General features: G+C 72.4%; 49 protein-coding genes and 2 pseudogenes (1 of these 51 running past the window's edge). 33 read left to right on the top strand and 18 right to left on the bottom strand.

The genetic code is table 11. The features are described from left to right. The 7 genes in view from AB0B58_RS14045 to AB0B58_RS14015 are tightly spaced (at most 8 nt apart) and all read left to right on the top strand, a layout consistent with a single transcriptional unit that may run on beyond the window. Positions 1–57, top strand: the final stretch of a protein-coding gene (locus AB0B58_RS14045; protein ID WP_360223660.1) for an acyl carrier protein. The gene continues 186 nt to the left of window position 1, outside the view; 57 of the gene's 243 nt are visible here — the last part of the coding sequence; the start codon falls outside the window, past its left edge; its stop codon occupies positions 55–57. Further along, a complete protein-coding gene (locus tag AB0B58_RS14040) occupies positions 50–787 on the top strand; it encodes an SDR family oxidoreductase (RefSeq protein WP_360222878.1) in 738 nt (245 codons plus the stop codon). The genes AB0B58_RS14045 and AB0B58_RS14040 overlap by 8 nt, the downstream gene beginning before the upstream one ends. Beyond that, a complete protein-coding gene (locus AB0B58_RS14035; protein ID WP_360222875.1) occupies positions 784–2,115 on the top strand; it encodes an AMP-binding protein in 1,332 nt (443 codons plus the stop codon). The genes AB0B58_RS14040 and AB0B58_RS14035 overlap by 4 nt, the downstream gene beginning before the upstream one ends. Continuing rightward, positions 2,112–3,188, top strand: a complete 1,077-nt coding sequence (locus AB0B58_RS14030) for an acyl-protein synthetase (protein ID WP_360222872.1) — start codon at positions 2,112–2,114, stop codon at positions 3,186–3,188. The genes AB0B58_RS14035 and AB0B58_RS14030 overlap by 4 nt, the downstream gene beginning before the upstream one ends. Beyond that, positions 3,185–4,369, top strand: coding sequence for an acyl-CoA reductase (locus AB0B58_RS14025; protein WP_360222869.1), 1,185 nt, complete (start codon positions 3,185–3,187; stop codon positions 4,367–4,369). The genes AB0B58_RS14030 and AB0B58_RS14025 overlap by 4 nt, the downstream gene beginning before the upstream one ends. A gap of 8 nt (positions 4,370–4,377) precedes the next feature. Beyond that, positions 4,378–5,361 (top strand): glycosyltransferase family 2 protein, encoded by a 984-nt coding sequence (locus AB0B58_RS14020; RefSeq protein ID WP_360222866.1) that lies wholly within the window; start codon positions 4,378–4,380, stop codon positions 5,359–5,361. After that, complete coding sequence (locus tag AB0B58_RS14015) at positions 5,358–7,643, top strand: hypothetical protein (RefSeq protein WP_360222863.1); 2,286 nt, start codon at positions 5,358–5,360, stop codon at positions 7,641–7,643. Before AB0B58_RS14020 ends, AB0B58_RS14015 begins: the two co-directional genes overlap by 4 nt. Here AB0B58_RS14015 and AB0B58_RS14010 read toward each other — a convergent pair. Together AB0B58_RS14010 and AB0B58_RS14005 are read right to left on the bottom strand one after the other, a co-directional pair. Next, positions 7,640–7,999, bottom strand: coding sequence for a DUF4180 domain-containing protein (locus tag AB0B58_RS14010; protein ID WP_360222860.1), 360 nt, complete (start codon positions 7,997–7,999; stop codon positions 7,640–7,642). The genes AB0B58_RS14015 and AB0B58_RS14010 overlap by 4 nt on opposite strands. Beyond that, positions 7,992–8,444, bottom strand: a complete 453-nt coding sequence (locus AB0B58_RS14005) for a helix-turn-helix domain-containing protein (protein ID WP_360222857.1) — start codon at positions 8,442–8,444, stop codon at positions 7,992–7,994. The genes AB0B58_RS14010 and AB0B58_RS14005 overlap by 8 nt, the downstream gene beginning before the upstream one ends. Positions 8,445–8,549: 105 nt before the next feature. Between AB0B58_RS14005 and AB0B58_RS14000 the strand changes: the two genes are divergently transcribed. From AB0B58_RS14000 to AB0B58_RS13980, 5 genes are all read left to right on the top strand, one after another. Continuing rightward, the gene (locus tag AB0B58_RS14000; RefSeq protein WP_360222854.1) at positions 8,550–9,266 is read left to right on the top strand and encodes a CPBP family intramembrane glutamic endopeptidase; all 717 of its coding nucleotides are present in this window, start codon (positions 8,550–8,552) and stop codon (positions 9,264–9,266) included. A gap of 35 nt (positions 9,267–9,301) precedes the next feature. Continuing rightward, a complete protein-coding gene (locus tag AB0B58_RS13995) occupies positions 9,302–11,008 on the top strand; it encodes an alpha/beta-hydrolase family protein (RefSeq protein ID WP_360222851.1) in 1,707 nt (568 codons plus the stop codon). 82 nt (positions 11,009–11,090) lie between these two features. Then, a complete protein-coding gene (locus AB0B58_RS13990; protein ID WP_360222848.1) occupies positions 11,091–12,398 on the top strand; it encodes a sensor histidine kinase in 1,308 nt (435 codons plus the stop codon). A gap of 28 nt (positions 12,399–12,426) precedes the next feature. Continuing rightward, positions 12,427–13,071, top strand: coding sequence for a response regulator transcription factor (locus tag AB0B58_RS13985; protein WP_360222845.1), 645 nt, complete (start codon positions 12,427–12,429; stop codon positions 13,069–13,071). A 72-nt stretch (positions 13,072–13,143) separates the two neighbouring features. Beyond that, positions 13,144–15,339, top strand: coding sequence for an MMPL family transporter (locus AB0B58_RS13980; RefSeq protein ID WP_360222841.1), 2,196 nt, complete (start codon positions 13,144–13,146; stop codon positions 15,337–15,339). A 132-nt stretch (positions 15,340–15,471) separates the two neighbouring features. Here the strand turns inward: AB0B58_RS13980 and AB0B58_RS13975 are convergent, their stop codons facing one another. Beyond that, the gene (locus AB0B58_RS13975) at positions 15,472–15,645 is read right to left on the bottom strand and encodes a CsbD family protein (RefSeq protein ID WP_360222838.1); all 174 of its coding nucleotides are present in this window, start codon (positions 15,643–15,645) and stop codon (positions 15,472–15,474) included. A 92-nt stretch (positions 15,646–15,737) separates the two neighbouring features. Continuing rightward, positions 15,738–18,044 (bottom strand): EAL domain-containing protein, encoded by a 2,307-nt coding sequence (locus tag AB0B58_RS13970; RefSeq protein WP_360222835.1) that lies wholly within the window; start codon positions 18,042–18,044, stop codon positions 15,738–15,740. Between the two features lie 202 nt (positions 18,045–18,246). Here AB0B58_RS13970 and AB0B58_RS13965 point away from each other — a divergent pair, with 202 nt between their 5' ends. The 7 genes from AB0B58_RS13965 to AB0B58_RS13935 all read left to right on the top strand — a co-directional run bounded on the left by AB0B58_RS13965 (position 18,247) and on the right by AB0B58_RS13935 (position 24,187). Then, positions 18,247–18,714 carry a GNAT family N-acetyltransferase gene (locus AB0B58_RS13965; RefSeq protein ID WP_360223658.1) on the top strand — a complete coding sequence of 156 codons (468 nt, stop codon included), beginning with the start codon at positions 18,247–18,249 and terminating at the stop codon, positions 18,712–18,714. Further along, entirely contained in the window at positions 18,711–19,751 is a 1,041-nt protein-coding gene (gene pseI / locus AB0B58_RS13960; protein ID WP_360222832.1) for a pseudaminic acid synthase, read from the top strand. The genes AB0B58_RS13965 and pseI overlap by 4 nt, the downstream gene beginning before the upstream one ends. An 18-nt stretch (positions 19,752–19,769) precedes the next feature. Then, a complete protein-coding gene (locus AB0B58_RS13955) occupies positions 19,770–21,353 on the top strand; it encodes a hypothetical protein (RefSeq protein ID WP_360222829.1) in 1,584 nt (527 codons plus the stop codon). Further along, on the top strand, positions 21,350–22,309 hold the full coding sequence (locus tag AB0B58_RS13950; protein ID WP_360222826.1) for a hypothetical protein: 960 nt from the start codon (positions 21,350–21,352) through the stop codon (positions 22,307–22,309). Before AB0B58_RS13955 ends, AB0B58_RS13950 begins: the two co-directional genes overlap by 4 nt. Next, positions 22,306–23,328: a hypothetical protein gene (locus AB0B58_RS13945; protein ID WP_360222823.1), complete on the top strand. Its 1,023-nt coding sequence runs from the start codon at positions 22,306–22,308 to the stop codon at positions 23,326–23,328. The genes AB0B58_RS13950 and AB0B58_RS13945 overlap by 4 nt, the downstream gene beginning before the upstream one ends. 74 nt (positions 23,329–23,402) lie before the next feature. Next, a complete protein-coding gene (locus AB0B58_RS13940; protein WP_360223656.1) occupies positions 23,403–23,831 on the top strand; it encodes a CrcB family protein in 429 nt (142 codons plus the stop codon). Beyond that, positions 23,828–24,187 (top strand): CrcB family protein, encoded by a 360-nt coding sequence (locus AB0B58_RS13935; protein WP_360222820.1) that lies wholly within the window; start codon positions 23,828–23,830, stop codon positions 24,185–24,187. Before AB0B58_RS13940 ends, AB0B58_RS13935 begins: the two co-directional genes overlap by 4 nt. 17 nt (positions 24,188–24,204) lie before the next feature. Here AB0B58_RS13935 and AB0B58_RS13930 read toward each other — a convergent pair whose 3' ends face one another. After that, positions 24,205–26,460, bottom strand: a complete 2,256-nt coding sequence (locus AB0B58_RS13930; protein ID WP_360222817.1) for an EAL domain-containing protein — start codon at positions 26,458–26,460, stop codon at positions 24,205–24,207. A 247-nt stretch (positions 26,461–26,707) separates the two neighbouring features. Between AB0B58_RS13930 and AB0B58_RS13925 the strand changes: the two genes are divergently transcribed. Next, positions 26,708–28,234, top strand: coding sequence for an APC family permease (locus AB0B58_RS13925; RefSeq protein WP_360222814.1), 1,527 nt, complete (start codon positions 26,708–26,710; stop codon positions 28,232–28,234). Here the strand turns inward: AB0B58_RS13925 and AB0B58_RS13920 are convergent. Continuing rightward, positions 28,224–28,718 (bottom strand): hypothetical protein, encoded by a 495-nt coding sequence (locus tag AB0B58_RS13920; protein ID WP_360222811.1) that lies wholly within the window; start codon positions 28,716–28,718, stop codon positions 28,224–28,226. The genes AB0B58_RS13925 and AB0B58_RS13920 overlap by 11 nt on opposite strands. Before the next feature lie 267 nt (positions 28,719–28,985). Between AB0B58_RS13920 and AB0B58_RS13915 the strand changes: the two genes are divergently transcribed. The 4 genes from AB0B58_RS13915 (at position 28,986) to AB0B58_RS13900 (ending at position 33,247) form a co-directional block, all read left to right on the top strand. After that, positions 28,986–30,584 carry an alpha/beta hydrolase gene (locus AB0B58_RS13915; protein WP_360222808.1) on the top strand — a complete coding sequence of 533 codons (1,599 nt, stop codon included), beginning with the start codon at positions 28,986–28,988 and terminating at the stop codon, positions 30,582–30,584. A gap of 276 nt (positions 30,585–30,860) precedes the next feature. Continuing rightward, on the top strand, positions 30,861–31,448 hold the full coding sequence (locus AB0B58_RS13910; RefSeq protein ID WP_360222805.1) for a TMEM165/GDT1 family protein: 588 nt from the start codon (positions 30,861–30,863) through the stop codon (positions 31,446–31,448). A 12-nt stretch (positions 31,449–31,460) separates the two neighbouring features. Beyond that, positions 31,461–32,414, top strand: a complete 954-nt coding sequence (locus tag AB0B58_RS13905; protein WP_360222802.1) for a cyclase family protein — start codon at positions 31,461–31,463, stop codon at positions 32,412–32,414. Between the two features lie 113 nt (positions 32,415–32,527). Beyond that, entirely contained in the window at positions 32,528–33,247 is a 720-nt protein-coding gene (locus AB0B58_RS13900; RefSeq protein WP_360222799.1) for a tetratricopeptide repeat protein, read from the top strand. A 4-nt stretch (positions 33,248–33,251) separates the two neighbouring features. Here the strand turns inward: AB0B58_RS13900 and AB0B58_RS13895 are convergent, their stop codons facing one another. Both AB0B58_RS13895 and AB0B58_RS13890 read right to left on the bottom strand, forming a co-directional pair. Then, positions 33,252–34,400, bottom strand: coding sequence for a hypothetical protein (locus tag AB0B58_RS13895; RefSeq protein WP_360222796.1), 1,149 nt, complete (start codon positions 34,398–34,400; stop codon positions 33,252–33,254). Then, a complete protein-coding gene (locus tag AB0B58_RS13890; RefSeq protein WP_360222793.1) occupies positions 34,397–34,927 on the bottom strand; it encodes a SigE family RNA polymerase sigma factor in 531 nt (176 codons plus the stop codon). Before AB0B58_RS13890 ends, AB0B58_RS13895 begins: the two co-directional genes overlap by 4 nt. Before the next feature lie 408 nt (positions 34,928–35,335). On the opposite strand from AB0B58_RS13890, the gene AB0B58_RS13885 reads away from it, so the two are divergent. From AB0B58_RS13885 to AB0B58_RS13865, 5 genes and pseudogenes are all read left to right on the top strand, one after another. After that, positions 35,336–35,608 (top strand): HPr family phosphocarrier protein, encoded by a 273-nt coding sequence (locus tag AB0B58_RS13885; RefSeq protein ID WP_360222790.1) that lies wholly within the window; start codon positions 35,336–35,338, stop codon positions 35,606–35,608. Next, a pseudogene (locus tag AB0B58_RS13880) lies at positions 35,601–37,224 on the top strand (putative PEP-binding protein). Before AB0B58_RS13885 ends, AB0B58_RS13880 begins: the two are co-directional and overlap by 8 nt. A gap of 76 nt (positions 37,225–37,300) precedes the next feature. Next, a complete protein-coding gene (locus AB0B58_RS13875; RefSeq protein ID WP_360222787.1) occupies positions 37,301–38,230 on the top strand; it encodes a sporulation protein in 930 nt (309 codons plus the stop codon). Between the two features lie 24 nt (positions 38,231–38,254). Beyond that, positions 38,255–39,184, top strand: a pseudogene (locus AB0B58_RS13870) (FAD-dependent oxidoreductase); the annotation flags it as partial. Positions 39,185–39,315: 131 nt separating this feature from the next. Next, positions 39,316–40,119, top strand: a complete 804-nt coding sequence (locus AB0B58_RS13865) for a LamG-like jellyroll fold domain-containing protein (protein ID WP_360222784.1) — start codon at positions 39,316–39,318, stop codon at positions 40,117–40,119. Positions 40,120–40,127: 8 nt separating this feature from the next. Here AB0B58_RS13865 and AB0B58_RS13860 read toward each other — a convergent pair whose 3' ends face one another. Together AB0B58_RS13860 and AB0B58_RS13855 are read right to left on the bottom strand one after the other, a co-directional pair. After that, entirely contained in the window at positions 40,128–41,333 is a 1,206-nt protein-coding gene (locus tag AB0B58_RS13860; protein WP_360222781.1) for a glycoside hydrolase family 18 protein, read from the bottom strand. A gap of 35 nt (positions 41,334–41,368) precedes the next feature. Next, a complete protein-coding gene (locus AB0B58_RS13855) occupies positions 41,369–41,842 on the bottom strand; it encodes a DUF6174 domain-containing protein (protein ID WP_360222778.1) in 474 nt (157 codons plus the stop codon). Positions 41,843–41,970: 128 nt separating this feature from the next. Here AB0B58_RS13855 and AB0B58_RS13850 point away from each other — a divergent pair, with 128 nt between their 5' ends. Together AB0B58_RS13850 and AB0B58_RS13845 are read left to right on the top strand one after the other, a co-directional pair. Continuing rightward, positions 41,971–44,115: an alkaline phosphatase family protein gene (locus AB0B58_RS13850; RefSeq protein WP_360222775.1), complete on the top strand. Its 2,145-nt coding sequence runs from the start codon at positions 41,971–41,973 to the stop codon at positions 44,113–44,115. A 6-nt stretch (positions 44,116–44,121) separates the two neighbouring features. Next, positions 44,122–45,288, top strand: coding sequence for a PQQ-binding-like beta-propeller repeat protein (locus tag AB0B58_RS13845; RefSeq protein ID WP_360222772.1), 1,167 nt, complete (start codon positions 44,122–44,124; stop codon positions 45,286–45,288). A gap of 88 nt (positions 45,289–45,376) precedes the next feature. Here AB0B58_RS13845 and AB0B58_RS13840 read toward each other — a convergent pair whose 3' ends face one another. From AB0B58_RS13840 to AB0B58_RS13815, 6 genes are all read right to left on the bottom strand, one after another. Next, entirely contained in the window at positions 45,377–46,207 is an 831-nt protein-coding gene (locus AB0B58_RS13840) for an ABC transporter permease (RefSeq protein WP_360222769.1), read from the bottom strand. After that, positions 46,204–47,181 (bottom strand): ATP-binding cassette domain-containing protein, encoded by a 978-nt coding sequence (locus tag AB0B58_RS13835; RefSeq protein WP_360222766.1) that lies wholly within the window; start codon positions 47,179–47,181, stop codon positions 46,204–46,206. Before AB0B58_RS13835 ends, AB0B58_RS13840 begins: the two co-directional genes overlap by 4 nt. A gap of 46 nt (positions 47,182–47,227) precedes the next feature. Then, a complete protein-coding gene (locus AB0B58_RS13830; protein ID WP_360222762.1) occupies positions 47,228–48,064 on the bottom strand; it encodes an SDR family NAD(P)-dependent oxidoreductase in 837 nt (278 codons plus the stop codon). Then, complete coding sequence (locus AB0B58_RS13825) at positions 48,061–49,491, bottom strand: NAD(P)/FAD-dependent oxidoreductase (RefSeq protein ID WP_360222759.1); 1,431 nt, start codon at positions 49,489–49,491, stop codon at positions 48,061–48,063. The genes AB0B58_RS13830 and AB0B58_RS13825 overlap by 4 nt, the downstream gene beginning before the upstream one ends. A gap of 14 nt (positions 49,492–49,505) precedes the next feature. Then, a complete protein-coding gene (locus AB0B58_RS13820) occupies positions 49,506–50,174 on the bottom strand; it encodes a DedA family protein (RefSeq protein WP_360222756.1) in 669 nt (222 codons plus the stop codon). Between the two features lie 141 nt (positions 50,175–50,315). Beyond that, the gene (locus AB0B58_RS13815) at positions 50,316–53,174 is read right to left on the bottom strand and encodes a GH92 family glycosyl hydrolase (RefSeq protein ID WP_360222753.1); all 2,859 of its coding nucleotides are present in this window, start codon (positions 53,172–53,174) and stop codon (positions 50,316–50,318) included. Positions 53,175–53,397: 223 nt separating this feature from the next. On the opposite strand from AB0B58_RS13815, the gene AB0B58_RS13810 reads away from it, so the two are divergent. Together AB0B58_RS13810 and AB0B58_RS13805 are read left to right on the top strand one after the other, a co-directional pair. Continuing rightward, positions 53,398–55,308 carry a sulfatase gene (locus AB0B58_RS13810; protein WP_360222750.1) on the top strand — a complete coding sequence of 637 codons (1,911 nt, stop codon included), beginning with the start codon at positions 53,398–53,400 and terminating at the stop codon, positions 55,306–55,308. A 75-nt stretch (positions 55,309–55,383) separates the two neighbouring features. Then, entirely contained in the window at positions 55,384–55,539 is a 156-nt protein-coding gene (locus AB0B58_RS13805) for a hypothetical protein (protein ID WP_360222747.1), read from the top strand. 42 nt (positions 55,540–55,581) lie between these two features. On the opposite strand, the gene AB0B58_RS13800 is transcribed toward AB0B58_RS13805, so the two are convergent. Both AB0B58_RS13800 and AB0B58_RS13795 read right to left on the bottom strand, forming a co-directional pair. Then, a complete protein-coding gene (locus AB0B58_RS13800; RefSeq protein WP_360222744.1) occupies positions 55,582–56,895 on the bottom strand; it encodes an alpha-amylase family protein in 1,314 nt (437 codons plus the stop codon). An 83-nt stretch (positions 56,896–56,978) separates the two neighbouring features. Then, on the bottom strand, positions 56,979–57,095 hold a 117-nt coding region (locus AB0B58_RS13795), incomplete at its 5' end, for a sigma factor-like helix-turn-helix DNA-binding protein (protein ID WP_360223654.1).

Genomic DNA, 57,095 nt, shown 5'->3' with positions numbered 1-57,095 from the left:
AGCTTTGGCGAGGCAATGCGAATTCTCGGTAAATACGGGGTGGACTTCAATGAGTGAACGGGTAGCTCTCGTCACGGGAGCCTCCCGCGGTATCGGCCTGGCCGTCGCCCGGCGGCTCGCCGGGCAGGGCCACGATCTCGTCGTGCACGGCCACCGCGCGGACGCCGTCTCCGAGGCCGCGGCCGAGCTCGCCGGCAAGTACGGCGTGCGGGTGGTCGCGGCGCACGGCGACATCGCGGACCCGGAGACCAGCCGGGCGCTGATGCGAACGGCGTTCGAGAACTTCCGGCGCCTCGACGCGCTGGTGGTCAACGCCGGCACCCACGCGGCCGGCGTGCTCGGCATGACCGACGACGCCACCGTGCAGCGGCTGTTCGCGGTGAACGCGGTCGGTGCGGCGTACACCCTGCAGGGCGCCGTCCGGCTGCTCGGCCGCGGGAGCGCCCCCGCGGTCGTGCTGGTGTCGTCGATCACCGGCACCGCCGGCGCGGCCGGTCAGGCGATCTACGCCGCGTCGAAGGCCGCGGTCAGCGGCCTGGCCCGGTCCGCGGCGAAGGAGCTGGGGCCGCGCGGCATCCGGGTCAACGCCGTCGCGCCCGGCTTCATCGCCACCGACATGCTGGACACCCTCGACGAACGCGGCCGCGCGCAGCGCGTCGCCGACACCGCCCTCGGCCGTCTCGGCGAGGCCGACGAGGTCGCCGACGTGGTGGCGTTCCTGCTCTGCGACCAGGCCCGGTTCGTGACCGGCCAGGTGCTCGGGGTCGACGGAGGACTCACGCTGTGAACCTGCTCCATCCCCGGGCCCGGGTGGTCGACGCGGCGACCGGCCAGGTCCTGGACCCCGATGAGGTCGCCGAGGCGGCCGCGAGGTTCGAGCGCCGGCCGCCCGGCGTCGTGTTCGCGCTGACACCGACGGACCTCCCCGCGGTCACGCTCTACCTCGGCGCCCTCGCCGCCCGCCGCCCGATCGCGGTGCTCGATCCGGACCTGGACGGCAACGTCCTGCTCGCCCTGATCGAGCGCTTCGCGCCGGCGCTGGTCACCGGCGCGCCCGGCGCGCCGCCCCGCGGCTACACGGCCGCGGACGGCTGGTGGGTCCGCGACGACCCCGCGGTCGAACCCCATCCCGACCTGGGGCTGCTGCTCGCCACTAGCGGGTCGACGGGCGATCCGAAGCTGGTCCGGCTCTCCCGGGCGGCGGTGCTGGCCAACGCGGAGGCGATCGGCGAGAGCCTCGGCATCGCGCACACCGACGTCGCGCCGACCACGCTGCCGCTCTTCTACACGTACGGCCTCTCGGTGCTCAACAGCCACCTGCTGCGCGGCGCGACCGTGGTCCTCGAGCGCGGCGGAATGATGCAGCGCGAATTCTGGGGTGCCGTCGACACCTACGGCGTCACGACCCTCGCCGCCGTGCCGTACCAGTACGAGATGCTGCGCCGGCTGCGCTTCGACCCGGCGCGGTACCCGACGCTGCGCACTCTCACCCAGGCCGGCGGCCGGCTGCGCGTCGAACTGGTCGAGGACTTCGCGCAGCGGATGGCCGCCGTCGGCGGCCGGCTCTTCGTCATGTACGGCCAGACCGAGGCGACCGCGCGGATGGCGGTCCTGCCGCCGGACCGGCTCGCCGGCAAGCTCGGGTCCGCCGGCATGGCGATCCCCGGCGGCGCGTTCTCGATCGCGGACGGCGAGGTCGTCTACACCGGACCCAACGTCATGATGGGTTACGCGGAGAGCGCCGCCGACCTGGCCCGCGGCGACGACCTGGGCGGGGTGCTGCGCACCGGCGACCTGGGCCGGCTGGACGACGAGGGCTTCCTCTACCTCACCGGGCGGCTCAAGCGGATCGGCAAGGTCTTCGGCGTCCGGGTCAACCTCGACGACATCGAGCGCGCGCTGGCACCGCACGGGCTGGTCGCGGCCGTCGCGGGCGACGACCGGCTGCATGTCTTCGTCGAGGGTGCCGACGCCGGCGCCGCCCGCTCGGTCCGCGGCGAGCTGGCGGAGTTCCTCGACACCCACTTCTCCGGCCTGGACGTGCGCGGGATCCCCGCGCTGCCGCTCCTGCCGACCGGGAAGATCGACTACCGGTCCCTGGAGGCCCTCGTATGAGCCCGTTCACCCGCTCCCAGCCGGAGCGCGAGGCGCTGCTGCTCAAGGAGCTCTCCGAGCTGGTCGAGCACCACCGGGACCGCTGCGCGCCCTACGACCGGATCCTCGCCGCGTCGGGCTGGTCCGGCGCCGGCGCCGGCGCCGTCGCCGACCTGCCGTGGCTGCCGGTGCGGCTCTTCAAGAACCTCGAGCTGAAGAGCATCCCCGACGACGAGGTCTTCAAGGTGCTGACCTCGAGCGGCACCACCGGCGACGTCAGCCGCATCTACCTGGACCGGGCCGCGGCCGCTACGCAGACCCGCCAGCTCGGCGCCACCCTGCAGACGGTGCTCGGCCCGAAACGCCTTCCGATGCTGCTGGTCGACACCAGGTCGCTGCTCAAGGACCGGCGCTCGTTCAGCGCCCGCGGCGCGGGCGTGCTCGGCATGGCGACCTTCGGGCGCGACCACGTCTGGGCCCTCGACGAGGACGGCGTTCCCGATCTGGCGGCGCTGCGGGAGTTTCTCGCCCGGCACGGTGACGCGCCGTTCCTCATCTTCGGCTTCACCTACCTGGTCTGGCTGCACCTCTACGAGGTCGCCCGCGACAACGGGCTCGACCTGAGCAACGGCATCCTGATCCACTCGGGCGGCTGGAAGAAGCTGATCGACCGGGCCGTCCCGCCGGAGGAGTTCCGCCGCCGGCTGGCCCGCGACACCGGCCTCGTGCACAGCCACAACTTCTACGGCATGGTCGAGCAGATCGGCACGATCTTCCTGGAGGGGCCGTCGGGCGGGTCGCTGTACTGCCCGGACTTCGCCGACGTGGTCATCCGCGACCCGCAGACCTGGCGGGAGCAGCCGGTGGGCGAGCCGGGGCTGATCGAGGTCGTGAGCACGCTGCCCACCTCGTACCCCGGGCACGTCCTGCTCACCGAGGACCTCGGCGTCGTGCACGGCGTCGACGACGGCGACTGGCCCGGCAAGCGCTTCTCCGTCCTCGGCCGGCTGCCGCGCGCCGAGGCCCGGGGCTGCTCCGACACGTACCGGTCGGCACAGGCAGGCGCGGCTTCACCCGACGAGGAGGCAGCGTGAGATTCCGGTTCGGAGACCCCGGAGAGCTCGCCGCGCCGTCGCAGGACCGGCTCACCGTCGGCGACCCGCGGGTCGTCGACTTCCTGTCCCGCTTCGCGCGCAGGCTGCTCGCGCCGGCCATCGCCCGGCGGCACCCCGAGCTCGGCTCGCTCGGCTACTTCCTGCGGCCGGCCGAGCTGACCCGGGCCGCGGCCCGGCTGGAACGGCCGGACGCGCTCGTCTTCCCGCGCGGCAACATCTTCCACCTGCCGCCGGCCAATGTGGACACCATCTTCGTGTACTCGTGGGCGCTGTCCGCGCTGGCCGGCAACCACAACGTCGTTCGCATCTCGTCCCGCTCCGCCGGTGCCGCGGAGACCGTCCTGGAGACGCTCAACGCGACCCTGCGGGACGCGGACCCGGTGATCGGCCGCACCCAGCGCATGGTCACCTACGGCCGGGACGACGCGACCACGGCGGCGCTCAGCGCCTGGTGCGACCTGCGGGTGATCTGGGGCGGCGACGAGGCCGTGAACTCGATCCGCCGGCATCCGCTGCGCCCGTCGGCCCGCGACCTGACCTTTCCCGACCGGACCTCCTGGGCCGCGCTGTCCGTGCCCGGCTGGCGGGCGGCGGACCCGGCGGCCCGGCGGGCGGCGGCGGCCGGCTTCGCGAACGACTCCTACTGGTTCGACCAGGCCGCCTGCTCGTCGCCGCGCGCCGTCTTCCTGGTCGGCGGCGACCCGGCCGGCGTCGCGGAGGAGTTCCTCGCGCTGCTCGGCGAGGTCGTTGCGGAGCGCGGTTGGAGCGTCGACGCGGCCATGGCGGTCGAGAAGCGGATCAACGCGTACGGGCTGGCCGCCGCCGGTGCCGTCACGTCGATGGCCTTCCCGGAGAACGCGGTGACCTCGCTGTCCCTGGCCGGCGTCGGTTCCGCGCCGCGCCGCTGGATCGGCGCGGGGGCGTTCCCGTTCGCAACGGTCGCCACGCTCGAGGACCTCGTACCCGCGATGAACCGGCAGGACCAGACGTTCAGCCACTTCGGCTTCGCGCCGGCCGAGCTGAAGGCGTTCGCCCTCGCCCTGGGCGGCCGCGGCGTCGACCGGATAGTGCCGTTCGGATCGGCGCTGACCTTCAGCGCGATCTGGGACGGCTTCGACCTTCCGCGGGAGTTCACGCGGCTGACCACGCTCGACGCATAGGGGCTGTCGTGGAGAACACCGTTCTGTCGGTCGTCGTGCCGATGTACGACGAGGAGGCGGTGGTACCCGCGCTTGTCGAACGCCTCCGGCCGGTGCTCGACGGCCTCGGCGTCGCCTACGAGGTGGTGGCCGTCGACGACGGCAGCGCCGACCGCACCGCAAACCTGCTCTTCGAGCACGGCCGCACCTGGCCCGAGCTGCGCCTGGTCCGGCTGCGCCGCAACAGCGGGCACCAGGCGGCGCTCACCGCCGGCCTGCAACGGGCCAGGGGCGACTGGGTGGTCAGCATCGACGCCGACCTTCAGGATCCGCCGGAGACCATCGCCGAGATGCTGCGGGTGGCCCGCGAGCAGGGGCTCGACGTCGTATACGGCGTCCGCTCCGATCGCAGCACCGACACCGCGTTCAAGCGGCACACGGCCGGGGTGTACTACCGGCTCATGCGCCGGCTGGTCGGCGGCGACGTGCCCGCGCAGGCCGGCGACTTCCGGCTGCTCAGCCGTGACGTCGTCGAGGTGCTCAAGAAGCTGCCCGAGCGGGCGCCCGTGTACCGGCTGCTGGTGCCGTCGCTCGGGTTCGCCTCGGCGGAGGTCGCCTACGCCCGGGAGCGGCGCGCGGCCGGCGCGACCAAGTACCCGCTGCGCAGGATGGTCGCCCTCGCCTGGGACAGCACCGCGAACTTCTCCGCCGCCCCGCTGCGGATCGCCACCTGGCTCGGCGCGCTCTCCTTCGTAGCATGCCTGGCGCTGATGGTCTTCGGCGTCGTGGTGTGGGCCAACGGCACGGTCATTCCGGGCTGGACCTCGCTGTTCCTGGCCGTGCTCCTGCTCTCCGCCGTGCAGCTGATCTGCCTCGGCCTGCTCGGCGAGTACGTGGCCCGGATCTACCGGACCGTGCAGGACCGGCCGACGTTCCACATCGGATTCGACTCGGCCGCCGACGACGCCCGGGCGGCCGAGATCCCGCAGCAGCGGGCGGCAGTCCTACCGTGACGGCGCTGCTCACCCGGCCGGCCGTCGCACCGGCCGCCGGGTACTGCGCCGCCCGGCGCTCGCTGCTCGCGGCCGTGCCCTGGGCGCTCGTCGCCGCGACGCTGGCGGGCGCGCTGTACCGGGCGGACGTGCCGGCCCGGGACATCGCGCTCTACGGGCTCTATCTCCTCGTCGGCGTGGTGCTGCCCGGAACGCTTGTGCACCGGGCGGTCCGGGGCAGCCGCGGCAACCTGCCCGAGGACCTCGGCTACGGCGCCGCGACCGGTCTGTTCGTGCAGATCGTGGGGTGGGCGCTGGCCGCCGCCACCGGCCTTCAGGCGCTGCTGATCGGCTGGCCGCTGCTGGTGTCGGCGGTCTTCGTCGCCGTACCCGGGCTGCGCCGGCACTGGCGGACCGCCGCGCCCTCGCCGCTGCCGCTGCGCTGGTCGTGGCTGGTGTGCGGGGTCCTGCTCGGCGTGGTCGCCTGGGGCGCGGCGGCCTGGACGACCGCGCTGTTGCCGCCCGCCGACACGGTCTACTACCAGGACCTGATGTACCACCTCGCGCTCGTGCACGAGATGACCCGCTCGATGCCCTTCGAGGTGCCGCAACTCGCCGGTGAGACCCTGCGCTACCACTACCTGTCCGACGCCGACATGGCCGCGGCCAGCATGATCACCGGGATCCCGCCGGCGACCGTCATACTGCGGCTCTGGATGGTGCCGATCGGCGCGATCGCGGTGCTCGTCTTCGCGGCGCTGGCGCGCGAGGTCAGCGCCAGGTGGTGGGCCGGGCCGCTGGCCGGCGGCGTCGCACTCCTGGGGCTGCCGCTCACCCTCGGCGCGCCGATCGAGGCGGACGGCGGGAGTGCGCTCTCGTTCGCCAGCCCGTCGCAGACGTACGCGATGCCGTTGCTGGGTCTGCTCGTGGCGATCGTGATCGACCTGCTGCGCGGGCGGCGACTCGGCCCGGCGTGGTTCGTCGCGCCCCCGCTGGCGCTCGCCTGCGCGGGCGCCAAGTCCAGCGCGCTGCCGCCGCTGATCGCCGGCCTGGCGCTGGCCGGCCTGGTCGTCTGGGTGCGCGACCGGCGGTTCCCGCGCGCGGTGGCCGGGCTGCTCGCCGCCCTGGTCGCCGCGATGCTCTTCGGCGCCCGCCTCTTCGCCGGTGGGGGAGCGGGAGCGCTGGGCGTGCAGCCGCTGAGCGTGCTGCGCTGGATGGAGCCGTACGGCATGACGCTGGGCGTCGGCGACGGCATCGTGCCGGACGGGCTGATCGCCCCCGGCGTGCAGGGCGCCGGCGTTGCGGGCGGCTGGTTCATCGCCTGGCTCGTCGCCTGGTGGCTGCTGATGCAGTCGCCGCGGCTGCTCGGCGTGCTGTCCCTGGGGCGGCGCCCGGACCCGGTGGCCTGGCTGCTGGGCGGGATGGTGGTCGCCGGGGCCGGCGCGGCCTGGATGTTCTGGCACCCCTCGGCCAGCCAGCTCTACTTCTTCCTCTGCGCCGCGCCGTTCGGCGTGGTGCTGACGGTCCGGATGCTCGCCGAGCGGACCCGCCGATGGTGGGTGCCGCTGGGTGGGCTGGTGGCGGGCGCCCTCTGGGCGATACTCGCGCCGGCGGTGACCGCACCGGCGCCGGCCGCGATGGGCGCCTGGGCCTGGACGCTCGCCGTGCCGGTGCTCCGGACGCTCGGTTTCGTGCTGGCGGCCGCGGTCCTGGTGCTGGCCCTGCGACGCCGGCTCCGGGTCCTGGTGACGGCCGGCACCGCCGCGGTGCTCGGCGCGAGCCTGGCGGCCGGACTCGTGAGGCACACCGAAACGTTGTGGCACGACGCCGACGGGACCGGGCGCGCTCAGCCGCTGGCATCCCGCCTGATCAGCCAGGAGGAGATGCGGGCCGCGCTGTGGCTGGACGAGCACGCCGGCAACGACGACGTGGTGGCGACGAACGTGCACTGCATGGCGATCGCTCAGAGCCGGCCGTGCGACTCCCGGGCGTTCTGGGTTGCCGGGCTCGGCGGCCGCCGCACGCTCGTGGAGAGCTGGGGCTACTCCGACGCCGCGGTCGCGGCCCACGGCGCCGGCGGCGTGTCGTACGCGCTGCAGCCGCCGCCGGACCCGGGCCGGTACGCCCTGAACCAGCGGGCGTTCACCGCCCCGGACCCGGCCGACCTGGCCCGCCTGCGCGAGGAGTACGGCGTGCGGTGGCTCTTCGCCGACGCCCGTGCCGGCGCGGTCGCGCCGGCCCTGGACGAGCTGGCGCGGCCCCGCTACACCAGCGGCCCGGTGACCGTCTACGAGCTCTATTAGCCGAGGTGGGCGTCGAGGGCGGGAAGGTCGGGCACGAACCAGATGTGCCGGCCCCGGTTCGACTCGTGTACCAGGGCCTTCAGTGAGGCGCTGGCCTCCAGCCGCTCGGTGATGTCGCCGACGATCGCCAGCCGGATCTGGTAGTTCACGAACTTCTGCATGACCTCGCCGGCCAGGCCGGTGCGCAGCTCGAAGAAGTCGTCGCCCAGCCGCGACGCCGGCAGGGCGACCACGTCGGAGCGGGTGAACGCCGCGCCGATGAGGTCGAGGGCGTCCTGCACCCCGGCGAGCACCGGACCGTCCGCGGCGCAGACCAGCACCGGCACGCCGTTTCGCTCGAGCACCTGGTCACTCATCGTCTTCCTCCTTGTCGAGCAGGCCGTTTCCCGGGCCGAGCAGGTCGCCAACCAGCCGCACGATGTCGGCGGTGGCCGCGGGGCCACCCAGGATCACGATCTTCATCCGGTAGCGGCCCTCGTCGTGGATCGTCTGGATGCGCAGCGGCTCCGGGGAGTCCCGGGGTGCCTGCGCGCCGGCGGTCAGCAGGGTGCTGAGCCGGCTCGCCGCGGCCGCGCCGATCCCGTCGATCTGCACGATGCTGGACACCTCGACGTGCCGCCGCCCGGGGACCGCGGCGGCCGGCTCGCCGGTCAGGGCCGCCAGATCGGCCTGGGTTATCCGGTACTGCTTGCCGATCTTGACCGCCTTGAGCCGGCCGTCGCGGACGTAGTTGCGGACCGTCCGCACGTGCAGCCCCAGCAGCTCTGCCACCTGTTCCACCGAGTACAGGTCACTCCTCATCGCTCCCTATCCTTCGGCTTTCAGGGGAAAATACGGTAATGAGCTTACCCGTCCCATCCGCCACGGGTGAGGCGGGCGGGGTGCGGTGGCGGTGATGATCGACACGTGACCGCCGAGCCGTGGATCCGCTGGGTGCCACCGTCGCGGGCCCTGGTCCTGACGGTCGGGCTCATGATGACGGTCGCCGTCGTCGGGCGTTTCGGGCCGCACGGAGGAATGCTCGTCGCCGGGCCGCTCGGCGCCGTGTTGCTGCTGCTCCTGGCCCGCCTCGCCGGGCTCGACGCCGACGACGTCGGCCTGGGCCGCCGGTCCTGGCGGCGCGGCGCGGCGTACGCGCTGGTCTGCATCGCGGCGGTCGCCGCGGTCTACCTGGTCGCCGCCGCGCTGCCCGCCACCCGGGCCGCGTTCCTCGACGAGCGGTACCGCTCGAGCATGGGCACCGCGCTGGTGACCGCGTTTGTGGTGATCCCGCTCGGCACGATCCTGTTCGAGGAGGTCGCCTTCCGCGGGGTGCTCTGGGGGCTGCTGCACAAACAGTGGGGTGCCACCCCGGCGACGCTGGTGTCGTCCGCGCTCTTCGGGCTCTGGCACGTGCTGCCGTCGCTGCGCCTCAACCGGGTCAATCCGGCCGTGAGCAACCTGGTCGGTTCGGGCCCGGCCGGGCAGGCCCTGGCCGTCACCGGTGCCGTGCTGTTCACCGGGACGGCCGGACTGCTCTTCTGCGAGCTGCGCCGGCGCAGCGGCAGCCTGCTGGCCCCGATCGGCCTGCACTGGGCGGTCAACGGCCTCGGCGTCCTGGTCGCCGCCGGCCTGGCGGTGTGACATCGATGGCTAGCGATGGAGAGGGCGTACCGGAGATGACAACCACGACCTCGCGGCCGGAAGCACCCCCGGAGCCGGAGCAACCGCGGGAGCCGCGGCCCGGCTGGTGGCGGCGGCTGCTGCACCGCCGGCACTACGGCTTCGTCGGCCTGCTCGGCGCGGTGACCTGCTTCTGCCTGTCGCTGACCCCGTCGCTGCTGCCTCGCGGGCCCGGGTTGCAGGGCGTCGTCGGCGGCATCTCCGCGGCCATCGGGTACGGGCTCGGCGTGCTGGCGGTGTGGCTGACCGGCAAGCTGCTCAACCGACCGATGCCCCGCCCCGGCCGGATGGCCTGGCGGATCCTGGCCGCCGTCTCCGCGGTCGCCGTGCTGATCTTCCTCTACCTGGGCGCCGCCTGGCAGCGGGACATCCACGAGATGATGGGCGTCGACGCGCCGGCGCGGCCCGGCTATCTCCTCGTCATCCCGGTCGCCCTGCTCCTCGGCGCCGGGCTGGTCGGCCTGATGCGGCTGCTGCGGCACCTGGCCCGCGGCGCCGGCCGGCTGCTCGGGCGGGTGATCCCCGCGTCGACCGCCCGGGTGATCGCCGGCCTGGCGGTGATCCTGCTCGCGTTCGGCGTGCTCAACGGCGTGGTGCTCGACGGGTTCTTCGCCGTCACCGACAACAGCTTCAAGGCGATCAACGCCGAGACCGAGCCCGACGTCACCCAGCCGGACGATCCGCTGCGCTCCGGTGGCCCCGGTTCGCTGGTGTCCTGGGCCTCACTGGGCAAGCAGGGTCGCAACTTCGTCGCCGGCGGACCCAGCGCGGAGCAGCTGAGGGGCTTCGGCGGCCTCGGCGTCGATCAGCCGATCCGGGTGTACGCCGGCCTGGACTCCGCGCCGACCTCGCGGGAACGGGCCGCGCTCGCCGTGGCGGAGTTGCAGCGCACCGGCGCGTTCGACCGCGAGGTCCTCCTGGTGATCACCACCACCGGCACGGGCTGGGTCGACTCGGGCGGCGTAGACCCGGTGGAGTACATGTACAACGGCGACTCGGCCATGGTCGCACTCCAGTACTCCTACCTGCCGAGCTGGCTCTCCTTCCTGGTCGACAAGGAACGCGCCCGGGAGGCCGGGCGGGACCTGTTCAACGCGGTCTACGGAGCCTGGTCGAAGCTGCCGCTGGGCCAGCGGCCGAAGCTGCTGCTGTTCGGCGAGAGCCTCGGCTCGTTCGGCGCCGAGTCGGCGTTCAGCGGCGCCGACGACATCCGCAACCGGGTCGACGGGATGCTGCTCGTCGGCCCGCCCAACCGCAACGAGCTGTGGCGGGAGTTCGTCGCCGACCGGGACCCGGGCAGCCCGGAGATCCTGCCCACCTACGAGAACGGCGCCACGATCCGTTTCGCCCGTGATCCGGCGACCGACCTGGACCGGCCGGCGACGACGTGGTCGCCGCCGCGGGTCGTGTACCTCCAGCACCCCTCGGATCCGATCGTGTGGTGGGGACCGGGGCTGATGGCGAGCCGCCCCGACTGGCTGGAGGAGCCGCGGGGCGCCGACGTGTCGCCCGATATCCGGTGGTACCCGCTGGTGACGTTCTGGCAGGTGACCGCGGACATGGCGTTCTCAACCGGGGTGCCGGCCGGGCACGGGCACAGCTACGGCGCGGAGCCGGTGGCCGCCTGGGCCGACATCGCACCGCCGGACGGCTGGACACCCCAGCGGACGGCGGACCTGACCGCGCTCATCGCCGAGGGTTGAGCGGGGGGTCGGGTTAACCCTACTGTCGACTGGGCGGACAGCGGGATCGGTTGGGAGGCCGCCGATGCCTAACGTCAACGACATGACTACCGCACCCGCCCCGGGAGAGCTCGGCCCCAGCCTGGCTCAGCGCCTCTTCCGCCAGCTCGGGCTGGACACCCTGTACATCCTGATCGGCTTTCCGCTGGGCCTGATCACGATCGTGCTCTTCACGGTCGGCTTCTCCCTGGGCATCGGCACGCTGATCATCTGGGTCGGGCTGCCGGTGCTGCTGGCCACGTTCATGATGGCGCGCGGCTTCGCGGTCCTCGAGCGGGCCCGGCTGGGGCCGGTCTTCGGCCACCCGGTGCCGCCCGTGGTCTACAAGCGTGCCCCCGGCGGCGCGAGCCTGGTGCGCCGGCTGCTCACCCCGCTCGGCGACGGCCAGTCCTGGCTCGACCTGCTGCACGGCATGTTCCGCTTCATTCCCAGCACGATCGCGTTCAGCTTCGCCATCACCTGGTGGGCGGGCGCGATCGGCGGCCTGACCTTCCCGCTCTGGGACTGGTCCATCCCGCGCGGCGCCGGCGACGAGGACCTGCCGATGCTGCTCGGCCTGGGCGACGCGTACTCCACCCGGGTCATCTTCCACATGGCGATCGGCTTCTTCTTCGCCGGCACGCTGTACCCGGTGATCCGCGGCGTGACGCTGCTCGAGGCGGTCTTCGCCCGGGGCCTGCTCTGCGGCGTCAACGAGCTCCGTGAGCAGGTCGCCGCGGCACAGGCGGCCCGGGACATCGCGCAGGCGCAGAAGACCGCGGCCGTTTCGGCCGAGGCGACCGCGCTGCGCCGCCTCGAGCGGGACATCCACGACGGCCCGCAGCAGCGGCTCGTCCGGCTGGCCATGGATCTGAGCCGCGCCGAGCAGCAGTTCGCCACCGACCCCGAGGCGGCCCGGGCCACCGTCGCCGAGGCGCTCACCCAGACCCGGGAGACCCTGGACGAGCTGCGGGCGCTGTCCCGCGGCATCGCGCCGCCGATCCTGGTCGACCGGGGCCTGCAGGCGGCGCTGACCGCGCTGGCCGGCCGGTGCACGGTCCCGGTCGACCTGGACGCCCCGCCGATCTCCCGCCTCGACCCGGCCATCGAGACGACCGCGTACTTCGTGGTGGCCGAGGCGCTCACCAACGTCGCCAAGCACAGCCACGCCACCGAGGTGCGGGTCAGCGTGCAGCCGGCAGCGACCGGCCTGATGATCACTGTCGCCGACGACGGCATCGGCGGCGCGAGCCTGGCCAAGGGGCACGGGCTGGCGGGCCTGGCCGACCGGGTCCAGGCGGCCGGCGGCGTGATGAGCGTGGCGAGCCCGGCCGGCGCCGGAACCACCATCACGGTGGCCCTCCCCCTGTAGCCGGGGAGCAGCGCCTAGGCTCGTCGGCATGCGGGTGGTGATCGCCGACGACGCCGTGCTGTTGCGCGAGGGTCTGATCCGGCTGGTGGAAGAGAACGACTGCACCGTCGTCGCGGCCGTCGGCGACGGGCCGTCGCTCGTCGACGCGATCGCCACGCACCGGCCCGACGTGTCCATCGTGGACGTCAGGATGCCGCCGACGCACACCGACGAGGGTCTGCGCGCCGCCGTCGAGGCCCGGGGCAAGGTGCCGGGCAGCCCGGTGCTGGTGCTCTCCCAGTACGTCGAGGTCGAGTACGCCGACGACCTGCTCGCCGACCGCCGTGGCGCGGTCGGCTATCTGCTCAAGGACCGGGTCGCGGAGATCGCCGAGTTCATGGACGCGCTGCGCCGGGTGGCGGGCGGCGGCACCGTGCTCGATCCCGAGGTCGTCGGCCAGCTGCTGGTCCGGCGCCGCCGCGACGACCCGCTGCGCAATCTCACCCCGCGCGAACGTGAGGTCCTCGGCCTGATGGCGGAGGGCCGCTCCAACACGGCGATCGCCCGCAAGATCGTGGTGACCGAGGGCGCGGTGGAGAAGCACGTCCGCAACATCTTCACCAAACTCGACCTCGCGCCGGACACCGAACAGCACCGCCGCGTCCTGGCCGTGCTGGCCTACCTGCAGTCGTAGGGTTAGCCCTACCACCGAAGCGCCAGGTCACCGGATCGATAGCGTGCGGCTTTCTCCCTAGCGTCGGTTGTCATGAAGCACAGGGAGAACGTCACCGGAATCGCGGCTCGGGCCGCGCTGTGGAGTGCGCGGCATCGCACTGTGGCGATACTCGGATGGATCGCCTTCGTCGTCGGCATCACCATCGTCAGTGGACAGATCGGCACCCGCGAGGCCTCGTACAGCGACCAGGGCCACGGGGAGTCGGGCCGGGCCGACCGGATCGTCGAGCAGGCCGGCTTCCCGGTCCGGCCGGCCGGCGAGATGGTCCTCGTACAGGGCGCGGACCGGGACCGGGCCGTCGCCGACGTAACCAAGACCCTCACCGGGCGGGCGGGGGTCGCCGACGTCGCCGACCCGCTCGTCTCGCCCGACGGCGGGTCGACGCTCGTGCCGTTCACGATGAGCGGCGACCCGGAGACCGCCAAGGACCGGGTCCTGCCCCTGCTCGACGCCGTGGCGGAGGTGCAGCGGCGGCATCCCGGCGTGCTGGTCGCGGAGGCCGGCGACGCCAGCGGCGACAAGCTCATCGGCGACTCGCTCGACGAGGGCCTGACCCGGCTGTCGATGCTCTCCATCCCGGTCTCGCTCGGCATCCTGCTGGTCGCGTTCGGTGCCGTCGTCGCCGCGGTGCTGCCGGTCGGCCTCGCCGTCACCGCCGTGGTCGCCGCGATCGGCCTGCTCGCGGGGGCGAGCCGCTTCGCGCCGACCGTCGACGAGACGATGCACGTGATGCTGCTGGTCGGCCTCGCGGTCGGCGTCGACTACTGCCTGTTCTACATCCGCCGGGAGCGGGACGAGCGCCGCAACGGCGCCGATCCGCATCGGGCACTGGTCATCGCCGCTCAGACGTCCGGCCGGTCGATCTGGATCTCCGGTCTCACCGTCATCGTGGCCATGTCCGGCATGTTCTTCACCCAGGACGCCACCTTCACCAGCTTCGCGGTGGGCACGATCCTGGTGGTGGCGACCGCGGTGCTCGGCTCGCTGACCGTGCTGCCCGCGCTGCTCTCGGCACTGGGCGATCGGGTCGACGCGCTCAAGATCCCGGGCCTGTACCGGCGGCGCAACGACGGCCGGATCTGGAACGCGGTGCTGCGGGTCGTGCTGGCCCGGCCGCTGATCTCCACGGTCCTCGCCGTCGGCGTGCTGGGCGTGCTCGCCGCGCCGATGCTCGACCTGCGTACCAAGGGCGAGAGCATCGAGGACGTCTCGCCGAACTCGTCGATCGTGCAGACCTACGTGAAGATCAACGAGGCCTTCCCGAGCGAGACGGTGCCGGCCGAGGTGGTCGTGCAGGCGCCGACGGTGCGCGGCGCGCGGTTCGAGGCGGCGCTCGCGGACTTCCGCCGTGCGGCGGCGGCGACCGGCCGGTTGCGCGAGCCGATCGACGTGCGGGTCAACCCGGCCGGTACGGTCGCGGTCGTCTCGGTCGGCCTGGCCGGCAACGGCAGCGACCGCACGTCGGAGCGCGCCGTGCAGGCGTTGCGGGACAGCGTGGCCCCGGATGCCTTCGGCAAGGTGCCGGGCGCGACGGTGGCCGTCACCGGCGACACCGCCGGGAGCATGGACTTCAACGAGCGGCTGGACGAGTCCCTGCCGTGGGTGTTCGGCTTCGTGCTGGGGCTGGCGTTCCTGCTCCTGCTGGTGTCGTTCCGCTCGGTGGTGGTCGCGATCACCGGCGTGGTGCTCAACCTGCTGTCGGTCGCGGCGGCCTACGGGATGCTGGTCTTCGTCTTCCAGTACGGCCACTTCGAGTCGTTGCTGGACTTCAAGTCCGGCGGTGGCATCACCAACTGGATGCCGCTGTTCCTCTTCATCATCCTGTTCGGACTGTCGATGGACTACCACGTCTTCGTCCTGAGCCGGATCCGCGAGGGGCACGACCGGGGCCTGCCGACCAGGCAGGCGGTGTCACAGGGCATCGGCAACACGGCAGGCGTGATCACCAGCGCCGCGGTGGTCATGGTGGCGGTCTTCGCCCTCTTCGCGACCCTCCCGCTGACCGCGACCAAGGAGCTCGGCGTCGGCCTGGCGGCGGCGGTCCTGCTGGACGCGACCATCATCCGGGCGGTACTGCTGCCGGCGGTGATGGCCCTGCTCGGCGAGAAGAACTGGTGGCTTCCCCGCTGGCTCGGCTGGCTACCGCAGGTCGCGCACGAGCCGCCGCCCCCGGCGGTCGGCCCGGCGGCCCGGGACGACGAGCGGGAGCTGGCTCACACGGCCTGACGGCACAGCAAAGGGCGGCCGCGTCAGGGGCCGCCCTTTGCCACACCTACAGCCCGGCGGCCCGGCCACGGCCTCGCGCCGTTGAGAGGCCGGGCCGGGTGCCACAGGGCCGTGGTGAGCCCGTACGGGAAATCAGCTCTTGAAGGCGTCCTTGATGTTCTCGCCGGCCTGCTTGAGCTTGGAGCTGGTCTGGTCCGCCTTGCCCTCGGCCTCGAGCGACTCGTCGTCGGTCGCCTTGCCGACGCCCTCCTTGACCTTGCCGGTCAGTTCCTCGGACTTGTTGTCGATCTTGTCTTCGGTACCCACGGGGACCTCCAGGTCTAGTGCCTACGTCCGAACGGGTACCCAGCGCGCCGATCGCCAACCCTTGGCGGATGGAAAAGGTTGTTCAACGGCAATCAAGCGGCCTGCCACGCCGGGGCCGGCATCAGCGATCCCGCCTCCCGCAGCAGCTCGCCGAACCGTTCCGCCGGCATCGGCCGGGCGAAGTAGTAGCCCTGCGCGGCGATGTAGCCGAGCGCCAGCAGCTGCTCCGCCTGCTCGGCCGTCTCGACGCCCTCCGCGACCGGGTGCAGGCCCAGCGCCTGTGCCAGGTGGATCACCGCGGCGGAGACCGGCGGGCGGCCGTCGACCTGCGCCTGGGTGAACGAGCGGTCCAGCTTGATCTCGTCGATCGGGCAGTCGTGCAGCAGCGTCAGGGTCGAGTGGCCGGTGCCGAAGTCGTCCAGCGACACGCGCACGCCCAGGGCCCGCAACCGGTGCAGGGTGGTGATCGACTGACCCGGTTCCAGGGCCATCGTCTCGGTGATCTCCAGGACGATGCGGTCCGCGGCCAGGCCGAACTCGTCGAGCAGCTCCGCGACACCGTCCGCGAATCCGGCCTCGCGCAGGTCGCGGGCCGACACGTTGACGTTCAGCACGCCCGGCGCCGCGTCGCCGTGCTCCTCGATCCAGCTCGCGAGCTGGGCGAACGCCGTGCGCATCACCCACCGGCCCAGCGGGACGATCAGGCCGGTGCGCTCGGCGACCGGGATGAACGTGTCCGGCGCGCACGTGCCGCGGGTCGGGTGCGCCCAGCGGACCAGCGCCTCGGAGCCCATGATCCGGCCGTCGTCCAGCGAGACGATCGGCTGGTAGAGCAGGAAGAGCTGGCCGTCGGAGATGGCCTCGCGCAGTTCCGCGCCGAAGTGTGCGTGGTCCGTGCCGTTCGCCGCCATGCTCGCGTCGTAGTGCAGGCACGCCGTGCCGGGCAGCTTCTTCGCCGCGTACATCGCGATGTCGGCGTGCCGCAGCAGCAGCGAGGACTCGTCGCCGGTCCGGCCGTCGGCGATGCCGATGCTGGCACGGATCGGCAGTTCGTGGCCGTCGGCGTAGACGGGCTGGCGGAGCGCGTTCATCATCCGCTCGGCGGCCAGGTCCGCCGCGGCCGGGTCGGCGTCGTCCAGCACCACGACGAACTCGTCGCCGCCGAGGCGGGCGATGGTGTCCCCGGCCCGGAGACAGTCCGCGAGGCGCCGCGCCACGGCGACCAGCAGCAGGTCGCCGACCTCGTGCCCGAGGGTGTCGTTGACCTCCTTGAAGTCGTCCAGGTCGATCAGCGCCACCGCCACCGGCCGGTCTCCCGGCGTGGTCAGGGCCCGCTGCAGCCGGGCGTGGAACAGCACCCGGTTCGGCAACTGGGTCAGGGCGTCGTGCTTGGCGCCGTGGTCGAGTCGTTCGAGCAGCCGGCTGTTGTCGTGGAACGCGGTGAGCTGGCGCAGCACCACGAGCGCCGTGATCAGCACGGCGGCGGCGATCACGATGGTCTCCTCGGTGCCGCGGCCGATCGTCACGGCGACCAGCAGCCCGTCCACGGCGGCGACGGCCACGTACGGCGTCAGGCTGAACGAGCGCCGTCGCGGCACGACGGCACCGCGGCGCGGCCCGAGTTCGGCGCCACGCTGACGTGCCGCGGCGAAGGCGGCCAGGAAGCAGACGATCGGCGTGCTGGCCAGGTCGGGGAACAGGTACGGATCGACCGCCTCGAACGGTCCGCGGAACAGCGGGCCGACCGAGCCGACGACCATGGCGAGCGCGATCAGCCGCAGGGCCCGGTTGTCGACGAGGAGGTGGCTGGCGAGCACGAACCTGGAAACGGCGAAAACGGCGAGCAGGGCGATGACGGTGACGAAGAGGGACACGTAGACGGCGGTGCGGTCGCCGCTGCTCAGCGCGTCCCGGGTCACGAAATGCCAGACGAAGACCGCCGCCGCCAGCATGAGGGTGCCGGCGTCGAGCACGACGCGGAGCATCTCGCCCGAGGTCCGCCCGCCGAGCGGGAGCCGGTACAGGGCGTAGACGATGCACAGCACGGCGGCGCCGCAGCAGGCCAGCATGATCGTCCCGGTCTGCGGGCCGCGCGGGTCGTCCGCGGTCAGCACGTCGATGGCCTTGGCGGTGGTGCCGGCGCCGACGAAGCCGACGGCGTAGGTCAGCTGGCGCCAGAAGCGCCTGGTCGGCTCGGGCAGCGACGGGGTCCGTGCGGTGCGGAGAAAGGCCAGGAAGACGACGATCATCCCGGCCGAGGACGGCAGCCAGAGGATCAGCTTCGGCCCGAAGGGATGCAGATAGTCGGCGACCACCAACAGCAGGGATGCCAGCGCGATGGCGCCCGAGGCCCGCAGGAGCCGGTCGTTGCGCGCGAGAGACCCCTCAGACGCGCTCATCAATCAGCTCCTCCGGTCGGTTCTGTACCGCCCTGATCGGTCGCCGCGCGCCCGGCGTGAGAATTTGCGCCCCACCTCATGCAGGTAGCGACCCCGAGCCGTCACCTCCGGTTCGCCCCAGGCTCGCCTCGACGCCACGACAGGCTCAGGCGGCCCCCATACGGTGACGCCTCCGTTCGTGAACGTGAGGGGTATCCGAAGAGTGCTGCGCGCCGCCGTCGATGCCGATCGCGACACCGTGCTCGCCTGGCGCAACCATCCGGACGTGCGGGCGGTCAGCCTGACCCGGCACGTCATCGCGCCGGAGGAGCATGCCCGGTGGTGGGCACGGGTCACCGGTGACCCGGACCGGCACCTGCTGATCCACGACGACACCGGCGTCGTCGTCTTCGACACCCGCGCGGACCCGCCGGCCTGGAGCTTCTACCTCGACGTCGCGGGCCTCGGACCGAACCTGCTCGAGGCCTGGATGCGACTGGAGCGGGAGGCCGTGGAGTACGCCTTCGGCGACCTGGGTCTGACCCGGCTCGGCGGGGAGACCCTGGCCACCAACACACCGGTGCTCGCGCTGCACCGGCGCTTCGGCTTCACCGAGCGGCGCCGGTACGAGCGACTGATCGACGGCACGCCGCAGACCGTGGTGTGGACCGAAAGAGGGAAAACGCAGTGATCGTCAACGACGTGGAGATCGGTGCCGGCCGGCGGCCGTACATCGTGGCCGAGATGTCCGGCAACCACAACGGCTCGCTCGACCGGGCGCTGGCCCTGGTGGACGCCGCCGCCGAGGCCGGCGCGCACGCCATCAAGATCCAGACCTACACGGCCGACACCATGACCGTGGACGTCCGGCATCCGCGCTTCCGGATCTCCGGGGACCACGAGTTGTGGGGCGACGAGTACCTCTACCAGCTCTACGAGCGGGCGCACACCCCGTGGGAGTGGCACGAGGCGATCTTCGAGCGTGCCCGGAGCCGGGGCCTGACCCCGTTCTCCAGCCCGTTCGACCGGACCGCGATCGACCTGCTGGAGAAGCTGGACGCGCCGATGTACAAGATCGCGTCGTCGGAGATCACCGACCTGCCGCTGATCCGGCTCTGCGCGGACACCGGAAAGCCGCTGATCATCTCGACCGGCATGGCCGACGTGCGGGAGATCGCGGCCGCGGTCGAGGCCGCCCGCGGCGCCGGCTGCCGGGACCTGGTCGTGCTCTCCTGCACCGCCTCGTACCCGGCGCCACCCGAGCACACCAACCTGCGCCGCATCCCGGTGCTGGCCGAGGCGTTCCGGGTGCCGGTCGGCCTGAGCGACCACACGCTCGGCATCGGCGTGCCGATCGCCTCGGTGGCCTTCGGCGCCTGCCTGATCGAGAAGCACGTGACCCTGGACCGCGGCGACGGCGGCGTCGACTCCGCCTTCTCGCTCGAGCCGGCCGAGCTGGGCAGCCTCGTCGTCGAGTCGGAACGGGCCTGGTCGGCGCTGGGCACCACGTCCATCGGCCCGACCGAGGCCGAGAAGGAGGGCCTGCGGTTCCGCCGCTCCCTCTACGTGGTCGCCGACGTCCGCGCGGGTGACGTCGTCAGCGAGGACAACGTCCGCTCCATCCGGCCCACCGGCGGACTCGCACCGGACGCCATCGGCCTGGTGCTCGGCCGCATCTTCACCCGGGACGCGGCGAAGGGCACGCCGCTCGCCTGGGACCTGATCTGAGAGGCACGGACAACAACGGTGTGGCTCAACGCGAACGGCAAGGAACTCCAGTGGTTCCTGGAATCGGCATCGGTCTACTGGGAGAAGAACCTCCCGCGGCCGACTGACGACTCCGTCATCCTGGTGGAGGCGTTCCACCAGGACATCCGCGTGAACCTGCGGAACCTGGCGTTCGCGAACGCCATCCGCCGGCTGCGGCCGGCCCGGATGGTGGTGCTGACCGGGGTCGAGGAGCAGTGGCGGCGCACGCTCTGGAGCGGCTTCGACGTCGACAAGGTCCGCGGGGTCGCGGAGGCGTTCGGCGCGGCCGAGGTGATCGACGTCTGGGACCGGGTCCGCCGGATGAACACCGCCGCCGCCGAGGACCCCGCCCTGATCGCCTACACGGACGCCACCTACTGCCGCCTGGCCAAGGTGCCGCGGCTGCCGGAGGGGCACCGCGACCGCCCCGACTACCGGCTGCGGCACGCCTACGCCACCCGGCTCTTCGAGCTCTACCAGGGCCTGTTCGCGGCCGGGAACGTGGTGGCGCTGGTCACCAGCCACGTCGACTACGACCAGTGGGGGCTGGCCGTCGAGTCCGCCCGCCGGGCCCGGGTGCCGATCATCCACACCCAGCAGACCGGCTGCCTGAAGGCGTACGGGCTGTTCCCGCAGGCCGACACCGGCACCGGCACCTTCCGCGAGGAGCTGACCCGGCAGATCGGCGACGTCTTCGAGACGCGGGTGTGGCCGCGCCGGGAGGAGCTGAAGCCGATCGCCGAGCTCGTCGCCTGGCGTGCCAAGGTCAACCTGGGCCGGCCCAGCTGGTGGCGCGGCGGGGTGACCGCCTCGGTCGACCTGAACAATCCGGCCGAACGGGCGCGGCTGCGCAGCCACGTCGTGGACCGGCTGGGCTTCGTCTCGGACAAGCCGGTCGTCACCGTCTTCAACCACGCGGTCTCCGACGCGCTGGGCACCAACCGCGAGCTCTTCCCCAGCCTCGCCGACTGGTTCGCCGACACTGCGGCGTACGCGGCCGAGCACCCCGAGGCGCAGTGGCTGTTCCTCGACCACCCGAGCCAGGCCCTGTACGACTCGACCGGCTTCTTCGACTCGGTCGCGGCGGCACACCGCAAGGCCCGGCACGTGGCGTTCCGGCCGAGCGCCACGCTGAGCAAGAACGCGCTGTGGAGCCTCACCGACCTCGGCGTCACCGTGCGGGGCAGCGTGAGCAACGAGCTGCCCGCGTACGGCATACCGGTGATACAGGCCGGCTGGTCCGAGTGGAGTTCGTGCGGGCTGTCCACGGTGGTCGACGACCGGGACGCGTACTTCAAGACCCTCGAACAGGGCATCACGGCCATCCGCGACGGCGTCGACCTCGTCACCGAGGAGCAGGTCCGGCGCGCCCGGCTCTGGCTCTGGCTGTACCGCAGCGGCACCGACGTGGTCACCCCGCTGGTGCCGCAGTGGGAGGTCTGGCCGGCCGACGTGCTGCTCAAGACGATGCGCGCGACGTTCCGGCACATCGAGGCCGACGCCGACCCGCTCTTCACCGCGGTCGAGCGGATGTGGACCCGGCGGGAGCCGATGCTGACCCGGACGGACTTCACGCCATGATCGGCGCCTGGTTCGCCACCGACTACGACGTCGCGCCGACCGCCATCGAGCTGCCGGTCGACGTAGCCAGCGGCCGGGACGACGGCGTCTGCATCGTCGACCAGGTGATCCGCGGCACCGGCATCGTCGGCCGAGTCTCCGGCGACTACGGCGCGGTCGGGCTGAAGGTGCGCAGCCCCGGCGTCGCCACCCGGGTCACGGTCGTGGTCCACCTCGACGAGGTCGCGACCCGCTGGTGGTCCGACCGCGTGCGCCCGCCGCGCACGGCGCCCGAGCTGCCGCGGCTGGTGCTGATCCGGGCGCAGGGCGAGCTGCGCGGCGCGGCACTGCTCTGTCGGCCGCAGGGCCTGCGGCGGGCGGGCGGCGCGAAGGCGACGGTCTGCTTCGACCTGACGGCCGAGGAGCTGGACGGCGACGGCCTGCTGATGGTCGAGCTCGCCGAGCCGCCGCGGCCGTCGTGGGTGGCCGGCCGGCTTGCCGCGCGCTCCGCCCTGGGCGTCCGGATAGACCAGATCTCCGTACGCGCACAGCGGCACACACCCGCAGGCGCGTGCGAACCGGATCCGACGGGCTGCGACCTGGCCCTGCTGGCACCGAACCCGCCGGAGCGCTTCCGGCTCGAGCTGACGCCCGTGCCGCCGGCGCCGCCGTTGCCGCGCTCGCCGTCGAACAGGTGGACCCGCCGCAGGCCGGCCCGGGCCGGATTCAAGGTGCTCCGGGCCGCCCGTCGCGCGGGCACCCGCGTGGTCGCCGAGGTCAACAAGTCCCGGCCGGGTCCCGTGCGCGGCGTGCACGCGGTCGACCTGCTGACGGGCGTACCGGTGGCGGTCGAGGTCGTGGCGCACGGGCCCGGCGGCACCGACCTGCGGCTGACCGGCGCCGCGCAGGGCCCGGTCCTGCTCGGCCTCGAGCAACCCGACCGCGGCCTGTCCTGCCGGATCGTGGCGACGCCATGATCCATCGTCCGGCGCTCGGCGCCGATCCGGCGGCCAACCGGCGGGTGCTCCAGCAGGTGCTGGACACGGTCACGGCCGGAAAGCTGGAGCTGCCGCCCGGCACCCATGTCGTCGCCGACGGGCTGCGGGTGCCCGCCGGCTGGACCATCCGCGGCGCGGAGGTGGCCGGCGCCAACGGCGGCCGGCCCGGCACCTGGCTCGAGTCGATCGGCACGACCGGGCACCCGGTCCTGCACATCGTCGGCTCGGACGTCGCGGTGAGCGATCTCGGGCTGCGGCCGCCGCCGGCCGACCCGGGCGAGCACGGCGGCGACCGCGGCACGGCGGTGACGGTCGGCGACTACCTCTACGCGGACCCTCCGGAGTGGATCGCCCGCGTCGACCTGCGCCGCCTGCACGTCGAGCGGTCCGACGGCCGGCACGCGAACTGCGTCGCGCTGATGGGCGCGATCCGCGACGTCACCCTGCACGACGTCACCGTCCGCGGCGGCTACACGGGCGTGGCCGTGCACTGGGGCGCGGTGGGCGATGACGTGTCCACCATCGTGGGGCCGACCTACCACCCGCACCGGCTCACCATCACCGACCTGCGGGTGAGCGACGCGATCGAGGGCTTCTACCTCAGTTCCGTGCACGACGTCCGGGTCGAGGGCGCCTGCCTGCGCGACGTGGAGATGGGCTTCCGGCTGCTGCCGGGCGACAACACCGACCGGTTCGTCGGCTCGCCGGTGGTCGGCTCCGCGATCACCATCGCCGACGTGTGCGTCCGCTGGCACGGCCCGCGGTACGCCGTCCGGGTCGCGGGCTGGGGCCGCAGCGAGATCGACGGGGTGGTCAGCGTGCTTCGCTACCGCGACGCCGAGATCCGCGACTGCATCCTGCGCGGCGCCGGCACCGGCGAGGCGTGGTCGCCGATGGTGGTCGAGCGGGCCGAGGGCGTCCGGCTGCGCAACAACGTGTTCGAGAGCCGCTCACCCGGCGATCCCCGGGCGTGCTGTGTCCGCGCGGCCGGGCCGTGAGTCGGCCGGCGGGCGCCGCGCTGGGCTAGCGTTGGCCCGTGGCCGCGGATCCGGAAACGACGGAACCGGAACCGATGGATCCGGACGTCGACCTGAGCACCCCGGCCGGCCGCGCCGAACTGGGCCCGAGCGCGGCGCCGGTGCTGGCGGCGATCTCCGCCGGGGGCGTGCTGGGCGCCCTGGCCCGGCACGGCATCGGCGTGGCCTGGCCGCACGACCCGCGCGCGTTCGCCTGGTCGACCTGGACGATCAACATGACCGGCTGCCTGCTGATCGGCGTCCTGATGGTGCTCGTCACCCGGGTGTGGCCGCGGCGGCGGCTGATCCGCCCGTTCTGGGGCGTCGGCGTGCTCGGCGGCTACACCACCTTCTCGGCCGCGTCCGTCGACGCCGTGCGGGCCGCACCGGGCACGGGCCTGCTCTACGTGGCGGCGACGCTGGTCGGCGCGCTGCTCGCGGTCTGGGCCGGCACGGCCGCCGGCGAGGCGGTGGTCCGGCGATGACCCTGCTGCTGGTGGCCCTCGGCGCGGCGGTCGGTGCCCCGCTGCGCTACCTGACCGACCGGGCGATCCAGGCACGGTACGGCTCGGCGTTCCCCTGGGGCACGTTCGCGGTCAACGTGTCGGGTTCGCTGCTGCTCGGCCTCCTCGTCGGGCTACCCGTCGCGCCGTGGCTCGCGAGCCTGCTGGGCACCGGCTTCTGCGGCGCCCTGACGACGTACTCGACGTTCAGCTACGAGGTGTTGCACCTGGGCCGGGCCGGCGAACGGCTGCCCGCCGCGGCGTACGCGGTCGGCAGCGTCCTGGCCGGGCTCGGCGCCGCCGGTGCCGGTCTCCTCATCGCGCGGGCGATTGCCTGAGCGACCGCCTCCGGTCGTCAGCTGCCCGGGAACAGCAGCTCGCCGAGGGCCTTGTCGTTGAGGGGTTCCGCGAAGTAGTAGCCCTGACCGAGCTCGCAGTTGCCGTCGGTCAGCTCGCTGAGCTGCTCGGCGTCCTCGATGCCCTCCGCGATCGTCGACAGGTTGAGCGCCTGGCCGAGCTGGATGATGCCCAGCGTCAGCGCGGCGGCCGCCGGCACGTCGCCGACGTCGTCGACGAAGGACTTGTCGATCTTGATGATGTCGACCGGGAAGCGGCGCAGGTACGCCAGGCTCGAGTACCCCGTGCCGAAGTCGTCGATCGCCAGCCGTACGCCGAGGGTCTTGATCTGTTCGAGCTGGAGCAGCGTCGAGGCCCGGTGGTCAACCAGCAGGGACTCCGTCAGCTCGATCACCAGGCAGGTCGCCGGCAGGCCGCTGTTGGTCAGCGCCGACGCCACCATCTGCGGCAGGTCGGTCTGGTCCAGCTGTACCGCCGAGATGTTGACGCTCACGGTCAGCGGCCGCTTGCCGCCGCGGAGGGCGTTCCACTCCGCGGCCTGGCGGCAGGCTTCGCGCAGCACCCACTCGCCGATCGGGACGATCATGCTGGTTTCCTCGGCCATCGGGATGAAGTCCAATGGCGGGATGAGTCCGCGGTCGGGGTGCCGCCAGCGGACCAGCGCCTCCAGTCCGGTGATCTCGCCCGTCCTGAGCTGCACGATCGGCTGGTAGCGCAGCTCGAACTCGTGCCGGACCACCGCCCGGCGCAGGTCGGCCTCCATCTGCAGGCTCGCCTGGAACGCGGCCTGCATGGCCGGTTCGAAGATCTCGAAGCGGTCCTTGCCCTGCTTCTTCGCCTGGTACATCGCCAGGTCCGCGGCGACCATCAGCTCCTGTGCCTCGTGCGCCTCGGCCACCGTGTACGCGATGCCGATGCTGCAGCTGACGAACGTCTCCTTGCCGCCGAGGTCGAACGGCTCGTGAATCGCCTCCAGGATCCGGCGCGCCAGCGCGACGGACTCGTCCACCCCGGTCGCCAGCGGCAGCAGCACCGCGAACTCGTCGCCGCTCAGGCGCGCCGCCGTGTCGGTGGAGTGCACGCAGGCCTTGATGCGCTCGGCGACCTCGACCAGCAGCTGGTCGCCGGCCGCGTGGCCGAGCGAGTCGTTGACCACCTTGAAGCGGTCCAGGTCGACGAAGAGCATCGCTACGCCGAGGTTCTCCTGCTCCGCCGCCACGAACGCCCGTTCCAGCCGGGCCTGGAACAGGGCGCGGCTGGGCAGGCCGGTCAGCGAGTCGTGGAACGCCTGGTTCATCGCCTCGAGGGTCCGCGCGTCGGTGAGCGCCAGGCTGACGTGCTCGGCGAACGCGCGAAGCACGTCCTGTGCAGCCTTGTCCCATTCCCGCGGTGCGGCGTACGTGCCGACCGTCAGACAGCCGACGACCTCGCCGTTCTCGTGCACGGGGATGGCCATCACGGCCTTCATGCCGTCCCGGACGACCGCCGGGATGGCGATCGGCGAGTTCGCGTAGTCCTCCACCATGATCAGCTCGTCGCCCAGCACCGCGAGGCCCGCCACGCCGGCCGACCGCAGGGGCACGCGCCTCATCCTGGGCAGGATGTCGGGGGCGAACCCCACGCTGGAGACCATGCTGCCGACCGACGGGTCGTCCCGTTCCAGCAGGTTCAGCGACGCCAACTCCAGGCCGAGCAGCTCGGCGGCGCTGGAGGTGATGGCGTCCAGGATCTGCTGGAGCGGGGCGCGGCGGGCGATCAGCCGCTGGATCCGGGTGAGGTGTTCGAAGAGCCGCTGCCGTTCCTGCAGCGAGTCGACCAGGCGGCCGTTCTCCTGCGCCTGGCGGCGCTCGCTCTCGATGACGTGCAGGGCGCGCAGGCTGAGTTCGAGCACGCGGGCCATGCCGCGCAGCAGGCAGACGTCCTCGTCGGTGAAGTCCCGGCCGGTGCGGCCGAGGACCAGCACGCCGGGCGTCTCGCCGCCGATGGGCGCGCCGGTGACCGCGTACTCGGTGCCGGTCAGCGTCAGCGTGCCGCGGCGACCGGCGCCGACCTCCGTCAGCGCCGCGGGCCGCACCTGTTCGGCGAGCACGCCGATGGTGGCGACCACGCAGCCGTCGATGACCAGCACGGCGATCTCGGCCTCGAGAGCGCGCGCTGCGCATTCAACTGCCGCGAATTGCGCGGCCGGCCCGTCCGGCCGGTCAGCGACCACGGTGAGGAACTCCGTGAGTTGCTGGGTTGCGAGCATGCCCATGACCAGGTTTGTCGGTACCCGGGGGCCGGAGCTGAGGCGTTTGTCGCGATCGTCTTTGTGAGTCAGCTCAGTGATCCGGGGCACCGACCGGCGGCCTTCGCGGTGCCCGGGAGCGCGGCAGCGCCCAGTGGCAAGATCATCAGTGCGCCCGGCGGGCACCGCAAAAGAGGATGTCGGCGGCCGTTCGTGCCATTCTTTTCACGTTCAGTTAGTAACTGATCACCGGTGGTTGTCAAAGTCTCACCGGATGGGCGTCAATGAAGCGGTGCCCCCGCCTCAAACGCTGGCCGCCGGGCGCCTCGGCGGCGTGTCCATCGTGTTCTTCGCCGTCGCCGCCGTCACCCCGCTCTCCGTCGTTGCGACCGTGGTACCCGGTGCCTACGCGGGCGGCGCCCCGCTCGCGCTGCCGTTGCTCTTCCTCGGCCTGGGGCTGCTCCTGCTGGTCTTCGCCGCCGGCTACGACGCGATGTCCCGGCGGATGCCGCACGCCGGCGCGCTGTACTGCTTCATCGCCCGGGGGCTGGGCCGCCCGCTCGGTGTCGGCGCCGCCTGGCTCGCCCTGCTCGCCTACACCGCCCTGCAGGTCGGCCTGTACGCCGCGGTCGCCGCGGCCGCCGAGCCGCTGGTGTCTCTGCGGTGGCCGGTGGTGGCGCTCGGCTGCTGGGCCGTGGTCGCGCTGTACGGCCTGCTGCGGGTGACGGCGACCGCGTGGCTGCTCACCGTGCTGGTGCCGGCCCAGGCCGCGGTGATCCTGGGGTACAGCCTGGCCGACGTGGCGCAGCCTGCCGGCGGGCGACTCACCTGGGCGGCGCTGGCGCCCGCGAACCTGTCGGGGCTGCCGCGCCCCGCGCTCGGCATCCTCCTGGTCCTCGTCGCGCTGGCCTTCGTCGGCTTCGAGACCACGGCCGCGTACGCCGAGGAGGCGCGCTGCCGGCGCCGGGCGATCGCCCGGGCCACCTGTCTGTCCATCGTGTCGCTCGCCGTTCTCTTCGCGGCGGCGACCTGGGCGATGAGCGTGGCCACCGGGCCGGGTCGGATCGCCGCCGAGGCCGGGGCGCGCGGGCCGGACCTGATGTTCGACCTGGCGGCGGCCCGGCTCGCGCCCTGGGCGGTGACGCTCGGCCGGGTCGTGATGGTGGCCGGCCTGCTCGCGGCGATGATCGCCCTGCATCAGACGATCGCCCGCTACCTGTTCGCGCTCGGCCGCGAGCGGGTGCTGCCGCCCGTGCTGGGCCGCACCGGCCGTCGCACCTCGGCGCCGGCTGCCGCCTCGCTGACACAGACCGTCATCGTGGGCCTCGTGATCGGCGCGGGAGCGCTCGCGGACGCCGACCCGGCCACGGCGGCACGACTGCTCGGCGTCGGCGGTGGCCTGTGCATCCTGCTGCTTCTGCTCGGCGCCTCGCTGGCGGCGCTGATGTTCCTCAACCGCCATCCGAACGGCGAGGGGGTGTTCACCCGGCTGCTGGCGCCGGGGTTGTCGACCGTGGCGCTGGGCGCGCTCGCGTATCTCGCCTTCGCCGACCTTCCGGCGCTGCTGGGCGTACCGGAAAGGGTGGTGCTGCCCGCGGTGGCCGCCGCCGCGGTCCTGCTCGGTGTCGTCTACGGCCTGGCGCTGCGCAGCGCGGCGCCGGTGACCTATGCCGGCATCGGGTTGGGCGGCGCCGCCGTCGTGGTGACGCCGTCGGTCGCCGTGGTGCGGTCGGTGCCCCGCCAGCGTCAGCCCGGTGCGCACCGGCCCGAGCGGGTCAACCGCCAGGAGCTCACCGGATAGGCGGCGCCTCGTCGCCGAAGAACTCCTCGATCTGGATGAGGGTCAGGTAGCCCTGCGGCTCGACCTCGCCGGCCTCCGCCGCCGGCGCCTTGCGGGTAACCGCGAACTCGCGGGCCTGGTCCGGCAGGTCGGGCAGCGGCGGCATCGGCGGCAGCGCACCCAGGCCGATCGCCTCGCGGATCACCTCGAACATGCCGGTCACCTCGTGCACCGCGAGCGGGAACAGCTCCGCCGGGCGACGGCCGCCGGGGTCCGGGGCGGCGCAGGTGAAGTTCGCCCGGACCTTGCCGCGTACCTTGCGGATGTCGGCGCTCGGCCGCAGGTGGTCCACGTGACCCTCGGCGACTATCCCGAGCTCGCATTCCTCCACGCCCGACCGGTGCCACCAGCGCCGCCAGGCCGGGTCGCCGTCCAGGGCCAGCACGACGTGCTGCAGAGCGACCATGTACGCCTGTGGCGAGCGGTCGTCCACGGTGGTCCCCATGAGCGGGTGCAGCCAGCATGGCTCTCGACCCCGGAAGTCCATCACGGCATCGTTACATTTCGGGCATCCGCCGTCCGCATTGCCGCCCCGCGCGTAAGGGTGGTCGTAGCGGCGGTCCGTGCGTCCCCCGGGTGGCCCGATCGCCCGGTAGTGGCGGCCCGCGGGCCCGACCTGCCTCCTCTTTCGTGGTAACCCTCGGGCGTGGACGGCTGTTGAACAGCCGTCCGCACCGGAGCATATGGGGCGAATACCGACGAAGGGCTGTTCATGAGAACACTTCTGGCGACTGCCGCCACGATCTCGCTGGCGGTTTGCGGCGGAGCCGCCGCCGCGTACGGGGCCGAGGCCGTGCCTCCGCGCGGCCAGCCCGGATACCCCGCCATCGCCTGGGGCGCGTGTGAGGACGCCGGTCTGCAGTCCCGCAAGGCCGAGTGCGGCTTCCTGACCGTGCCGATGGACTACGCGGCCCCGGCCGGGAAGAAGATCAAGCTCGCGGTCTCGCGCATCAGGCACTCGGTACCCGAGGACAAGTACCAGGGCGTCATGCTGATCAACCCCGGTGGCCCCGGCGCGTCCGGGCTGGCACTGTCGGCGCTCGGCGAGAACGTGCCGAAGAAGGCCGGCGCCGCGTACGACTGGATCGGCTTCGATCCTCGCGGGGTCGGCTCCAGCCAGCCGAAGCTCAGCTGCGACAGCACCTACCAGGGCTACAACCGGCCGGCCTACGTGCCGAGCACGCGGGCGCTGGAGCAGGCCTGGCTCGCGCGGGCGCGGAAATACGCCGCGGCCTGCGCCAAGAACGGTGGCGCGCTCCTCGATCACCTGCGCACCGTCGACACCGTGCGGGACATCGAGAGCCTGCGCACCGCGCTCGGCGCGGAGCAGATCAACTTTTACGGCTACTCGTACGGGACCTACATCGGCCAGGTGTACGCGACCCAGTACCCCGAGCGGGTCCGCCGCATGGTCCTCGACGGCGTCGTGAACCCGGGCCGGGTCTGGTACGACTCCAACCTCGACCAGGACGTGGCCTTCGACCGCAACATCAAGATCTACTTCCGCTGGCTCGCCGAGCACGACAACGTGTACCACCTCGGCGCGACCGGCGAGAAGGTGGAGAAGCTCTTCTACGCCGAGCAGGCGACGCTGGCGCGCAAGCCGGCCGGCGGGGTCATCGGCCCGGACGAGCTGACGGACGTGTTCCTGCAGGCGGGCTACTACGTCTTCGGCTGGGACTCGGTGGCGACGGCGTTCTCGAGCTGGGTCAACCACAAGGATCCGGAGCCGCTGCGCAAGCTCTTCGACGCGAACAACCCGCAGCAGAAGGGCTCCGACAACGGGTACGCGATCTACCTCGGCGTGCAGTGCACCGACAACCAGTGGCCGACGTCGTGGGAGAAGTGGCGCACGGACAACTGGCGGGTGCACAAGATCGCGCCGTTCGAGACGTGGGGCAACGCCTGGTACAACGCGCCCTGCCTGACCTGGGCCGGAAAGGCCGGCACGCCGGTGCGGGTCGACGGCGCGAAGGTCCCGCCGATCCTGCTGATCAGCGAGACCCTGGACGCGGCGACCCCGTTCTCGGGCAGCCTCGAGGTCCGCAAGCGCTTCCCCCGTTCGGCACTGATCGAGGGCGTCGGCGGCACGACGCACGCGGGCTCGCTCTTCGGCAACCCCTGCATGGACAACTCGATCGCCGACTACCTGGCGACGGGCGAACTGCCGAAGCGGGTCAAGGCGAACCGTGCGGACAAGCGCTGCCCGGCCATGAAGCCGGCGGACCCGTCGGCGGCCAAGGCGAACCACGCGGAGGGCGCCGAGAGCCTCAGCCGCCTGGAGCTGCAGAAGCTGATCGCGGCACGCTGATGCGGTGAGCCGGCGCACCCCGCGCGTGCGCCGGCTCACCCCTGTCTCGAGGCTCACACCCCACCCGGGCCGGCCGGAGCGCCGGGCCGGGTAGGCTTCGGGGCGCGAAGGGGAGTAGCTCCCAATGTCGTGGTCGACATACTGGCCCTGCGGTTCGGGGGCCCGGCCACGCGGCCCGATCCTGGGGCGAGCGAGACCTTCGACTTGGCCATTTGTCTGGCCGGGTCGAGGTCGCCCTGCGCCCAAATCCCGGTCTGACCTGCACCGGGAGTCCTCATGGATGGTTTCCTCGCCGCCACCGCGCTCAGTTTCGCGGTCATCTTCGTGGCAGAGCTGGGCGACAAGTCGCAGCTCATGGCGCTCACCTTCGCGACACGCTTCAAGCCCGTACCGGTCCTGATCGGCATCACGCTCGCCACCGCGGTCGTGCACGCCGTCTCCGTCGGCATCGGCTACGGCCTCGGCGCCGCGCTGCCGACCGGCTGGATCTCGCTGGTGGCCGGCCTCGCCTTCCTGGCCTTCGGCGCCTGGACGCTGCGCGGCGACCGGCTCACCGACGAGGAGAAGACCAAGGCGGAACGCTCGACCGGCTCGGCGATCCTCGCGGTCGGCGGCGCGTTCTTCCTGGCCGAGCTGGGCGACAAGACCATGCTCGCGACGATCACCCTGGCCACCCAGCACGGCTGGTTCGGCACCTGGCTCGGCTCGACGCTCGGCATGGTCGCCGCCGACGCCCTCGCCATCGTCGCCGGCCGCCTGCTCGGCCGGCACCTGCCGGAAAAGGTGGTCCGGTACGGCGCCGCCGCGCTCTTCGCTATGTTCGGCATCTGGCTGCTCGCCGAAGCCGTCATCGAGCTCAACTAGCAGGGAGCGACAGTGCTGCAATATCGGGCCGAGTTCGACGCCACCGTCACGTTCAGCAACGGAGGCGGCCTGCAGACGCAGGGCTTCCGGGTGGACGTGCCGCACGCCGACACGACCGAGGCGGAGATCTCCGCGCTGTTCGTGACGGCCTGCCGGCTGCTGATGGTGGACCGCGTGACGCTGAGCGGCGTGCGGATCTTCGCCGAGCCGCACCTGGGCACCCCGGGCGGGCCCTCCGAGCCCGGCCGGCGGTGGGTCGAGCTCAGCCACGTCATCTCCGCGGGCATGACCACGTACCCCGGGCTGCCCGCGCCCGAGATCACGCCGTTCCTGACCCGCGAGGCCTCCCGCGGGGTCTACGCGCCCGGCACCGAGTTCGCGATCGACCGGATCACCCTGGTCGGTAACACCGGCACCTATCTGGACAGCCCGTTCCACCGCTACGGCGACGGCACCGACCTGGCCGGGATCCCGCTGGAGCGGCTCGCCGACCTGCCCGCCGTCGTCGTCCGCACGATCGGCGGCGGCGTCCGCGGCGTCGGCGTCGACGCGCTCGAGGGCGTGAACGTCGCCGGCCGCGCGGTCCTGCTGCACACCGGCGGCGACGCGCACTGGTCCACGCCCGGGTACGCGGTCGACGCGCCCTACCTGACCGGCGCGGGCGCACAGTGGCTCATCGATCACGGCGCCGCGCTGGTCGGCATCGACGCGGTCAACATCGACGACAGCTCCCCCGCCGCGGGCGGTGCCCGGCCGGCGCACACGCTGCTGCTCGCCGCCGGGATCCCGATCGTCGAGCACCTGACCGGCCTGGAGGGCCTGCCGCCGACCGGCGCCCGGTTCACCGCGGCGCCGCCGCGGGTCGCGGCGTTCGGGACGTTCCCGGTCCGGGCGTACGCGTCGGTGCCCGTCGCCGGGCCGCACGACCCCGGATCCGCGGGCCGGCTGCCGGCCTCGGGCGCCTGACGCCCGGCCCGGCGACGGGCCTCCTCCTCGCGGGTGGGATTCGGCGAAACCGCTCATGACGGCTGCGACGGTGCCGATGATGACCGTGTGAGCTGCAACCCGGGAGGACACGGATGACCGACCCGGAGGCGGGCCCGCTGAAGGTGCAGAGGCCCGGTGCTCCCGGACTGACCACACCGACCGAGATCGGGGTCGCGCGCGCCGCCGCTCTGTTCGAGCGGGTCGACCCCGCGGCCGCCGCGGCGCACCTGGAACCGGTACTCGCCGCCGACCCGTCCTCCGCGGCCGGCTGGATCCTGCTGGCCCGCATCCGGCTCGTCCTCGACGAGGTGGACAAGGCGCTGGAGGCCGCCAACCGGGCCATCGCCCTCGCGCCGGAGGACCCCCGCCCGCTCGCGATCGCGAGCCGCGCGCTCACCCTGCTCGGCCAGCACGAGGAGGCCGTCACGATGGCCTACCGGGCGGTCATCGTCGAGCCGAAGAACCCGCTCTGGCACGACCGCGTCGCCTGGTCGCTGCTCGCCGCCGACCGCCAGTACGCGGACGCCGAGCAGGCCGCCCGCACGGCGGTGGGGCTGGAGCCGAACGAGGCGCACTTCTACTTCACCCACGGCGTCACGCTGGACGCGCTCGGCCACGCCGATCAGGCCCGCCAGGCGTTCCTGCTCTCGCTGAGGCTGGAGCCGGAGAACCCGGTGGCCCAGCACCGGCTCGCCGTCCTGAACGGGGAGCAGGTGCGGGTGCCGGAGAAGCGCAAGCGCGGCTGGAAGATCTTCGGCAAGCGCGGCGCCGACGCCGACGTGCCGGCCCGCCCCGAGGAGTACCTGCCCTGAGGGGTCACCGGGTGTAGGCCAGCAGGTCGAGACCCTCGAGTCTCGACGGCTCCCTGGCCTGCACCAGCAGCGTGAAGTCCGGGGCGAACAGCCAGAGCCGGGTCTTGCCGCCCTTCTGGGAGCGGACCAGCAGGTTGCCGTCCGGGTCGAAGACCGCACCGATGATCTTGCCGCTGACGGGCAGGTCGACGACGTCGCCGGTCACCGTGTCCAGGATCGCGTCGGCGGGTGCCTCGGCCGCATCCGCCGCCGCCGACGGCTCGAGCTGCACCGCGACCAGGTCGCCGGTCGCGTCGACGCTGACCGGGCGGCACGCGGCCCGGCCGTCCGTCTCGCTGCGGTCAGGCACGGGCGTGCCCGACTGCGCGGTGGTGCCGGCCACCTCGAGCCCGCAGTCCGGTGTCGCGTAGACCAGCGTGGTGCCATCGCCCGACCAGCGGAAATGCCGGCCCTCGAGGCCCGCGGCGAGCGGGGACAGCCGACCGGTGGCCACGTCGAGCACGCCGGGGTCGGCCGCGTCGATGAGCAGCCGGCCGCCGTCCGGGGACCACGCCGGCGCCTGCTCGGCGGAGGCCGTACCCGCATAGACCTGCCGGGGGTCGTCGCCGCCGGCGTCCACCACCATCAGCGTCCCGTCGGTCACGTAGGCGATCCGGGAGCCGTCCGGTGAGACACCGGCCGCGGAGTTCGAGGCCGACAGCACGGTCGACGGGTTTCCCGCGCCGGTCAGCCGGACCAGACGCCCGTCGTCCCCGGCGTCGGCGTAGAAGATCTGGCCGGGCAGGTCGCCGAGCGCGGTCGACCGCGGACTCGAGGTGGAGCTCCGCGGGCGGGGCCGGTCCGGGCGGGAGTTCCCGGGGGTCTCGCCGGCGCCCGGCCGGACGGCCGGCGCGGACGTCGGCGCCACCGGAGCCGAGGCCGAGGGGCCGACCGGCGCGACCGCGACCGGGGGCGCCGGCTCGGCGCCCTTCGGCAGCCGCCACAGGCCGCTGCCCAGCAGGGCGAGCGCGACGACGGCCGCCGTGGTGCCGATCGCGGCCTCCCGGCGGCCGATCCTGCGCGACCGGATCAGCGAACGCTCGTACAGGTCGGCGGGGACGACCACGTCGGCCAGCTCGCACAGCTCCTCGCGCAACGGATCGGGCGCGGTCATCTGCCGGCCTCCTGCGCGTCGGCGAACGCCCGCAGGTCGGGCACGAGCAGGCGCAGCCGGTCCAGGGCGCGGCCGCACTGCGTCTTGACGGTGCTGACCGAGACGCCGAGCATCTGCGCGGCCTCCACCTCGGTGTGGTCCTCGAAGTAGCGCAGCACGATCACCGCGCGCTGCTTCGGGCTGAGCGAGAGCAGCGCGCGTTGCAGCGTGATCCGGCGGACCGTGGCCTCGGCGGGGTCGTCGACGCTGCCGCCGTGCCGTTCCAGGCCGTCACCGGGCAGCGCCTCGGCGACCTTCGGCCGCCGCCAGATGGAGACCTGGGCGTGATACATGACCTTGCGAGCGTACGCCTCGGCGTTGCTCGGCCGTTCTAGCCGTGACCAGGCCCGATGGGTGCGTGCCAGCGCCTCCTGCACGAGGTCCTCGGCAAGGTGCTGGTCGCCGGTCAACAGGTAGGCCGAGCGCAGCAGGGCGTGGGAACGCTCACGAACGAAATCCGCATAAGCGCAGTCGCGAGCGTCATCCATTCTCGGCTGTCCGATCGGCGTACGGAAGGAGCCGTGAGCGTACAGGTTGCGGTCAATCACCGCTTCTGTGGTCACGTGCCGCCCGTCCCCGCCGACTCCTCAATGGAGCGTCAGCCGGTGCCCCCCGTCACCGCCGGCACCGGCTGCCGCCGTACTCCGTCAATGACGCAAATGTGTCGATGGCCGGGCGACGGTCCTTTCGGTTGATTCGGGGTGGACCGAACGGTCGCCTCGATCCGGGGCGCTCCCGCGCACGCGACCGTTGACAGTAGGTGATCTCGTCGGTACAACGATTCCACCCCTCACCCTCATCTCGATCGGGCCGGTGGACGCGATGCACGTACCGCAGCGGCGCCGGTTCCCCGGCGTCCGGCTGCGCTGTGTGCACGAGGCCGCCGGGGTGCGGCGGTGATCCGCACCGTGCTGCTGGGCGGCCGCGCCGGGCTGCACATCCGGGCGGCCTCCCGGATCGCGATCGCGGCGGCGCGGCAGCCCGTGCCGGTGACCGTGCGGACCCTGTCCCGTCCGGCGGTGCCCGCCGACAGCGTCCTCTCGCTGCTCAGCCTGGGCGCGCTGTGCGGAACGGAGCTGATCCTCGAGGCGTACGGGCGCGGCGCGGACGTGGCGCTGGAGAACCTGGCCGAGTTGTTCGCCGCCGACCCGGACGCCGCCGGTGCCTGACCTGCTGCGGGGCCTCGGCGTGAGCGCGGGAACGGCCACCGGGCCCGCGTACCGGCTGCCCGATCCGCCTCGGCTGCCCGCGCCGCGACCCGTGGCCGACCCGGAGCGGGAGGTGGGCCGCGCCCTCGCCGCGATCGACGCGGTGTGCGCGGACATCGGCCTGCGCGCGGCGGCCGCCGCCGATGCGACCTCCGGGGAGATCCTGCGGGTGCAGGCTGCGCTGGCCGGCGACCGCACCCTGCGCGACGGTGTGGCGAGGGCCGTGCGCGCCGGACAGGAGGCACCGCACGCGGTCGCCGCGGTGCTCGCCGGGCACCGCTCCGCCCTGCTCGCGGCCGGCGGGCGGCTGGCCGCGCGCGCCGCCGACCTGGACGACCTGCGCGACCGGGTCGTCGCGCACTGCCTTGGCCTGCCCATGCCGGCGCTGCCCGAGCCGGGCTGCCCCTTCGTGCTGGTCGCGGTCGACCTGGCGCCGGCCGACGCGGCACTGCTCGATCCGGACCTGGTGCTCGCCGTGGTCACCTCGGCGGGCAGCTTCGTCAGCCACACCTCGATCCTGACCCGGGTGCGCGGACTGCCGACGGTGGTCGCCTGCGGGGGTGCGCTGGAGATTCCGGACGGCACGGTCGTCACGGTCGACGGCACCACCGGCCGGGTCACGCTCGGCGCGGCCGGCGACGGTGCCGCGGCGCCCGCGCCCCTCTCGGCGCCCGCCGGGGAGCATCGCGGGCGGACCTCCGACGGGCACCGGGTGGCCCTGCTGGCCAACATCGGCCGCGCCGCCGAGCTCAGCGGCGCCGCCGTCGAGGGCGTCGGGCTGTTCCGCACCGAGCTGCTGTTCCAGCACCACGTGGACCCGCCGACGATGGCCGAGCAGGTGGGCGCGTACGCGGAGGTCTTCGCCGCCATGCCGGACCGCCAGGTCATCGTCCGCACCCTCGACGCCGGCTCGGACAAGCCGCTGCCGTTCCTGCGCGAGCACGACGAGCCGAATCCGGCGCTGGGCATCCGCGGGCTGCGCGTGGCCCGCCGCCGCGGCGACATCCTCCGTACCCAGATCTCGGCGATCGCCGAGGCGGCCCGGCGGTACACGGCCCGGGTCGCCGTCATGGCCCCGATGGTCACGACCGGTGCGGGAGGCCGCCGAGTTCACCGCGCTGTGCCGCGACGCCGGGCTGTCCACGGTCGGCGTGATGATCGAGGTGCCCGCCGCGGCCGTCCGAGCCGCCGAGATCCTGCAGGCCGTCGACTTCCTCAGCGTCGGAACCAACGACCTGAGCCAGTACGCGTTCGCGGCCGACCGGCGCAGCGGCGAACTGGCGGACCTGCTGGACCCGTGGCAGCCCGCGCTGCTGTCGCTGATCGCCCTCTGCGCGGCGGCGGGCGCGGCCGTCGGGCGCCCGGTCGGGGTCTGCGGCGAGGCGGCGGCGGATCCCGCCTTCGCGGTGGTGCTGACCGGCCTCGGCGTGACCAGCCTGTCGATGTCCCCCGGTGCGATACCGGCGGTCCGGGCGGCGCTGGCGGCGCACACAATGGACGAGTGCCGGGCCGCGGCGCAGCAGGCGCTCGCCGCCGCTGACCCGGCGTCGGCACGGGCCGCGGTCACCCGCATCTGAGTGACCACTCACAGCAAGCATTCAGTCTGACTTGTTAGCTTCTGCCCGAACTGACTGTCCTGGGTAGGGGGATCTCGTGGGTTTCAAGAAGCTGCTGGGCGCGTTCGGCGTGGGCGGCCCGAGTGTCGACACGGTGCTGTCCGATCCGAACACGCGGCCGGGTGCGCGGCTGGTGGGACGGGTGAATCTGGTCGGCGGCAGCCACGACGTCGACATCGAACACATCACGCTCGGGCTCGTCACCCGAGTCGAGGTCGAGGGTGGCCAGGGCGAGTACGGCGCCACCGGCGAGTTCCACCGCGTCGAGGTCAGCGGGCCGATGCGGCTCACGGAGAAGCAGGAGGTCTCCCTGCCGTTCCAGATCGTGATGCCGTGGGAGACGCCGATCACCGCCGTGCACGGCCAGCACCTGCGCGGCATGACGATGGGGGTACGCACCGAGGTGTCCATCGCCCGGGCCATCGACAAGGGCGACCTGGACCCGGTCGCCGTGCACCCGCTGCCGATCCAGGAGCGGATCCTCGAGGCCTTCGCCCGGCTGGGCTTCGGTTTCAAGAACGCCGACCTGGAGTACGGCCGGATCGCCGGTGTGCACCAGACGCTGCCGTTCTACCAGGAGATCGAGTACTTCCCGCCGGCGCAGTACGCGCACGGCGTCAACGAGGTCGAGTTGACCTTCATTACCAACCCGGCGACGGTCGAGGTCGTGCTGGAGTTCGACAAGCGCGGCGGCATGTTCGGCGGCGGCCACGACTCGTTCGGCCGCTACACCGTCCCGCACGCCGACGCGGACAGCGCCGACTGGGCCCAGGTCGTGGACGGCTGGGTGCGCGAGGCCCTCTCGCATCGGCAGAGCTACGGCAGCCCGGCGCACGGCGGCCACGGCCGGGGACACGGGCCGGGCATGGGCGGGGTCGTCGCCGGCGTCGCGGGCGGCATGGCCGCCGGCTACCTGGCCGGGGAGGTCATGGAGGAGGCCTTCGAGGACTTCGGCGGCGACGAGTAGCCGCCGGCCACGGCCGTCTTCGATAACCCCACCGACTACTTCCTCTACCTTCCGCTGCTGCCCGAGGTGGCCACCGGCATCCTCGCCGCGGACGCGGCCGAGCGCGACGCTCGGTCCACCTTCGTCGTGGTCGGCGCCGGATACACCGGCACGGAGGTGGCGGCGCAGGGCGTGCTCTTCACCGACGCGCTGACCAGGGAGCGGTCGGATCTCCGGCCGAGGTGGCTGCTGATCGACACCGCCGAGCGGGTGCTGCCCTCGCTGGACCGGCGGCTGGGCCGCGCCGCCGGCGGGGTGCTGCGCGAGCGCGGCGTCCAGGTGCTGCTCGGGTGCTCCGTCGAGGAGGCCACCGAGAGCGGCGTGCGCCTGAGCAACGGCGAGTTCGTGCCGACCAGGTCGCTGATCTGGTGTGTCGGCGTGCGGCCCGACCCGCTCGTCGCCGCGGTCGGGCTGGAGACCCGTCAGGGCCGCCTGGCGGTGGACGAGTTCCTCAACGTGCCCGGCCACCCGGACGTGTACGCCTGCGGTGACGCCGCCGCGGTGCCCGACCTGACCCGGCCCGGCGAGCTCACCGGGATGACCGCCCAGCACGCCACCCGCCAGGGCGCCCTGGTCGCGAAGAACATCGCGGCCTCGTACGGGAGAGGCCGGCGCCGGGCGTACCGGCACCATGATCTCGGATTCGTGGTCGACCTCGGTGGCCTCGACTCGGCGGCGAACCCGCTGGGCGTGCCGCTCTCCGGGCTTCCCGCCAAGGTCGTCACCCGCGGCTACCACCTGCTGTCGATGCCGGGGAACCGGGTGCGGGTCGCCGCCGACTGGCTGCTCGACGCGATCCTGCCGCGCCAGGGCGTCCAACTCGGACTGGTCCCGTCGAGCGCCGTCCCGCTGGACAGCGCCTACCCGGAGACGGTGCGGGACGCCGGCGTCACCCGAGGGCGGCCGTCGTCCTGATGTCCGCCTGGCCGGGTGGGGCCACGCGGATTCACGCCAATGGGGGATTAGTCCGAATGGCCTCGCATGGTAATGGGCCCTCCTAGCCGATTGCGGGAACGGCCAAATGGTTCACAAGTAATAATTCGGACATGCTATTTCGTCGTCTAGTCGTCTCCGCGATCCTCGCCGGGACCTTCATCGGCACGGTTCACGGCAGCGCCACGGCCCGCCCGCATACCGGCGCCCGCCCCGCCACCGTGCCGGCGGCAGTCCGCACCACGGCGGTGCAGGCGGCCAGCGCCGGGGCGGCGGCCGGTGCGGGAAGGATCGTCGCGTGGTACGCCTTCGACGGTGGACGGTCCAGCTTGATCACCGATGACTCCGGCAACGGTCACACGCTGCGCCTGGTCGCCGGCAACGGCGGCAGGGTCCTCGCCGTCCAGCACGGCAGCGGCCGGGCCGTGCGCTTCCCGCCCAAGTGCACCACCGGGAAGTGCCCGCATGCCGCACTGCAGAGCCCGAGCGCCGCCAACCTCAACCCGGGCACGAAGCCGATCTCGTACGGCGCCATGGTGCTGCTGGCCCGCAGTCAGACCACCAAGGGGCAGAACATCCTCCAGAAGGGCTACTCGGCGACCAGCAGCCAGTACAAGCTGCAGGTCGACGGCGCCGCCGGGCGGGCAAGCTGTGTCCTGGTCGGTGCCCGGCCGGGGATCAGACTGGTCACCAGCTCGACGCCGGTGGCGGACGGCAGCTGGCACGCCATCGAGTGCCGCCGCCGGGGCGGGTCCCTGAGCGTCCTGGTCGACGGGGTGGTCCGCGGCAACCGGACGATCTCCAAGCGGCTCTCGGTCGCCAACAACCGCCCGCTCAGCCTCGGCGGCAAGGGCGCCTACTCGGACAACGACCAGTTCCAGGGCATCCTCGACAACGTCTGGGTGCGCATCGGCTGAGACCGGCCTCAGGGCCGCAGGCCGGCGCTCATCGCGGCCACCAGCTGCGCGTCCGCGGTATCGCCCGACAACTCCCACGCGAAGGCGCCGCCGAGGCCCCGGCTCCTGACGTACGCCATCTTGGTCCCGATGGTGTCGGGGGTGTCGTAGCCCCACCACTGGCCGCCGCAGAGCGCGAAGGCCGTGCCGCCGGCGGTCCCGGTGGGCGGGCAGGTCTCGCGCAGCACGGCGTAGTCCTCGATGCCCTTCTCGAAGCTGCCCGCCGCCGGCCCGCTCGCCCTTCCGCCCGGGCCGGCGGCGCTGACCCCGGTCCAGCCGCGCCCGTAGAACCCCACCCCGAGCAGCAGCTTCTCTGCCGGAATGCCGAGCTCGAGCAGCGCGGTGATCGTGGCGTCGGTCGTCGCCGTGGCGCGCGGGATGCCCGGGTACGCGGTCAGCGGCGAGTGCGGCGCCGTCGGCCCGGTGCCGGCGCCGGTGCCGAAGAAGTCGTAGGTCATCGCGCTGAGCCAGTTGGCGGGGCGCGCGGCGGCCGCGTAGTCGGTGGCCCTCAGCTTGCCGAGGTCGCCCGGCACGGCGGCGGTGATCAGCGCGTCCGGCCCGAACGCGGCGCGCAACGAGGTCAGCAGCGCCGGCAGGGCGCCCGGCCCGCTGGTGTCGCAGACCAGCCCGCAGGCGTTCGGGTACTCCCAGTCGATGTCGATGCCGTCGAAGACGCCGGCCCAGCGGGAGTCGGTGAGCAGCCGGTGGCAGGAGGCGGCGAAGCCGTCCGGATCTCTGGCGGACTCGGCGAAGCCCTTCGAGCCGGTCCAGCCGCCGAACGACCAGATCACCTTGAGCCGTGGATGTGCGGCCTTGAGCTTGCGGAGCTGGCCGAAGTTGCCGCGCAGCCCGGTACCGCGGGTGTCGGCGACCCCGTCCGCGCTGTCCGCCGCGGCGATCGGCTTCTCGTAGTCGGCCCAGCTGTCCCTTGTGGCGCACCGGCCGCCGTCAAGCTTGCCGAACGCGTACACCAGGTGGGTGAGCTCGCCGGCGGCGCCGCTGGCCCCGACGTTGCGGACCTGGAAGTTACGGCCGTAGACGCCCCAGTCGGTGAAGTAGCCGACCACGCGCTTCTCTGCGGCCGGTGCGGCCGGCGGCGGTGCGGCCGGCGACGACGAGTCGCAGGCGCCGACCAGCAGCAGAGCGGCCGACAGGACGACGGGTACGACCCGCATGCGGGCCTCCCCGGTCCGTTCGCCGAGCCACGAACCTATCGCGACGAGGTCGGCGACGGTGCCTGCGTTAGCCCGATCGTGTAGTCCTCGATCGTGTAGCACGACTCGTCGTCCACGGCGCTCAGCGACTTGTCGATGACGATCTTCGTGGGGTGTGCGTCGGAGAGGTCCCGCTCGACCTCGACCACGTCCGCACCCTCGCGGCGTGCCGTCTCGGCCTCCGCCTCCAGCTGCTTGAGGGTGGGTACCAGATCGGCCAGGCGCAGCATCAGCGCCCGGCGGGCGGAGTCGTCGAGGCCCTCGGCGTGCACCACCTTGTCGTCCACCACGGTGACCTTGAAGCGGCCGACAAGCGCCCGCTCGCCGCAGTCGGAGGCGAGGGTGAAGCCGTACTTGGCCGGCACCGTCCAGGTGGTCGGCGCCTCGTTCATCACGCTGGGCTCCGTGCCGGCGCACGCACCGGACAGGGCGAGCAGCGCAATGCCGGGCAGAACGGTCCTGAGTCGCACGGTGCCCTCCACGGAGTCGACGGTATCGGGTCCGACGCGGTCGGTGACGTACCGGTTCCGCCCGGTGTGGTGAATGGCGTTGGCTACGTCGGGCGCGCGGGCGGGCCCGGCTGTGCGATCGTTTTCCGGTGGCCGTAAGCACCGGGGGCAGCCCGTGGGATCCCGTGCCGGTCCCGGCCGTCCGGGACCGCCGTAGTGCTCTGCGCGCGATCTTCGCCTGGCCGCGGGTCGTCGACCGGGCCCGCGCGGTCGTCCGCAGCGCGGCGACCACGTTCTTCGTCCTGAGCTTCACCCTGTGGCTCATGCCCGGCGTGCGCAGCACGGATGTGCTGGACACGCTCGGCCTCGTGGTGCTCGTCGCCGCCGTCGGCGCGGTCCTGCGCCCCCTGCTGCTGGCCGGCGTCGTCGCGCTGGGCGGCTGGGGCGCGATGCTGCTCGGCGTGGTCGCCCAGGTCGTCGTGATGGTGGTGGCGCTTGAGCTGGACCCGTCGAAACGGCTCAGCGGCTGGCCGACTGTCGGCATCGCGGCGGTGCTGGCCGTGGTGTGCGCGGCGATCCTGGACTGGATGTTCGACAGCGGCACCGAGGACACGTTCGTCAAGGAGGCCCGGCGGCTCATGCGGGGCATCCGCCGGCGCCAGGCCCGGCAGGCGGGCGGTCGCCTGATCACGCTGCGCCGGCCGCCGCCGGGCAACGAGCCGGGCCTGCTGATGGTGCAGCTCGACGGGGTCAGCGAGCCGGTGCTGCGCTGGGCCGTGCGCGCCGGCAACCTGCCGACCATCGGGCGCTGGCTGCGTGCGGGCACGCACGCGATGCGCGGCTGGCACACCGGACTGCCGTCGACGACGCCCGCCTCGCAGGCCGGCATCCTGCACGGCGCTTCCCGGCAGATACCCGGCTTCCGCTGGTACGAGAAGGAGACCGGCCGGCTGATCGTGTCGAACCGGCCCCGCGACGCGGCGATGATCGAGAAGCGGTTCTCCGACGGCGATGGGCTGCTGCGCGACGGCGGCGTCAGCATCGGCAACGCGTTCTCCGGGGACGCGGCGATCAGGCTGCTCACCGTCAGCCACGCGGCCCTGCCCGGCCGCTCGGCCCGCGGCTGGGCCGCCTTCATGGCCAGCCCGTTCGGCTTCACCCGGGCGCTGGTGCTCGGCGTCGGCGAGGTCTTCACCGAGCTGCACCAGGCCCGGCTCCAGCGCCGCCGCAACCTGCAGCCCCGGGTCAGCCGGTCCGGCGCCTTCCTGGCGCTGCGGCCCGCCTCGATGCTGCTGCGCGACGTGAACATCTCGCTGATCGCCGAGCAGATGGCCCGCGGCGCGCCCGCCGTCTACTGCGACCTGGTCGACTACGACGAGGTCGCGCACCACGCCGGCCCGGCCCGGCCCGAGTCGATGCGGCAGCTGGAGAGCCTGGACCGGATGCTCGGGGTGCTCGAGCGCCTGGCGCCGGAGGCCGGGCGCCGCTACCGCATCGTCATCCTCTCCGACCACGGCCAGAGCCAGGGCGCCACGTTCCGGCAGCGGCACGGCGAGACCCTCAACGAGGTGGTCGAGCGCTTCTCGGCGCCCGACCGGGCGGACGCCCCGGCGGTGCCCGCCGAGGAGGAGGCCACCGCGGAGCCGGACTTCCCGCCTTCGCCGGTGGCCCCGCTGCTGGTCGTCTCGTCGGGCAACCTGGCGCTGATCTACCTGACCCGCTTTCCCGAACGGCTCGACCGGGCCCGGATCGACCGGGAGTATCCGCAGCTCATCTCCGGTCTGGCGGGGCATCCCGGCATCGGCCTGGTGGTCGTGGACGACGAGGGGCCGGTCGCCGTCGGAGCGGCGGGCAGCCACCGGCTCACCGACGGCACGGTCGAGGGTGCGGATCCGCTGCTGCCGTACGGGCCGCATGCCCGCGCCGACCTGCTGCGGCATCAGCAGGCCGCGCACGTTGGCGACCTGGTGCTGATCAGCTCGGTGGACCCGGTGACCGACGAGGTGGCGGCGTTCGAGGAGCTGGTCGGCTCGCACGGCGGCCTCGGCGGCTGGCAGACCGACGCGATGCTGGTGCACCCGGCCGACTGGCAGATCACCCACGGCGATCTCGAGGGGCCGGACGCGGTGCACCGCCAGTTGGTCGAGTGGCTGGAGCTGCTCGGCCTGCGCGCCCGGCCGCCCGCCGAGGACGAACAGCTCGAGGGCGGGGCGCCGGAGCTCCAGGATTTTACTCAGGCGCCGAGGCTAGACGACGGCGCGGCAGCGAGACTTTCCCCGAGCCGGGACGGTTAATGACATGTGCGTTTACCCCGATTTGAGCGTAATGCCCTGCGCACCGCCGCTCGTCGTCTCCTGACCCTCGGCACGGCCGCCGCCATCGCCGCCACGGCCGGGGTCGCCCCCGCCCGGGCGGTCAGCTCCAGCCCGGCCGATGCCCCGCTCTTCAACGGATCGGTGTACGCCATCGCGTACCGAGGCGATGCCGTCTACGTCGGCGGATCGTTCACCAGCGTCGGGTGGGGCGGGCGCAGCTACGCCCGGCAGCGGCTGGCGGCGTTCGACGTCGCCTCCGGCGCGCTGCTCGACTGGGCACCGTCCGCCGACGGCACCGTTCGCGCCCTCGCCGTCAACGGCACGTCGGTCTACGCCGGCGGCGGCTTCCACCGGATCGCGGGCATCCGGCGCGACGGCCTCGCCCGCCTCGACGCGTCCACCGGCGAGGTCGGCGCGTTCTCGCACGTCATGACGGGGTCGCCGTACGCGCTCTCGATCGCCGGCGGCCGGCTCTACGTCGGCGGCAGCTTCGACTCGGTCGACGGCCGGTACCGCGGCAACCTGGCCGCCTTCAGGCTCGAGGACGGGGCGCTCGACACCCGGTGGCGGCCCAGCGCCGACGACTCCGTGCACGCCCTGGCCACGAAGGGCGCACACGTCTACGCGGGCGGCGCCTTCCACATGATCAGTGGAATCGAGGGCACGATGCGCATCGCCGCGCTGCACGCACAGACCGGCGCGGTCTACCTGCCGTTCCGGCCCAACGCGCCGGCACAGGTCAACGCGCTCACCACCGACGAGAAGGGCGTCTACGCGGCGACCGGCGGCCAGGGCGGCCGGGCCATCGCGTACTCGGACGTCGGCGCGGTCCGCTGGAGCCGGCTCTTCGACGGCGACGCGGTGGCGATCACCTCGCTGCGGGGCACGGTCTTCGTGGGCGGCCACTTCGACCGGGCCTGCCTGACCAACCGCAACGGGCTGCACGGCGCCTGCACCGACGGCGGGGTCGACCGGGTCAAGCTCGCGGCGATCGACGGCCGCGGCGCACTCACCGGCTGGGCGCCCAAGGGCAACGGCGTGATCGGCGTCCGCGTCCTGGCCGTCGACCGCGACCGCGCCACCGTCGCCGCCGGCGGCGACTTCACCACGATCAACGGCGAACCCCGCAAACGTTTCGCCTATTTTTCCTAGCTGCGCTCGAAAGTCCCACCGGCCGGCGAGAGCTTGGCGGCGGCCATCAGCGCCCGCATCCGGGAGCTGATGGGCCGCCTGCTCCGACTCAGACCTTCTTCCGGTACGCCCGCAGCGCCAGTGGCATGAACACCACGACGAAGCCCGCGCACCATGCCAGCGTCCACCAGGCGTGGTTGCCGAGCGGCGTGCCCAGGAACAGGCCCCGCATCGCGCCGACGAGGTGGGTCAGCGGGTTCACCTCGACGAATCCCTGCATCCAGCCGGGCAGCGTGGCCGTGCCGACGAAGACGTTGGAGGCGAAGCTCAACGGCATGATCACGGCGAACATGAGGCCCTGCACCGCGCCCGGGGTACGCACCTTCATCGAGACGTAGACCGGCAGCCAGCTCAGGCAGAGCGCGAAGAGCACCGCCAGGGCACAGCCGGCGGCCGCGCTCAGCGGATCGGTGGTGATCCGGAAGCCCATCACGTAGCCGATCGCCAGCGTGGAGAAGGTGACGATCACGTAGCGCACGATGTCGCCGAGCACCGCGCCGAGCAGCGGCGCCGAGCGTGGCACGGGCAGGGACCGGAACCGGTCGAAGATGCCCTTGGCGAGGTCGGTGTTGAGGTTGACGCCGATCGCGATGCAGCCGGTCGCGATGGTCTGCGCGAGGATGCCCGGCAGCAGGAACTGCAGGTAGTCGTGTGTGGATCCGGCGACCGCGCCGCCGAAGATGTACACGAAGATGACCAGGAACAGCACGGGCTGAAGCGTCACGTCGATGAGCGCCTCGGGCGTCCGCGCGGTCTTGATCAGGCTGCGTTTGGCGAGGGCCATGGAGTGCCGCACGAGCCGGAAGGGCCGCGGATTCGGGGTCACCGTCGTCGGCATGACCGGGTTGCCGGTCCGGGGAGCGCCGATGGTCGTGGTCACGCCGCCACCTCTTCCTTTGTCGTGTCGTCATCGGCGGCGGTCCGCCCGGTGAGCGTGAAGAAGACCTCGTCGAGGCTCGGCAGGTGCAGGGCGAGTTCGGTGACGGCGACCCCCGCGGCGGCCAGCCGGGCCACGGCCTCGGTCATGGCCCGGTCGTCGGTGACCGGAACGGCGAGCATGCCCTTGCGGATCTCGTCGGCCGGCGCCCCCGAGGAGACCTCGGAGAGGATCGACGCGGTCAGCCGCAGCTGCCCCGGGTCGGAAGGGCGGACCTCCAGCGTCTGGCCGCCGACGACCCGCTTGAGCCCCTCGGGGGTGTCGTGTGCGATGACCCGGCCGTGGTCGATCACCGTGATCTCGTCGGCGAGCGCGTCCGCCTCCTCCAGGTACTGCGTGGTCAGCAGCACGGTCGAGCCGCCCTTGACGAGGGTGCGGACGACGTCCCACATGTCCTCGCGCTTGGCGGGGTCGAGGCCGGTGGTCGGCTCGTCCAGGAAGATCACGTCGGGGGAGCCGACCAGACTCGCGGCCAGGTCGAGGCGCCGGCGCATGCCGCCGGAGTAGGTCTTGGCCTGGCGGCCCGCCGCGTCGGTGAGGTCGAACCACTCGAGCAGCTCGGTCGCCCGGCGGCGGGCGCCGGCCCGGCCCAAGTCCAGCAGGGTGCCGAAGAGTTCTAGGTTCTGTCGGCCGGTCAGGTCTTCATCGACGGAGGCGTACTGGCCGGTCAGGCCGATCACCTGGCGGACCTTCTCGGCCTCGCGGACCACGTCGAAGCCGCTGATGCTCGCGCGGCCCGCGTCCGGGTTCAGCAGCGTGGAGAGGATGCGGACGGCGGTGGTCTTGCCCGCGCCGTTGGGTCCCAGAACGCCGAGCACGGTCCCCCGGGGCACCGCGAGGTCGACGCCCTGCAGGGCCTTCGTCGACCCGAAGTGCTTGACGAGGCCCTCGGCCTCGATCACCAGATCAGCTGTCATGCGTCCCAGCGTGCGCGGACCCGCTGACACGGCGCCGACACGGCGCCTACATGTTCCTCCTCGCGACCTGACGCGCCAGGACGTTCCAGTACCGGCCGGGCGCGACGCGGGCCAGCACATCGGCCATCCTGGCCGCCCAGGTGATCACCAGCCGGGGTTTGCGGGCCCGCACCGCCGCGATGATCAGCCTCGCCGCCTCCTCGGGCGGCATGGTCAGCGCGGTGCGGGTGAACTCGGCGGCCCGGGCGGCTTGGCTGCCGTCCACGTCGGGGACGGTCAGCCGGGCGCTGGTGGCGATGTTGGTCCTGATGCCGCCGGGGTGCACGACCGTGACGCCGACCGTCCCGGACAGCTCGTGCCGCAGCGCCTCGGAGAAGCCGCGGACGCCGTACTTGCTGGTCACGTAGGCCACCTGGGTGGGTGGGGCGATCAGACCGAAGAGGCTGGAGATGTTGACGACGTGTGCGCCCGGGCGGCTCATCAGCTGCGGCAGGAACGCCTTCGTGGTCCTGATCACCGCATGCAGGTTGATCTCCATGAGCCAGTCGAAGTCGGCCATGCTGACCTCGTCGAACGTGCCGCTCAGCGCCACCCCGGCGTTGTTGATCAGCAGGTCGGCTCCGCCGTGCCGGGCGGCGACCTCGGCGGCCAGGTCCAGCCGGTCGCCGCCGTCGGAGAGATCGACGACGTGGGTGCTGACCTCCTTCGCGCCGATCTCGCGGGCCTGCCCGGCGATCTTGGCGAGGCCCTCGGCGTCCCGGTCCACGAGCGCGAGCACGGCGCCGCGCCCGGCCAGGTCGAGCGCCAGCGCGGCACCGATGCCGCTGGCCGCGCCCGTGATGACACACGTGCGTCCGGCGAATTCGAAACGATTCACGATCATGCTCCCGTTCTGGTCCGCGCGAACCGCATGTCACCGTCGTCGATGCGGCCCAGTCGCATCCGCGGCAGATCCAGCAGGTAGTTATTGCGCATCCGCCAGGCGCGGCGGTCGCTCTGCCGGGGAAGTACCGCGGCGGCCCGCCGGACGTAGCCGGAGTCGAGATCCATCAGCGGCCGGCCTGTGTCGTGCGCTTGCGCCGGCAGCTCCGGGGTGGCGACGTCGATCCGGTGCCGGGCCATGTAGTTGAGCAGCCGGCAGACGTACCGCGAGGTCAGGTCGGCGCGCAGGGTCCACGAGGCGTTCGTGTAGCCGACGCACCAGGCGAGGTTGGGCAGGCCGTCGAACATCATTCCCTTGTAGACGTGCAGGTCGTGGGAGTCGATCTCCCGGCCGTCGACGGTCAGGGCGATCTCGCCGAACGCCACCATCGTCAGGCCGGTCGCGGTGACGATCAAGTCGGCCGGAAGGTGGCCGCCGTCGGTCAGCCGGACGCCGCTCTCGGTGAACGTCTCGATCGTGCCGGTCACCACCGAGGCCCGGCCGGATCGCATCGCGGCGAACAGGTCACCGTCCGGCACGACGCAGAGCCGCTGGTCCCACGGGTCGTAGCGGGGTACGAAGTGCGGATCCACCGGCACGTCCGCGGGAAGCTGCTTCGCCACGCCCTCCCTGAGCGCCCTCGCCGTCCGCTCCGGCCAGCGCCGCGACGCCTGGTACAGCGCCCAGGTGAGCAACACGTTGCGGGCGCGGACCAGGCGCGGGCTCAGCCGCTTGACGGCGCTCTCCCCGGTCGGCAGGACCAGCAGGTAACTGGGGGAGCGCTGCAGCATCGTCACGTGCGCGGCGCGCTCGGCCATCGCGGGCACCAGCGTCACGGCGGTCGCCCCGCTGCCGATGATCACCACCCGCTTGCCGGTGTAGTCCAGGTCCTCCGGCCAGTGCTGCGGGTGCACGGTCTCACCGGCGAAGCCGTTGCGCCCCGGGAAGTCGGCCTCGTAGCCGCTCTCGTAGCGGTAGTAGCCGGTGCACACGTACAGGAAGGAACAGGTCCACTCGTCGCCGGTGGCGGTACGCACCGTCCAGCGCGCGTCCGGCGTCGACCAGGCCGCGCCGACCACCCGCTGGCCGAAGCGGATCTGCTTGTCGATGCCGTACTCGGCGGCGGTATCGCGCAGGTAGTCGAGGATGGTCCGGCCCGCCGCGATCGACTTCGGTTGCCGCCAGAGCCGGAACGGGTAGCCGAGCGTGAACATGTCGGAGTCGGAGCGGACGCCGGGATAGCGGAAGAGGTCCCAGGTGCCGCCGCTGGTCTCGCGTGCCTCGAGGATGGCGTAGCTGCGGCCCGGGCACTCGGTCTGCAGCCGGTAGGCCGCGCCGATCCCGGACAACCCCGCGCCGATGACGAGTACCTCCACGTGCTCGGTCATCCATGGATTATCCGTCAGGCTCGGGCCTCTTCCGGTGCGCAAGCGGCGGCGGCGCGGGCGCGGCGCCGGCGGACGTGCCGGATGTGCAGCCAGGCATAGCCGCCGAGCGCGATCACCACCGCGGCTATCGCCCAGTACCGGTACTCGTGCGCCCGGTCGATGATCTCCACCAGGTGGGTGCCCAGCAGGTAGGCGACCGTCGTCCACCAGCCGACCCAGAGCGCGGCGCCGATCGTGTTGTAGATCAGGAAGGTCCGCCAGGGCATCGCGGTGATGCCGGCGATCACGCCGTTGAGCTGCCGCAGGCCGTCGATGAAGCGGGCGACCACCACGATCCGGTTGCCGCGCCGGGCGAAGAACCGCTCCGCGCGCTCCAGGCGTTCCGGGGTGATGAAGATGTATTTGCCGAAGCGGTGCACCGCCCGGCGGCCGCCGCGCACGCCGATCCAGTAGCCGACGTTGTCGCCGAGCACGGCCGCCACGAAGGCGACCGCCGCGACGGCGAAGATGTCCAGCCGGCCCCAGCTCGAGTAGATCGCCGCGGCGATCATGAGCGTCTGGCCCGGCGCGGGTACGCCGAAGCTCTCGACCCCGATGACACCCGCGATGGCGAGGTAGCCCCACCTGTCCAGGATGGGAGCGACGCCGTGCAGGAAGCTGGGTAGATCGTCCACGGGGGGCATGGGCTGAGCGGTCTCCCGTCCTCGGTGTCGGGACCCGCGGTCCCGCCTCAACGGTAACCACTCTCCGCAGCCACGGACGTGGGGGTGCCCCGGACGATTCCTCGTCAGGGCACCCGCCGTCGCGACTCCGCAGGGTTACGACTAGTTCTGCGGCGGCACGTCTCCCGGGCCGCTTCCCCAGGTCAGGCTGGGTGTGGCCGACAGGGTGAAGCTGAGCCTGCCACCGGTGGTGATCGTGCTCGCGGGTAGCCACCCCTTCGTGGTCGTTTTCCTGTTCACTGTCAGTTTCCGTATGTAGATGGCCTTGCTGTCGGTGCGCGGGGCGTCGATCGTCAGGTCCCGGCCGTTCGCCAGATGCACGACCGCCCGCGGGAAGAGCGGCGTGGTGAGCGCCAGCTCCGCGCGGGTCGGCACGGTCGGGTAGAGGCCCAGCGCGGAGAAGACGTACCAGGCGCTCATCGTGCCCGCGTCGTCGTTGCCGGGGATGCCGCCGGTCCCGTTGCTCCACTTGCCGTCGATGATCGCCCGTACCGTCTCCTGCGTCCGGTGCGCGGCGCCGAGGTAGTTGTAGAGGTACGGCGTCTGGATGTCGGGCTCGTTTGTCGCGTCGAACCTCGTGCTCTTGGTGGCGCTCAGGTCGAACGTGCCGTCCGGGTTGCGGAAGAACGCGTCGAGGCGCTCGACCGCGACCCTGTCGCCGCCCATCGCCGCGGCCAGTCCGACGACGTCGGAGTAGACCATCCAGGTGTACTGCGCGCTGCTGCCCTCGACGAAGCCCGCGCCCGTCGACGGGCTGAAGCCCTCGGCCCAGTGCCCGTCGGCGTACCGGTCGCGCATCCAGCCGACGTAGGCGCCGTCGGCCGGCACCGGGGTCGGCACGGCCGGGTCGGCCAGCTCCAGCTCGGCGAGCTGCACGATCGGTGCGCCGCCGTTGGCGGTCACGTTCAGCCGGTAATGGCTGTACGGCCGCGGTTCGGCGACGGTGTACAGCCGGGTCTGGCCCCGGTTCTCGAACGTCTGGCCGGTCTGCGTGTCCAGGTCCGTCCACGTGGTGCCGTCGGCCGAGCCCTGCAGCCGCCAGTCCTTCGGGTCCCGCGCCGGCACGTCGTTCGCCGAGGTCAGCGCGTACTTCTCGACGGTCAGTGGCGCGGACAGGCCGGCCTGCACCCAGCCGGTGGTGGCGAACGTGAGCCACTTAGTGCCCTTGTCGCCGTCGAAGACCTGTGCCTTGCCCTCGCCGGGAGGGTTCTCCGCGCTCGCGGTGATCTCGGTGATCCGCTCGCGGATGTTGTGCTCGAGGCCCGGGTCGGCCTTGGCGCCGGGGTCGAAGACGTTGCGCCAGTTGTGCGAGCGGCCGAGGAACTCCGCGTGCCGCTCCTTGTCACCCAGGGCCTTGGCCAGTTCGGCGATGCCGTAGTCGGCCGCCGCGTCCTCCAGGGTCTCGGCGGCGCCGCCCCAGCAGTGGCAGTCGTCGGCCGGCACGTATCCCAGCTCCAGGTACTTGTCGAGGGACGGGCGCTGGCCGACGCACTCGACGTTGCAGCCGGCGTCGCTCGAGTCGTTCGCGGTCGGCACGGTCGCCGCGTGCACCAGCGACTCGAAGGCGCCCCGGACGTCGAAGTCGCGGGCGCCGAAGGCGTACATGCCGGCCACCGCGGCCGCCGACGGGTCGCCGGACATGACCGCCGTCTTGCCGTGCTGCAGCAGCCAGCGGTCCCATTCGCCGTCGCGCTGGGTGGCGTAGTTGAACAGCGACTGGGCGAAGTCGCTGGCCATCTTCGGGTCGAGCAGGGCGAGAAGCTGCACCTGGGCGCGGTACACGTCCCAGCCGGAGAAGGTGCCGTACTGGGCCGCCTGCCGGGCGGACAACTTGTGGATCTCGTCGTCGGCGCCGTAGTAGCGGCCGTCCACGTCGCTGGTCAGGGTGGGCTCCAGCATGGCGTGGTAGAGCGCGGTGTAGAACGTGGTCTTCTGGTCCTCGGTGCCGCCGCCGATGCCGATCTTCCTGAGCCGCTGCGTCCAGGCCCTGCGGGCGTCGGCCTTGATCGCCTCGAAGTTCCTCCGCTCGGGCGACTCCCGCTTCAGGTTGGCCCGCGCGCCGTCCAGGCTCACGTACGAGATTGCGACGCGCATCCCGACGCTTGTCGTGCCGGGCGCGAACGACACGTAACCGCCGGAGCCCCGGCCCGGGTTGGGCCGCCCGGTGGCGCTGTAGCCGCTGCCACCCTCGGCGTCGGTGCCGCCCGGGGTCAGCGTCGCGTCCTTCCAGGTTCCGGTCGCGGCGAACGGCTGATCGAGCATCGCGACGAAGTGCAGCGTGTAGTACGCGTGCGAGTTGTTGGTGCTCTGCGGGCCGCAGAAGTTGCCGGCGCTCACCGAGCCGCTGACCGTCCGCGTCGCCGGGTCGATGTGCACCGTCGCGGCCTCGCTGCCGGTCTCCGACATCGACGTGCGGAAGAGCAGGCCGGCCGGCTTGTGGGCGGGGAAGGTGAATCGGCCGAAGCCGGTCCGCGGGGTCACGGTCAGCTCGGCGCCGGCCCCGCTGTCCAGCCCGACCCGGTACCAGCCCGGCTCGGCGGCCTCGTTGGCGTGCGAGAACGTGCTGGCGTAGACGGCGTCGGTGGCGTCCGCGGTCGGCGACGTCGTGATGTCGCCGACGTGCGGCATGACCGGGATGTCGCCGTTCGCGCCCGAGCAGCCGACTCCGCTGAGGTGGGTCAGGCTGAGCCCGCGGATCCGGGTCGCCGTGTACTGGTAGCCGCCCGGCGCGGGCGTCGAGATCTGGTTGCCGCGCGAGGTCTGCGGGCTCCAGGCCAGCATCCCGAACGGCGTCACCGCGCCCGGGTAGGTGTTGCCGAGGTTCGTGGTGCCGATGAACGGGTTGACGTACGCCGCGGGCTCCGCGACCAGTGCGGGCGGCGCAGCCGCCTGTGCTGCCGAGCCCGCCGGCACGGCCAGGACCACACCCGCGAGCGCGGCGACGGTACGGAATCCGAGCATGCGCTTCCCCCTGATGACATCGATGTCATGTCCCATCGAAGGGCCAGCTTGTATCGACGTCTCCCAATGTGTCAACCCCATCCGCCGCACCTCGGGCCGGCACGGCAACCGGCTCTTCCCCTTCGGCCGGGCCGGGGCGCGCCGCCGGCCCGGAGCGCCGATTGAACTACCGGCCACCGAGATCCGTTCCTCTGTTGGGAATGTCCCGGAGGAGGGCCACGTCTTGTCTGGTTCGGTACGCGAAGCACTTGCCACCCGGTTCCGCCGTGCTCCGAAAGCGGAGACGGCGGCGGAGGCCGAGCTCAAAGCCGACACGGTCGCTGAGCTCGAGGCCGACACGGTGGCTGAGCTCGAGGCCGACACGGTGGCCGAGCTCGAGGCCGACACGGTGGCCGAGCCCGAAGCCGACAAGGTGGCCGAGTCGAAGGCAGACACCGAAGCGGCGGCCGAGCCGAAGGCGGCGGCCGGGCTCGCACGGGAGCGCGGCCGCATCCGCCGGATCGCCGGGCATGCGCTCACCGTGTCGGCGATCGTGCTGGTCTTCGCCGCGCTGATCATGCCGAATGTGATCAGCCGGCTGGAGCGCCCGGGCACCTACCTGCGCCTGCCCATCGAGGGCTTCGTCGCCGTCGGCCTGGTCATCCTGCTGCCCGGCCGATGGAAGCGGATCGTCGCGGGCGTGCTCGGTGCCGGGCTGGGCCTGCTGACCGTCCTGAAGATCACCGACATGGGTTTCTACGAGACCCTGAACCGGCCGTTCGACCTGGTGCTCGACTGGGTGCTCCTCGACGACGCGCAGTCCTTCCTCAAGGACTCGGTCGGCGAGGCCGGCGCCACCGGCGCGCTGGTCGGGGTCGTCGTCCTGATCGTCGTCATCCTGGCGCTGATGAGCCTGGCGGCCATGCGGATCACCAAGGTCGCCGCCGGGCACCGCCGGGCCACCACGGGCACGGCCATCACCGGCACCGCGGTCTGGGTGGTCATGCTGATGCTCGGCGTGCAGGCCTTCAACATCCCGGTGGCCGCCCGCAGCTCGGCGCTCTACGTCTACGACCGGGCCGGCGCCGTGAAGGCGGGCCTGCGCGACGAGAAGAACTTCACCAGGGAGGCGGCGAACGACGCCTTCGCGGCCACCCCGGGTGACCAGCTGCTGACCGGGCTGCGCGGTAAGGACGTCTTCTTCACCTTCATCGAGAGCTACGGCCGCTCGGCGATCGAGGACCCGAAGCTGGCACCCGGCACGGTCGACGTGCTCACCGAGGGCACCGAGAGCCTGAAGAAGGCCGGCTTCGCGGCCAAGAGCGGCTTCCTCACCTCGTCGACGTACGGCGGCAGCAGCTGGCTGGCGCACTCCACCTTCCTGTCCGGCGTGTGGATCAACAACCAGCAGCGGTACCGCAACCTTATGGCCAGCGACCGGCTCACCATGACCATGGCCTTCAAGAAGGCCGGGTTCGACACCGTGAGCGTGATGCCGGGCGCCACCCGGGCGTTCCCGGAGGGCAGTTTCTACGGCTACGACCGGGTCTTCGACTCGCGCAACACCGGCTACGTCGGCCCCAAGTTCAGCTGGGCGCCGCAGCCCGATCAGTACACCATGTCCTGGTTCGAGAAGAACGTGCACGGGCCGGAACACGCGCCGATGATGGTCGAGATGCCGCTGGTGTCGAGCCACACGCCGTGGGCGCCGATCCCGCAGTTCATCGACTGGGACGACGTCGGCGACGGCTCGGTCTACAAGCAGATCCAGAAGGAGGGCAAGCGGCCCAAGTCGATCTGGAAGGACCCGGCGAAGGTACAGCGGGAGTACTCGCGGTCCATCCAGTACACGCTGACCACGATCACCACCTGGCTGGAGCGGTACGGCGACGAGAACACCGTCATGGTCTTCCTCGGCGACCACCAGGCCGCGAAGATCGTGACGGGCGAGGGCGCCAGCCGCGACGTGCCGATCACCATCCTCGCCAAGGACAAGACCGTGCTGGACAAGGTCGCCGACTGGGGCTGGACCGACGGCCTCAAGCCGGACCCGGCGGCCCCGGTCTGGCGGATGAACGAGTTCCGGGACAGATTCCTGACCGCGTACGGGCCGTCGGGCGACGTCAGCCGGGCGCTCTCCCCGCCTCAGCGCTGAGACGGGGAGATTGGAAAACGAGCGGGATGGGTATCTGCGGGTCGGCGGAAAGTCCGCCGATGAACGGAGTCCCCCATGCTGATCGTTGGTCTCGTGCTTCTGCTGCTGGGCATCTTCCTCAGCATCCCGGTCCTCTACACGATCGGCGCCATCCTGCTGGTCGTCGGCGCCGTCTTCTGGATCCTCGGATCCGTCGGCCGCCCGATCGGTGGCCGCAAGTATTGGTACTGATCCTCTAGTCGTGAAGGCGCCCGCCGTGCGGCGGGCGCCTTCTCACGCTTCCAGCACGGCCCAGCCGGCGGCGGGCAAAATCACCGTGGCGTCCGGTGTGCCGGCGCCCGTCAGCTTCGCGTCGCCGTTCAGGACCCTTTTTCCGTACGGCACGGGCAGCTCGGCGGGCGCGGCACCGACGCTGAGGGCCACCAGTAGCCGCCGGCCCACGCCCGCGGCCTCGTAGGCGAACTGCTCGTTGGCCAGGTGCACCGTGCTCGTCCGGGCCTGATGCAGCCACGGGTGCCGCCGGCGTAGCCCGATCAACTCCTGGTGCAGGTGATAGAGCGGCCAGCCGTACGGCGCGAGGCCGTCCGGGCGTGCGGGGAACGGCGGCCGGACCGCGTCGTCGCCGTGCTCGCGGTCCTCCTTGACACCGGTGAAGCCCTGCTCGTCGCCCGAGTACACCGACGGCGTGCCGCCGACCGTGAGTAGCAGCGCGAGGGCGTGCGGCAGGTGCCGCTCGTCGGTGATCCTGCTGGCCAGCCGCGTCACGTCGTGATTGCCGACGAAGGTCTGCGGCACGAAGGTGTCCAGGAACGCGTTGTGCCGGTCGAGGGCCCAGGCGAGTTCGAAGAAGTTGCCCTCGTTGAGCGCGCTCCACACGGCCTTCCAGAGCTCGTACTGCGTCACCGAGTCCACGGTGGACCTGGTGACGAAGTCGCCGTAGTCGCCGTGGATGACCTCGCCGACCACGTACGCGTCGGGGAACTCGGCACGGACCCTTGGCAGCACGCCGGCCCAGAATTCGGCCGGGACCGCGTACGCGGCGTCCAGTCGCCAGCCGTCCGCGCCGCGCCGCAGCCAGTGGGTCATCACGTCCGCGACGTAGTCGGTGACGGCCGGCTCGAGGTGGTTGAGCGCGACCAGCGCGTCGTGACCCTCGAAGGTCTCGTACCGCGGTTCCCCGCCGCCGCCGGGCCGTCCGGGCCGGAACCAGCGCGCCGTCGGCGCGTCGCTGCCCTGCGCGAGCACGGCCTGGAAGGCGGCGTGACCCCGGCCGACGTGGTTGAAGACGCCGTCGAGCAGCACCCGCAGGCCGCGGTCGTGTGCCGCGGCGATCAGCGCGTCGAAGTCGGCGTCGTCGCCGAGCCGGGGGTCGATCCGGAAGTGGTCGATCGTGTCGTAGCCGTGCGTCTCGGACGCGAAGACCGGCCCGAGCAGGATCCCCGAGGCGCCCAGCTCGATGGCGTAGTCCAGCCAGTCGGTGATCCGCCCGAGCTTGCCGCCGTCGCCGCCGGACGGGTACGCACCGGCGAAGCCGAGCGGGTACACCTGCCACCACACGGCGTGCTCGACCCAGTCGGGCTCGCTCACAGCATCAACTCGCTTCCTCGCAGGGAGAAGCATACGCAGAACGCCGGCCCGAACCGGGCCGGCGTTCTGCGTATCGGTGCAGGTCAGATCAGCTCGCTGGCCAGGTGGGTGCGCAGCTTGGTCAGTGCCTTGGTGAGCAGGCGGCTGACGTGCATCTGGGAGATGCCGATCTGGTCGGCGATCTGGGACTGGGTGAGGTT

This window comes from Actinoplanes sp. NPDC049118, assembly GCF_040648555.1.
GTDB lineage: Bacteria > Actinomycetota > Actinomycetes > Mycobacteriales > Micromonosporaceae > Actinoplanes.
Note: the sequence above shows the minus strand (reverse complement) of the source record. Positions and strands in the feature narration are given on the sequence as shown.

What these genes read in the sequence shown, in the direction of transcription:
- AB0B58_RS14040 (WP_360222878.1), top strand. Translation starts at nt 50, where the DNA reads ATGAGTGAACGGGTAGCTCTCGTCACGGGAGCCTCCCGCGGTATCGGC.
- AB0B58_RS14030 (WP_360222872.1), top strand. Translation starts at nt 2,112, where the DNA reads ATGAGCCCGTTCACCCGCTCCCAGCCGGAGCGCGAGGCGCTGCTGCTC.
- AB0B58_RS14010 (WP_360222860.1), bottom strand. Translation starts at nt 7,999, where the DNA reads ATGAGTGACCAGGTGCTCGAGCGAAACGGCGTGCCGGTGCTGGTCTGC.
- AB0B58_RS14005 (WP_360222857.1), bottom strand. Translation starts at nt 8,444, where the DNA reads ATGAGGAGTGACCTGTACTCGGTGGAACAGGTGGCAGAGCTGCTGGGG.
- AB0B58_RS13995 (WP_360222851.1), top strand. Translation starts at nt 9,302, where the DNA reads ATGACAACCACGACCTCGCGGCCGGAAGCACCCCCGGAGCCGGAGCAA.
- AB0B58_RS13990 (WP_360222848.1), top strand. Translation starts at nt 11,091, where the DNA reads ATGACTACCGCACCCGCCCCGGGAGAGCTCGGCCCCAGCCTGGCTCAG.
- AB0B58_RS13985 (WP_360222845.1), top strand. Translation starts at nt 12,427, where the DNA reads ATGCGGGTGGTGATCGCCGACGACGCCGTGCTGTTGCGCGAGGGTCTG.
- AB0B58_RS13980 (WP_360222841.1), top strand. Translation starts at nt 13,144, where the DNA reads ATGAAGCACAGGGAGAACGTCACCGGAATCGCGGCTCGGGCCGCGCTG.
- AB0B58_RS13970 (WP_360222835.1), bottom strand. Translation starts at nt 18,044, where the DNA reads ATGAGCGCGTCTGAGGGGTCTCTCGCGCGCAACGACCGGCTCCTGCGG.
- AB0B58_RS13950 (WP_360222826.1), top strand. Translation starts at nt 21,350, where the DNA reads ATGATCGGCGCCTGGTTCGCCACCGACTACGACGTCGCGCCGACCGCC.
- AB0B58_RS13945 (WP_360222823.1), top strand. Translation starts at nt 22,306, where the DNA reads ATGATCCATCGTCCGGCGCTCGGCGCCGATCCGGCGGCCAACCGGCGG.
- AB0B58_RS13940 (WP_360223656.1), top strand. Translation starts at nt 23,403, where the DNA reads ATGGATCCGGACGTCGACCTGAGCACCCCGGCCGGCCGCGCCGAACTG.
- AB0B58_RS13935 (WP_360222820.1), top strand. Translation starts at nt 23,828, where the DNA reads ATGACCCTGCTGCTGGTGGCCCTCGGCGCGGCGGTCGGTGCCCCGCTG.
- AB0B58_RS13930 (WP_360222817.1), bottom strand. Translation starts at nt 26,460, where the DNA reads ATGGGCATGCTCGCAACCCAGCAACTCACGGAGTTCCTCACCGTGGTC.
- AB0B58_RS13925 (WP_360222814.1), top strand. Translation starts at nt 26,708, where the DNA reads ATGGGCGTCAATGAAGCGGTGCCCCCGCCTCAAACGCTGGCCGCCGGG.
- AB0B58_RS13920 (WP_360222811.1), bottom strand. Translation starts at nt 28,718, where the DNA reads ATGGGGACCACCGTGGACGACCGCTCGCCACAGGCGTACATGGTCGCT.
- AB0B58_RS13915 (WP_360222808.1), top strand. Translation starts at nt 28,986, where the DNA reads ATGAGAACACTTCTGGCGACTGCCGCCACGATCTCGCTGGCGGTTTGC.
- AB0B58_RS13910 (WP_360222805.1), top strand. Translation starts at nt 30,861, where the DNA reads ATGGATGGTTTCCTCGCCGCCACCGCGCTCAGTTTCGCGGTCATCTTC.
- AB0B58_RS13900 (WP_360222799.1), top strand. Translation starts at nt 32,528, where the DNA reads ATGACCGACCCGGAGGCGGGCCCGCTGAAGGTGCAGAGGCCCGGTGCT.
- AB0B58_RS13895 (WP_360222796.1), bottom strand. Translation starts at nt 34,400, where the DNA reads ATGACCGCGCCCGATCCGTTGCGCGAGGAGCTGTGCGAGCTGGCCGAC.
- AB0B58_RS13890 (WP_360222793.1), bottom strand. Translation starts at nt 34,927, where the DNA reads ATGGATGACGCTCGCGACTGCGCTTATGCGGATTTCGTTCGTGAGCGT.
- AB0B58_RS13865 (WP_360222784.1), top strand. Translation starts at nt 39,316, where the DNA reads ATGCTATTTCGTCGTCTAGTCGTCTCCGCGATCCTCGCCGGGACCTTC.
- AB0B58_RS13860 (WP_360222781.1), bottom strand. Translation starts at nt 41,333, where the DNA reads ATGCGGGTCGTACCCGTCGTCCTGTCGGCCGCTCTGCTGCTGGTCGGC.
- AB0B58_RS13835 (WP_360222766.1), bottom strand. Translation starts at nt 47,181, where the DNA reads ATGACAGCTGATCTGGTGATCGAGGCCGAGGGCCTCGTCAAGCACTTC.
- AB0B58_RS13830 (WP_360222762.1), bottom strand. Translation starts at nt 48,064, where the DNA reads ATGATCGTGAATCGTTTCGAATTCGCCGGACGCACGTGTGTCATCACG.
- AB0B58_RS13825 (WP_360222759.1), bottom strand. Translation starts at nt 49,491, where the DNA reads ATGACCGAGCACGTGGAGGTACTCGTCATCGGCGCGGGGTTGTCCGGG.
- AB0B58_RS13820 (WP_360222756.1), bottom strand. Translation starts at nt 50,174, where the DNA reads ATGCCCCCCGTGGACGATCTACCCAGCTTCCTGCACGGCGTCGCTCCC.
- AB0B58_RS13815 (WP_360222753.1), bottom strand. Translation starts at nt 53,174, where the DNA reads ATGCTCGGATTCCGTACCGTCGCCGCGCTCGCGGGTGTGGTCCTGGCC.
- AB0B58_RS13805 (WP_360222747.1), top strand. Translation starts at nt 55,384, where the DNA reads ATGCTGATCGTTGGTCTCGTGCTTCTGCTGCTGGGCATCTTCCTCAGC.